This window comes from Stenotrophomonas sp. TWI700 (assembly GCF_039673645.1).
Lineage (GTDB): Bacteria > Pseudomonadota > Gammaproteobacteria > Xanthomonadales > Xanthomonadaceae > Stenotrophomonas > Stenotrophomonas maltophilia_AA.
This window is the reverse complement of the sequence record NZ_JBDJMB010000004.1, coordinates 112624-169134: the sequence shown is the minus strand read 5'-3', so window position 1 is coordinate 169134 and position 56511 is coordinate 112624. Positions and strand designations below refer to the sequence as shown.

Here is a 56511-nt window from a genome sequence, read left to right as displayed (position 1 = left end):
CCACCGTATCGAACCAGGACACGTCGTAGTACGGATACGGCGTGTACGTCGCATCCTTCGGCGGCAGCTTGTTGGCGATGTTGACCACCGACAGCGACAGGCGCGAATGATCGTCGAAGCGGTACTGCAGCGACACGTTGTAACGGTACGTCGCGCCGATCCACGGGCTGTCGCCGCTGTCCGGATCGAAACTCTGGTCGTAGCTGTCGTAGGTCGGCAGTTTGCCCAGGCGCGAGCCGTACAGCGTGGCCGACCACGCCGCGTTCTCCCAGGTCACGCTCGCACTGGTCTTGGTGCGCGGGATATCGAAACCGCTGTTGACCGCGAACTGGTCTTCGACCACATCGCCCTCGAACTGCTGGAAATCGTGGGTCTTCACCCAGGTGTGGTTGCCACTGAAGATGAAGTCGCCGATCCCGGTGCCCAGGCGGTAGTGCAGGCCCACGTCGATGCCGCGCGTGGTCTCGCGCGCGATGTTGATCGGGCTCACATGCACGCCGTAGAGACGGCCATCGCTGGTGCGGGTGACCCGGCTGATCGCATCCACGCAGGTCGGCGAGCCCGCATCGGCGCCGCCCAGGCGGCAGGCCGCCTCATCGCGCAGGATCGTGCTCACGTCCATGTCCTGCACCTGGTCGCGCATGTCGATGTCGAACCAGTCCACCGACAGGTCCAGCCCCAGCGCTGGCGACCACACAAAGCCGGCACTCCACGAGGTGCTGGTTTCCGGATCCAGCCTGCGATTGCCTTCGCGCGTGCGGATCAGGTTCTCCTCGTAATCCGAGCAGTCATCACCGCCGTCCGCCGCACAGGCGTAATAGTCGTTGGCGCTGGTTTCGTCATTGCCCGGGCCGGCATAGACGTAGTGCAGGTCCGGCGCGCGGAAGGCGGTGCCGTAGGAGCCGCGCACCAGCAGGGTCTCGATCGGGCGCCATTCCAGGCCGCCGCTCCAGGTCGCCTTGCCGATGGTGTTGCCCGAGTAGCGGTACTGGTCGAAGCGGCCGGCCACGCTGAGGTTGAACGTGTCGTGCAGCGGCAGGCGCAGCTCGGCCGCGGTCGCCCAGCGGTTGCGGCTGCCGTGGCCGTCCGAGTCCTTCCAGCTGTAGTAGTAGTACTGCGTCGCCAGCGGGTCCGGGTTCAGTGCATAGGACTGGTTGCCGAACTCGGCCGTCGCCGCGAAACCAGCCTTGCCGCCCGGCAGCTCGAACAGCTCGCCGTTGGTCAGGGTCAGCGCGGCGGTATCGGTACGCGACTTCGGCGTATAGGTGGTGCGTGCGGCGATCGCGTCGTACTCGCTGCGGTTCAGCGGCCGGTACAGGCGCGCCGGGTCGGCATTGAAGACCGGGAACACGTTGTCGTCGTCATCGGTGTACTCGCCCAGCTGCTCGCCCAGGAACAGCGCATTGGCCTTGGCGGCGATGATCTGCGGCCAGCGGATGCGGGACTGGTACTGCGAGTGGCTCAACGACGCCTCGTACTCCCAGTCCGCACCGAGCGCGCCCTTGAAGCCGGTGGTGACGCTGAAGGTCTTCTGCGTGCTGCGCACCATGCCGTTGTTCAACCCGCCCATTTCTTCCGGAGAGAACTGGCGTTGCCAGAACTCCACCTGGTCGGTGGCCTGGTTGTAGAAGTAGCCGTCTTCATTGCCGTCGGCGGCCATGCGGCCCCATTGGGTCACATCGCGCATCAGCGCCAGGTCGTGGTAACCCATCTGCACATCGGCGAACCATTCCGCGCCGTTGTCGAAGGCGTAGCGCAGCGCGGCATAGCCGTTGGCGCCGCGGCGCTTGCTCAGGATCGTGCCGTAGCCGATCGACCGGTCGCTGCCGCAGTAGAAGCCATAGCGCGCACGCTCCGCGTACTGGGTGCTGCCGTTGTTCTGGCCGGCCAGCGCATCGCAGGTGGCCTGGCCCGGATCGAGGTAGTCATCGTTGTAGTCGGTGCGCAGGTAGGCGCGCCGCGCGGCACGGGCGCTCTCGGTCGGTGCATCCAGGGTGGAATCCTGCTGGCTACGCTCATACGCCCACAGCGGCGTCTGCGACTGCAGTTCCAGGCTGTAGACCGCGCTGAAGCGGCCGGCGTCGAAGCCACTGGCGATGCTCATGTCGAAGGACTCACCGCCGCCTTCGCTGGTGGTGCCCATGCGCATGTCGACCGTGGTGCCATCGACCTGCTTCTTCAGGATGAAGTTGACCACGCCGGCGATCGCGTCCGAACCGTAGATCGCCGAGGCGCTGCCGGTCAGCACTTCGATGCGCTCGATCATCCCGATCGGGATGTTGGAGACGTCGGTGAAATTGCTGCGGCCCTGGAAGGGCATCGGGAAATCGGCGATGCGGCGGCCGTTGACCAGCACCAGGGTGTGGTTGGGGCCGAGGCCGCGCAGGTCGACCTGCTGCGCACCGGGGGAGAAGTCCGCGCCGCTGGAGGACTGCTGGCTCTGGGTCTCACCCCCGTTCTGGGTCATCGAGCGCAGCACGTCCGGCACGCTGGTGAAGCCGCTGGCCTGGATCTGCTCGGCGGTGATGACGGTGACGGGGGCCGGCCCCTCCACCTGCGCGCGCGGAATGCGCGAGCCGGTGACCTGCACCGTATCCAGTTGCTGCACCCCGGGGGCGGACGTCTGGGCCGCCGCGGTTGCGGCCACACCCATCAACGCCAGCTGGATCGACCACGCCATCGCCTGTTTACGCATGAGAATTCTCGAGAAGAAAGTGTCGGCCTCGAGGGAGGCCTGTCCCCCATTCACATTTCGTGAATGGACGGCGCGCATTTAACGCCTTTTTTACAAGGTTGACCACTGCCAATTTCTCTGGCACGGGGTGGAAGCGCTTACACCTGCGTTTCATGCTCTCTGCCCGCTGCGGCGGGCGCCTGCGCGAGCCACAGCGGTCTACCCACGCCGGGCCGCTGTCGCCATGATGGGGACCCGCCCATCAGAGTGCGTTGCCCATGCCCCGTTCAAGCGCGTTGCTGCTCTCGCTGTGTCTGTCGCTCCCGCTGGCGGCCACCGCCGCCGAGCCGGTGCTGGTCATCCATGGCGGAGCGGGGGTGGAGCGCAAGGATCTCTCGCCCACCGAGGAAAAAGCCGCGCGCGCGGCCCTGCAGCAGGCGCTGTTGAAAGGCCATGCCGCGCTGGCGGCGGGCAAACCGGCGCTGGAGGCCGTTACCGCGGCGATCACCGTGCTCGAGGACGATCCCACCTTCAATGCCGGCAAAGGGGCGGTATTCACCCACGACGGTCGCAATGAACTGGATGCCTCGCTGATGGATGGCGCCACGCTCAAGGCCGGTGCGGTGGCCGGCGTGCAGCGCGTGCGCAATCCGATCCTGCTCGCCGAAGCGGTGATGCAGCATTCTCCGCACGTGATGATGGTCGGGCAGGGCGCCGAGGCGTTCGCCAGCAGCCAGGGCATCCCCCTGGTGGATCCGTCCTACTTCCGCACCGACAAGCGCTGGCAGCAGCTGCAGAAGGCGCTGAAAGAAGAGGCCGGTGGCCAGGCCCATGCGGATCTGGAAACCGCGCGCCACTTCGGCACGGTCGGCGCGGTCGCACTGGACAAGGACGGCAAGCTGGCCGCGGGCACCTCCACCGGCGGCATGACCAACAAGCGCTATGGCCGTGTCGGCGACTCACCGATCATCGGCGCCGGCACCTACGCCGATGCGGGGTGTGCGGTGTCCGGCACCGGCTGGGGCGAGTACTACATCCGCACTGCGGCCGCTTACGATATCTGCGCGCGCATGCAGTACCTCAAGCAGGGGCCGGTGGAAGCCGGGCGTGCGGTGATCAACGAGCGCATTCCCGCCCTCGGTGGCGATGGTGGCGCGATCGTGCTCTCCGCCGATGGCCGCGCCGCGACGCCGTTCAACACCCAGGGCATGTATCGCGGCTGGATCGGTGCCGATGGCGTGCCGCACGTGGCCATCTTCGCCAGCGAAACCCTGGCCTTGCCGGGCCAATAGCCCGTCCCGGCAGGGCAATTCGAAATTCATGTGAAAAAATTCAAAAAGGTTGTTGACAGAACCCCCGTTTATCCCCAAAATTCACGGCTCTTCCACCCCACACCGAAAACGCTTCGGCGCCACGGGACAGGGTGGTGAGGAGGGATACCCAAGCGGCCAACGGGGGCAGACTGTAAATCTGCTGGCTTACGCCTTCGGTGGTTCGAATCCACCTCCCTCCACCAGTTTCATGTTGTGGCAAGAGCTTCCGATGCGGGAGTAGTTCAATGGTAGAACCTCAGCCTTCCAAGCTGATGGTGCGGGTTCGATCCCCGTCTCCCGCTCCATTGAATGAGTTTGAATATATTCAAATTCGTGCCATAATACAAAACTCGCTCACGTAGCTCAGTCGGTAGAGCACCTCCTTGGTAAGGAGGAGGTCGAAGGTTCGATTCCTTTCGTGAGCACCATCTAAGTGCCACCAATTCAGACGATTTCGAGATAAGCAGCCATGGCCAAGGGTAAGTTCGAGCGCACCAAGCCGCACGTCAATGTCGGCACCATCGGTCACGTTGACCACGGCAAGACCACGCTGACCGCCGCACTGACCAAGATCGGTGCCGAGCGCTTTGGCGGTGAGTTCAAGGACTACTCGTCGATCGACGCCGCGCCGGAAGAAAAGGCACGTGGCATCACGATCTCGACCGCACACGTCGAATACGAATCCACCGAACGTCATTACGCCCACGTCGACTGCCCGGGCCATGCTGACTACGTCAAGAACATGATCACCGGTGCTGCCCAGATGGACGGCGCGATCCTGGTCTGTTCGGCTGCTGACGGCCCGATGCCGCAGACCCGTGAGCACATCCTGCTCTCGCGTCAGGTCGGCGTGCCGTACATCGTCGTCTTCCTGAACAAGGCAGACATGGTCGATGACGCCGAGCTGCTGGAACTGGTTGAAATGGAAGTCCGCGAGCTGCTGAGCAAGTACGACTTCCCGGGCGACGACACCCCGATCATCTCGGGTTCGGCCCGCCTGGCGCTGGAAGGCGACCAGAGCGAGATCGGCGTGCCGGCCGTGATCAAGTTGGTCGAAGCTCTCGACAGCTGGATCCCGACCCCGGAACGCGACATCGACAAGCCGTTCCTGATGCCGGTGGAAGACGTGTTCTCGATCTCGGGCCGCGGCACCGTGGTGACCGGTCGTATCGAGCGCGGCGTGATCAAGGTCGGCGAAGAAATCGAAATCGTCGGTATCCGTCCGGTCCAGAAGACCACCGTCACCGGCGTGGAAATGTTCCGCAAGCTGCTCGACCAGGGTCAGGCAGGCGACAACGCCGGTCTGCTGCTGCGCGGCACCAAGCGTGACGACGTCGAGCGTGGCCAGGTCCTGGCCAAGCCGGGTTCGATCAAGCCGCACACCACCTTCGACGCCGAAGTGTACGTGCTGTCCAAGGACGAAGGCGGCCGTCACACCCCGTTCTTCAAGGGCTACCGTCCGCAGTTCTACTTCCGTACCACCGACATCACCGGCGCTTGCGAACTGCCGGAAGGTGTGGAAATGGTGATGCCGGGCGACAACGTGAAGATGGTTGTCACCCTGATCAACCCGGTCGCCATGGATGAAGGCCTGCGCTTCGCGATCCGCGAAGGCGGCCGTACCGTCGGCGCCGGCGTGGTCTCCAAGATCATCGCGTAATTTTTGCACTACCGGCGGTTGCTTAGCGCTGCCGGTCTCGCGAAAGGCGGGCCGGGAACCTCGGTCCGCCTTCGCCGTCTAAGGGAAGGCAAGTTTTTTCAGTACGCCAGTAGCTCAATTGGCAGAGCAGCGGTCTCCAAAACCGCAGGTTGGGGGTTCGAGTCCCTCCTGGCGTGCCACTTCTCCCTTCCAGCGGCTATGCCGCCACAGTAGCCAGAGCCGGATGAACAGCAAGATCGAGCATTCCAAAGACAACGCCTCCACGGGGGGTGACATCGTCAAGTACGCCGTCGCAGCGATCCTGGTGTTGGCGGGTCTTTTTGCTTGGTATTGGTTCGGTGCTCCTGAGCATGCCTCCCAGAGTGCATGGGCCGGTCCGCTTCGCGGTCTGGCCGTTGTCGTTGGCCTGGTGGCCGGCCTCGGCGTGTTCCTGCTGACCGGCAAGGGTCGCGACACGCGGGAATTCCTTTCCGAATCGCGTTTCGAACTGCGCAAGGTGGTCTGGCCGACGCGCCAGGAAGCCATTCGCATGACCTGGGTGGTGATCGTTGTCGTGATCATCCTCAGCCTGCTGCTGGGCGGATTTGACTTCGTGATTCAGAAATTGACCCAGTGGTTCCTGGGTCGATAAGGAGAAACCAGTGAAGCGTTGGTACGTCGTTCACGCCTATTCGGGCTTCGAAAAGTCGGTTGCGCAGGCTCTGCGCGATCGCATCGTGCGTGACGAGATGCAGGAGCGCTTCGGTGACGTCCTGGTCCCGACCGAGGAAGTGGTTGAGATGCGCGCCGGCCAGAAGCGCCGTTCCGAGCGCAAGTTCTTCCCGGGTTACGTGCTGGTCCAGATCGAGACCCACGAAGAAAACGGGATCCCGCGCATCGACAACGAAAGCTGGCACCTGGTCAAGGACACCTCCAAGGTGATGGGCTTCATCGGCGGCACCGCCGATCGTCCGCTGCCGATCCGTGATGAAGAGGCTGCCGCCATCCTGGACCGCGTTCAGGAAGGTGTGGAAAAGCCCCGTCCGAAGGTGCTGTTCGAGCCGGGCCAGATGGTCCGGGTCACCGAAGGTCCGTTCAACGACTTCAATGGCGTGGTCGAGGAAGTCAACTACGAGAAGAGCCGTCTGCGCGTCTCGGTGCTGATCTTCGGTCGTGCCACCCCGGTGGAGCTCGAGTTCGGCCAGGTCGAAAAGGCCGTCTGAGCCTGAGGCAGCAGGGTTCCGGGCGGCCGCCCGGAACCTGAACAGTCTGCGCCCGCCAGCCTTGAGGCAAGGGCGGAAAAAACCTGATATAGTGCGCGGCTTCCTGCCAGGAAGCTGGCAAAAAGCAAGGGCCGCCGCGAGGTGGCCTTCTGCGTGAATTCAAAACGCGATGCCGGGACGCGTGATTCCCGGTCCGATGGGGAGCCTGTTGTCGTAAGGCGCTAGCACCCGGAGAGCATACTCATGGCAAAGAAAGTTGTCGGTTATATCAAGCTGCAGGTGAAGGCCGGTCAGGCCAACCCCTCGCCGCCGGTCGGTCCTGCGCTGGGTCAGCGTGGCCTGAACATCATGGAATTCTGCAAGGCCTTCAATGCCGCCACGCAGAAGCTGGAGCCGGGTCTGCCGGTGCCGGTCATCATCACGGCCTACTCGGACCGTACCTTCACCTTCATCACCAAGAGCACCCCGGCCGCCGTGCTGCTCAAGAAGGCTGCAGGCATCTCGTCGGGCTCCAAGCGCCCGAACACCGAGAAGGTGGGCAAGGTGACCCGCAAGCAGCTCGAAGAGATCGCCAAGACCAAGGAGGCAGACCTGACGGCTGCTGATCTGGATGCCGCGGTGCGCACCATCGCCGGTTCTGCCCGTTCCATGGGCCTCGTGGTAGAGGGTTAAGAAGATGGCACAGACCAAGCGTGAGAAGGCCATCAAGGCCGCCGTCGTCCCGGGCAAGGCATATGCCTTCGAGGACGCCATCAAGATCCTGAAGACCGCTACCAAGGCCAAGTTCGTCGAGTCCTTCGACGTCGCTGTGCGCCTGGGCGTGGACGCCAAGAAGTCCGACCAGCAGGTGCGCGGTTCCACCGTGCTGCCGTCCGGTACCGGCAAGAGCGTGCGCGTTGCCGTCTTCGCACCGGCGGGTGCCAAGGCTGACGAAGCCCTGGCCGCTGGCGCCGAAGCCGTGGGCATGGACGACCTGGCCGAGAAGATGCAGGCCGGCGATCTGAACTACGACGTCGTCATCGCGACCCCGGACGCCATGCGCGTCGTGGGCAAGCTGGGCACCGTGCTCGGCCCGCGCGGCCTGATGCCGAACCCGAAGGTCGGCACCGTGTCGGCCAACCCGGGCGAAGCCGTCAAGAATGCCAAGTCGGGTCAGGTGCGTTACCGCACCGACAAGGCCGGCATCATCCATTGCACCATCGGCAAGGCCGACTTCGCCGAAGACGCGCTGAAGTTGAACCTGCAGGCGCTGCTGATGGATCTGGTCAAGGCCAAGCCGGCCACCTCGAAGGGCACCTACCTGCAGAAGGTTTCGGTCAGCTCGACGATGGGCCCGGGCGTGACCATCGACCAGTCCTCGCTGTCGCTGAAGTAATCGTTTCAAGCGGGTACCGGGCCCCGGTCCGGTACCCGCGATATTTGAAGGCAATCCGAGTGGGGCTCGCCCTGCGGAGATAGCCGTCAAAGACCGCAGGCGCGGTCAGTACATACCGGCGACGGGCAGGGATGCTCGCATTGGCAGGGAGTCGCCGCCGGCGCAGTACCGAACGCTTAATCGATTCCTTCGGGAATCACCCTGCGTAGATGGTGCCCTTCTGGAGTTTTTCTGGTTTACGCACGTCTGGGTTCTCCCAGGTTGGCCATCCAGGTCTAGAACGGCCCACCCTTGGAACATCACCTGATGTTCCCGGCGTCCAGGACGGATGCCGCCCAGGACCGCACACGGCAGGAGCCGTAAGCGGAGTTCAATTGGAGGAGTGCAATGGCTCTCAATCTGTCCCAGAAGCAAGAAGTAGTCGCCGAGCTGGCAGACGTCGCCGCCAAGGCCCACTCCTTGATCGCAGCCGAATACGCTGGCACCACGGTCTCCCAGATGACCGCGATGCGCAAGCAGGCACGCGAAACCGGCGTTTTCTTGAAAGTTGTCAAGAACACGCTGGCGGCACGTGCAGTGGAAGGTACCGAATACGAATGCGCCAAAGACGCACTCGTCGGTCCGCTGCTGTACGCGTTCTCGCTCGAGGAGCCCGGCGCAGCCGGTCGCCTGATCAAGGATTTTGCCAAGACCAACGACAAGCTGCAGGCAAAGGTCGTGGCCATCGGCGGGGAACTGTTCCCGGCTGGCCATGTCGACGTGCTGGCCTCGCTGCCGACCCGTGATCAGGCCCTGGCCATGCTGGCCCGCGTCCTGGCCGAGCCGGCCACGATGTTCGCCCGTGCCGTCAAGGCCGTGGCCGACAAGCAGGGTGGCGGTGAAACCGCTGACGCTGCCGAGCCGGTCGCCGAAACCGCCTGAGTCGACGTTTCCGTGGTTCCGAACGGAACCTCAACCCAGAAAATTATCCAAAGGTAATCAAAATGTCCCTTACCAACGAACAGATCGTCGACGCCATCGCCGAGAAGTCCCTGATGGAAGTGATGGAGCTGGTCAAGGCCATCGAAGAGAAGTTCGGCGTCTCCGCCGCTGCTCCGGTCGCCGCAGCTGCTGCTGCTGGCCCGGCTGCCGCTGTTGAAGAGCAGACCGAATTCGACGTCATCCTGAAGTCGGCCGGCGACAAGAAGGTCGAAGTCATCAAGGCTGTCCGCGCCATCACCGGCCTGGGCCTGAAGGAAGCGAAGGATCTGGCTGAAGCCGGCGGCATGATCAAGGAAGCCGCTTCGAAGGACGACGCTGCCAAGTTCAAGAAGGACCTGGAAGCTGCTGGCGCGACTGTCGAAGTCAAGTAAGCAGTTCCTTGCCTCGCCATCGAATCACGGCGATGCAGCCAAGGCTGGGGGCGTAAGCCCCCGGCCTTTGGTCGTTTCACGCAACACCCGAAATACGAGCCCAACACGGGCTGCGGTCATCCCCGGTCACAGCCGCGCCCAGGCGCGCGGGCAGGGGAGTGGATGCAGACGAGTTGGCAGTTGGAAGTAGCGGGAGAAGGCGTGCTGGTGCCGGCAATACCAGCGACTTCCAACTGACAATTTCAGTTTCCCCTCGGGTCGTGGACGCACGATCCGCACAGCCAAGGTGATACCTCATGACGTCTTATTCGTTCACCGAAAAGAAGCGTATCCGCAAGGATTTCGGCAAGCAGCGCTCGATCCTCGAAGTGCCGTTCCTGCTTGCCATCCAGGTCGATTCCTACCGTGAATTCCTGCAGGAAAACGTCGATCCGGCCAAGCGCACGGACCACGGCCTGCACGCGGCCCTGAAGTCGGTGTTCCCGATTTCCAGCTACAGCGGCAACGCTGCCCTGGAATACGTCGGCTACAAGCTCGGCGACCCGGTGTTCGACGAGCGCGAATGCCGCCAGCGCGGCATGAGCTACGGCGCGCCGCTGCGCGTGACCGTGCGCCTGGTGATCTACGACCGTGAGTCGTCGACCAAGGCCATCAAGTACGTGAAGGAGCAGGAGGTCTACCTCGGCGAAATCCCGCTGATGACCGACAACGGCACCTTCATCGTGAACGGTACCGAGCGCGTGATCGTCTCGCAGCTGCACCGTTCGCCGGGTGTGTTCTTCGACCACGACCGTGGCAAGACCCACAGCTCGGGCAAGCTGCTGTACAGCGCCCGCATCATTCCGTACCGCGGCTCCTGGCTGGACTTCGAGTTCGACCCGAAGGACGCCCTGTTCACCCGTATCGATCGTCGCCGCAAGCTGCCGGTGTCGATCCTGCTGCGTGCGCTGGGTTACAGCAACGAAGAGATGCTGGCTGAGTTCTTCGAGATCAACACCTTCCACATCAACCCCGATGAAGGTGTGCAGCTCGAACTGGTGGCCGAGCGTCTGCGCGGCGAAACCCTGAACTTCGACCTGGCCGATGGCGACAAGGTCATCGTCGAAGCCGGCAAGCGCATCACCGCGCGCCACGTCAAGCAGCTGGAAGCCTCGGGCATTGCCGCCCTGGCCGTGCCGGACGATTACATCGTCGGCCGCATCCTGTCGCACGACGTGGTCGATGCCAACACCGGTGAACTGCTGGCCCAGGCCAACGACGAAATCACCGACGAGCAGCTGCAGGCCTTCCGCAAGGCCGGTGTGGATGCCGTGGGCACCCTGTGGGTGAACGATCTGGATCGTGGCCCGTACCTGTCCAACACCCTGCGCATCGACCCGACCAAGACCCAGCTGGAAGCGCTGGTCGAGATCTACCGCATGATGCGTCCGGGCGAGCCGCCGACCAAGGACGCCGCGCAGAACCTGTTCCACAACCTGTTCTTCACCTTCGAGCGCTACGACCTGTCCACGGTCGGCCGCATGAAGTTCAACCGCCGTGTCGGCCGCAAGGCTGTCACCGGCGAAGCCGTGCTGTACGACCGCAAGTACTTCGGCGAGCGCAACGACGAAGAGTCCAAGCGCCTGGTCGCCGAGCATGCCGACAGCTCCGACATCCTGGACGTGATCAAGGTCCTGACCGAGATCCGCAACGGTCGTGGCGTGGTCGATGACATCGATCACCTGGGCAACCGTCGCGTGCGTTCGGTCGGTGAAATGGCCGAGAACGTGTTCCGCGTGGGCCTGGTCCGCGTCGAGCGCGCGGTCAAGGAACGCCTGTCGATGGCCGAATCCGAAGGCCTGACCCCGCAGGAGCTGATCAACGCCAAGCCGGTCGCCGCGGCCATCAAGGAGTTCTTCGGCTCCTCGCAGCTGTCGCAGTTCATGGATCAGAACAACCCGCTGTCGGAAGTGACGCACAAGCGTCGCGTCTCGGCCCTGGGCCCGGGCGGTCTGACCCGCGAACGCGCCGGCTTCGAAGTGCGCGACGTGCATCCGACCCATTACGGCCGCGTCTGCACCATCGAAACGCCGGAAGGCCCGAACATCGGCCTGATCAACTCGCTGGCCGTGTACGCCCGCACCAACCAGTACGGTTTCCTCGAGACCCCGTACCGCAAGGTCGCGGACGGCAAGGTGTCCGACGAGATCGAATTCCTGTCGGCCATCGAAGAAAACGAGTACGTCATCGCCCAGGCCAACGCCCTGACCGATGCCAAGAGCATGCTCACCGAGCAGTTCGTACCGTGCCGCTTCCAGGGTGAATCGCTGCTCAAGCCGCCGGCAGAGGTCCACTTCATGGACGTCTCGCCGATGCAGACCGTGTCGATCGCTGCCGCGCTCGTCCCGTTCCTGGAGCACGATGACGCCAACCGCGCACTGATGGGCGCCAACATGCAGCGTCAGGCCGTGCCGACCCTGCGTGCCCAGAAGCCGCTGGTGGGTACCGGTATCGAACGCGCCGTGGCCCGTGACTCGGGTGTGACCGTGAACGCCCGTCGTGGCGGCGAGATCGTGCAGATCGACGCCGGCCGCATCGTGGTCAAGGTCAACGAAGTGGAGATCACCGACGCGAGCGACGCCGGCGTGGATATCTACAACCTGATCAAGTACACCCGCTCCAACCAGAACACCTGCATCAACCAGCGTCCGCTGGTGGAAGTGGGCAACGTGGTGGCGCGTGGCGACGTGCTGGCCGATGGTCCGTCCACCGACATCGGCGAACTGGCCCTGGGCCAGAACATGCTGATCGCCTTCATGCCGTGGAACGGCTACAACTTCGAAGACTCCATCCTGCTCTCCGAGCGCGTGGTGGAAGAGGATCGCTACACCACGATCCACATCGAAGAGCTGACCTGCGTCGCGCGTGACACCAAGCTGGGGCCGGAGGAAATCTCCGCCGACATCCCGAACGTCTCCGAGCAGGCACTGAACCGCCTGGACGAGAGCGGCGTGGTGTACATCGGTGCGGAAGTCCGCGCCGGCGACATCATGGTCGGCAAGGTCACCCCGAAGGGCGAAAGCCAGCTGACCCCGGAAGAGAAGCTGCTGCGTGCGATCTTCGGCGAGAAGGCTTCGGACGTGAAGGACAGCTCGCTGCGCGTGCCCCCGGGCATGGACGGCACCGTCATCGACGTGCAGGTCTTCACCCGCGACGGTATCGAGAAGGACAAGCGCGCCCGTCAGATCGAAGAGTCTGAAATCAAGCGCGTCAAGAAGGACTTCGACGACCAGTTCCGCATCCTGGAAGGCGCCATCTACGCCCGTCTGCGCTCGCAGATCGTGGGCAAGGTGGTCAACGGCGGTGCCAACCTGAAGAAAGGCGACACCGTTACCGACGCCTACCTGGACGGCCTGAAGAAGGCCGACTGGTTCGTGCTGCGCATGAAGGACGAGGACGCTTCGGAAGCCATCGAACGCGCCCAGAAGCAGATCCAGGCGCACGAGAAGGAATTCGAGCGTCGCTTCGCCGACAAGCGCGGCAAGATCACCGCGGGCGACGACCTGGCGCCGGGCGTGCTGAAGATGGTCAAGGTGTTCCTGGCCGTGAAGCGTCGCATCCAGCCGGGTGACAAGATGGCAGGCCGCCACGGCAACAAGGGTGTGGTCTCCAACGTGGTGCCGGTCGAAGACATGCCGTACATGGCCTCGGGCGAGACCGTGGACATCGTGCTGAACCCGCTGGGCGTGCCGTCGCGTATGAACATCGGCCAGATTCTGGAAGTGCATCTGGGCTGGGCCGCCAAGGGCCTGGGTCGCAAGATCCAGGGCATGCTGGAAGCCCAGGCCGCGATCAGCGACCTGCGCAAGTTCCTGGACGATGTCTACAACCACGACAAGACCCAGCACGCCAACCACGTCGACCTGACCCAGTTCAGCGACGAGGAGCTGCTGCGCCTGGCCGACAACCTGACCGACGGCGTGCCGATGGCAACGCCGGTGTTCGACGGTGCGACCGAAGCCGAGATCAAGCACATGCTTGCCCTGGCCGACCTGCCGCTGAGCGGCCAGACCCAGCTGTATGACGGCCGCACCGGTGAGGCATTCGATCGCCACACCACCGTGGGCTACATGCACTACCTGAAGCTGAACCACCTGGTCGACGACAAGATGCACGCCCGTTCGACCGGCCCGTACTCGCTCGTTACCCAGCAGCCGCTGGGCGGCAAGGCGCAGTTCGGTGGCCAGCGCTTCGGTGAAATGGAAGTCTGGGCGCTGGAAGCCTACGGCGCGGCCTACACCCTGCAGGAAATGCTGACGGTGAAGTCCGATGACGTGCAGGGCCGCAACCAGATGTACAAGAACATCGTCGACGGTGAGCACGAGATGGTCGCGGGCATGCCGGAATCCTTCAACGTCCTCGTGAAGGAAATCCGCTCGCTGGCCATCAACATGGAACTGGACGGCAACTGATCGTGCAGGCGCGGCTGCCCCGGCAGCCGCGCCGCCGGATCTGAACCGACAGCCCCATCGACAAGATTTCCTCCTTTCGGAGAAACACCATGAAAGACTTGCTCAACCTCTTCAACCAGCAGCGCCAGACGCTGGACTTCGACGCGATCAAGATCGCGCTGGCCTCGCCGGACCTGATCCGTTCGTGGTCCTTCGGCGAAGTGAAGAAGCCGGAAACCATCAACTACCGTACGTTCAAGCCGGAACGTGACGGCCTGTTCTGCGCCGCCATCTTCGGACCGGTCAAGGACTACGAGTGCCTGTGCGGCAAGTACAAGCGCATGAAGCACCGCGGCGTGGTCTGCGAAAAGTGCGGCACCGAAGTCACCCTGGCCAAGGTGCGCCGTGAGCGCATGGGTCACATCGACCTGGCCTCGCCGGTCGCGCACATCTGGTTCCTCAAGTCGCTGCCGTCGCGCATCGGCCTGATGCTGGACATGACCCTGCGTGACATCGAGCGCGTGCTGTACTTCGAAGCGTACGTGGTGACCGAGCCGGGCCTGACCGCCCTGGAGCGCCGCCAGCTGCTGACCGAAGAACAGTACCTGCAGGCCCGCCAGGAACACGGCGACGACTTCGATGCCGCCATGGGCGCCGAGGCCGTGTACGAGCTGCTGCGCACGATCGACCTGCAGTCGGAAATGACCCGCCTGCGCGAAGAAATCGCCAGCACCGGTTCGGAAACCAAGCTCAAGCGACTGACCAAGCGCATCAAGCTGGTCGAGGCCTTCCTCGAGTCGGGCAACCGCCCGGAGTGGATGGTCATGACCGTGCTGCCGGTGCTGCCGCCGGACCTGCGTCCGCTGGTGCCGCTGGACGGTGGCCGCTTCGCGACCTCCGATCTGAACGACCTGTACCGCCGCGTCATCAACCGCAACAACCGCCTGCGCCGCCTGCTCGAGCTGAACGCGCCGGACATCATCGTGCGCAATGAAAAGCGCATGCTGCAGGAATCGGTCGATGCGCTGCTGGACAACGGCCGTCGCGGCCGTGCCATCACCGGCACCAACAAGCGCCCGCTGAAGTCGCTGGCCGACATGATCAAGGGCAAGCAGGGTCGCTTCCGCCAGAACCTGCTGGGCAAGCGCGTCGACTACTCGGGCCGTTCGGTCATCGTGGTCGGTCCGTACCTGCGCCTGCACCAGTGCGGCCTGCCGAAGAAGATGGCGCTTGAGCTGTTCAAGCCGTTCGTCTTCGCCAAGCTGCAGCGTCGTGGCCTGGCCACCACCATCAAGGCCGCCAAGAAGCTGGTCGAGCGCGAAGAAGCCGAAGTCTGGGACATCCTGGAAGAGGTCATCCGCGAACATCCGGTGATGCTGAACCGTGCGCCGACCCTGCACCGTCTGGGCATCCAGGCGTTCGAGCCGGTCCTGATCGAAGGCAAGGCCATCCAGCTGCACCCGCTGGTCTGCACCGCGTTCAACGCCGACTTCGACGGTGACCAGATGGCCGTCCACGTGCCGCTCTCGCTGGAAGCCCAGCTGGAAGCGCGTGCGCTGATGATGTCCACCAACAACATCCTGTCGCCGGCCAACGGCGAGCCGATCATCGTGCCGTCGCAGGACGTCGTGCTGGGTCTGTACTACATGACCCGCTCGCTGGTGAACAAGAAGGGCGAGGGCATGGCCTTCGCCAACATCGCCGAAGTGAAGCGCGCCTACGACAACCGCGTGGTGGAACTGCACGCACGCGTCAAGGTCCGCATCACCGAAGTGGTGACCGACGAGGAAGGCAACAAGCAGAACAAGACCTCGATCGTGGAGACCACGATCGGCCGCGCCCTGCTGGCTGAAATCCTGCCCGAAGGCCTGCCGTTCGCGCTGGCCAACACCGAGCTGACCAAGAAGAACATCAGCCGCCTGATCAACTCCAGCTACCGTCAGCTGGGCTTGAAGGACACGGTCGTGTTCGCCGACAAGCTGATGTACACCGGCTTCGCCTACGCAACCCGCGCCGGCGTGTCGATCGGCATCGACGACATGCTGATCCCGGACGAGAAGAAGGGCATCCTCACCGAGGCGGAAGCCGAAGTGCTGGAAATCCAGGAGCAGTACCAGTCGGGCCTGGTCACCGCCGGCGAGCGCTACAACAAGGTGGTCGACATCTGGTCGCGCACCAATGAGCGCATCGCCAAGGCGATGATGGACACCATCGGTACCGAGAAGGTGGTCAATGCCGAAGGCGAGACCATCGACCAGAAGTCGATGAACTCGCTGTACATCATGGCCGACTCCGGTGCGCGTGGTTCGCAGGCGCAGATCCGTCAGCTGGCTGGTATGCGCGGCCTGATGGCGCGTCCGGATGGCTCGATCATCGAAACGCCCATCAAGGCGAACTTCCGTGAAGGCCTGAACGTGCAGGAGTACTTCAACTCCACCCACGGTGCCCGTAAGGGTCTGGCCGATACCGCGCTGAAGACGGCGAACTCGGGTTACCTGACCCGTCGTCTGGTCGACGTGGCGCAGGACGTGGTCATCACCGAAGTGGATTGCGGTACCACCGAAGGCCTGACCATGACCCCGATCGTGGAAGGCGGCGACGTCGTGGAGCCGTTGAAGGACCGCGTGCTGGGTCGTGTCGTGGCCGAGGACGTGTTCCTGCCGGGCAACGACGAAGATCCGATCGTGACCCGCAACACCCTGCTCGACGAAGCCTGGGTGGCCAAGCTGGAAGACGCGTCGGTGCAGTCGGTCAAGGTCCGTTCGACCATCAGCTGCGCCTCGCCGTTCGGCGTCTGCGCACACTGCTACGGTCGCGATCTGGCCCGTGGCCACATCGTCAACATCGGCGAAGCGGTCGGCGTCATCGCCGCGCAGTCGATCGGTGAGCCGGGTACCCAGCTGACCATGCGTACGTTCCACATCGGTGGTGCGGCGTCGCGAGCTGCTGCGGTCGACAACATCACCGTCAAGACCACCGGTTCGGTGAAGTTCAACAACCTGAAGTCGGTCGAGCACGCCAGCGGTTCGCTGGTGGCGGTCTCGCGTTCGGGCGAAATGTCGGTGCTCGATGCCCACGGCCGTGAGCGTGAGCGTTACAAGCTGCCGTACGGCGCGACCATCACGTCCAAGGACGGCGATGCGGTCAAGGCTGGCCAGACCGTGGCCAACTGGGACCCGCATAATCACCCGATCGTGTCGGAAGTGGCGGGTTTCATCCGCTTCATCGACTTCATCGACGGCGTCACCGTCATCGAGAAGACCGACGAACTGACCGGCCTGGCATCGCGTGAAATCACCGATCCGAAGCGTCGTGGTTCGCAGGCGAAGGACCTGCGCCCGATCGTGCGCATCGTGGACAAGAACGGCAACGATCTGACCATCCCGAACACGGATCTGCCGGCGCAGTACCTGCTGCCGCCGCGCTCGATCGTCAACCTGCAGGACGGCGCCGCCGTCGGCGTGGGTGACGTGGTCGCCAAGATCCCGCAGGAAGCGTCCAAGACCCGCGACATCACCGGTGGTCTGCCGCGCGTCGCCGATCTGTTCGAAGCACGCAAGCCGAAGGATCCGGCGATCCTGGCCGAGCGTTCGGGCATCATCAGCTTCGGCAAGGACACCAAGGGCAAGCAGCGCCTGATCATCAAGGACACCGATGGTTCGGAACACGAAGAGCTGATCCCGAAGTACCGTCAGGTGATCGTGTTCGAAGGCGAGCACGTGACCAAGGGCGAAACCATCGTGGACGGCGAGCCGAGCCCGCAGGACATCCTGCGTCTGCTGGGTGTCGAACCGCTGGCGGCCTACCTGGTCAAGGAAATCCAGGACGTGTACCGCCTGCAGGGCGTGAAGATCAACGACAAGCACATCGAGGTGATCACCCGCCAGATGCTGCGCAAGGTCGAGATCACCGACCAGGGCACCAGCAAGTTCCTGAATGGCGAGCAGGCCGAGCGCCAGCGCGTCATCGAGGAAAATGCCCGCCTGGCCACCCGCAACGAGCTGCCGGCCCGTTTCGACCCGGTCCTGCTGGGTATCACCAAGGCCTCGCTGGCGACCGAGTCGTTCATCTCGGCGGCGTCGTTCCAGGAAACCACCCGCGTGCTGACCGAAGCGGCCGTTCGCGGCACCTCGGACAACCTGCGCGGCCTGAAGGAAAACGTCATCGTCGGCCGTCTGATCCCGGCCGGTACCGGCCTGGCGTACCACGCCAACCGTCGTCGCAACGCCTCCGGGCTGACCGACTCGGAAATGCAGACCCTGTCCGGCAGCTCGCCGGCCGTGGCTGAAGTGGCCGCGGTGGCCGCGGTGGCCGCGGTGGCAGTCGAGCCGACCGAAGCTGAACAGGCTCCGGGCAGCGACGAGTAATACGCAGTCCCGGCTCCGGCCGGGACCGCGGCAGGGCAGGGTGCCGACTCCGGTCGGCCCCCTTCCCGGCAAATCGACGGCACCGGCCACTGGCCGGATGCCTGCCGATGAGGTAGGATGCCCGCCGGTCTTTCAAAGGACCGGCTTGACAACCTGAACGGGGGGCATGGAAAAGGCTCCCCTGTAACGGCCCGGGATCAGGGCTGGCTTGGCGCGTGCGCATTTGACTGCGTTTTCGCCGGGTTGCTACAATCGTCTGTCTCAGCAGGCCGGTCTTTCGCCTGCTCGCACATTTCCGCATTCATGGCCAGTCTTTTCATTGGCCTCTCTCAGAAGAACATACTGATGGCGACGATCAATCAGCTTGTCCGCAAGCCGCGGCAGGCAACCACTTATAAGAGTGCCTCCCCGGCGCTCGATAAGTGCCCCCAGCGCCGTGGTGTCTGCACGCGCGTGTACACCACCACTCCGAAGAAGCCGAACTCGGCGCTTCGCAAGGTTGCCAAGGTTCGCCTGACCAACCAGGAAGAAGTGATTAGCTACATCGGCGGCGAAGGCCACAACCTGCAGGAACACTCCGTGGTCCTGATCCGTGGCGGCCGCGTCAAGGATCTGCCGGGTGTGCGTTACCACACCGTGCGTGGCTCGCTGGACGCCTCCGGCGTTGCCAAGCGTCGCCAGGGCCGTTCCAAGTACGGCGCCAAGCGTCCGAAGAGCTAAGGGAAAGTACACATGTCTCGTAAAGGTAATACGCCGCAGCGCTCTGTCCTGCCGGATCCGAAGCACGGAAGTGAAACCATCGCTCGTTTCATCAATATGGTGATGCTGAGCGGCAAGAAGTCGGTCGCTGAAAAGATCGTCTACGGTGCCATGGACGTGATCGGCGAAAAGAACCCGAATTCCGTCGAGCTGGTTCAGAAGGCTCTGGAAAACGTGGCTCCGTCGGTCGAAGTCAAGTCCCGCCGTGTCGGTGGTGCGACCTACCAGGTGCCGGTCGAAGTGCGTTCGTCGCGCAAGATGGCCCTGGCCATGCGTTGGCTGATCGACTCGGCTCGCAAGCGTGGTGAGAACACCATGCCGAAGAAGCTGGCTGCCGAACTGCTGGACGCCTCGGAAAATCGTGGTGGCGCCATCAAGAAGCGCGAAGAAACCCACCGCATGGCCGAAGCCAACAAGGCATTCGCCCACTACCGCTGGTGAGTTTGACGGCCTTGCAAAACAGGCACGGCAGCACCATCTAGGTGCTGCCCCGCGGCACCTGGGGTGTCGCGCCAATCCGAAGGCCGCCGAAAGGCGGCGTTCGGCCATCCGAATTCCAAGAAATCGAGAGGCTCCCGTGGCCCGCACCACTCCCATCGAGCGTTACCGCAATTTCGGCATCATGGCCCACATCGATGCCGGCAAGACCACCACGTCCGAGCGCATCCTGTTCTACACCGGCAAGAGCCACAAGATCGGTGAAGTGCACGACGGCGCTGCCACCATGGACTGGATGGAGCAGGAGCAGGAGCGTGGCATCACGATCCAGTCCGCTGCCACCACCGCGTTCTGGAAGGGCATGGACAAGTCCCTGCCGGAGCACCGCTTCAACATCATCGACACCCCCGGACACGTCGACTTCACCATCGAAGTGGAGCGCTCGCTGCGCGTGCTCGACGGTGCCGTCTTCGTGCTGTGCGCCGTCGGTGGCGTGCAGCCGCAGTCGGAAACCGTGTGGCGCCAGGCCAACCGTTACAAGGTGCCGCGCATCGCGTTCGTCAACAAGATGGACCGCACCGGCGCGAACTTCACCAAGGTCGTTGGCCAGCTGAAGGCCAAGCTGGGTGCCGTCGCGGTGCCGATGCAGCTGCCGATCGGCGCCGAAGACAACTTCAAGGGCGTCGTCGACCTGATCAAGATGAAGGCCATCCATTGGGATGAGGCCTCGCAGGGCATGAAGTTCGAGTACCTGGAGATCCCGGCGGACATGCAGGCGGAGGCCGAAGAGGCCCGCACCTACATGATCGAAGCCGCGGCTGAAGCCAGCGAAGAGCTGATGGAAAAGTACCTGGGCGGCGAAGAGCTGACCGAGGCCGAAATCGTCGAAGCCCTGCGCGTGCGCACCCTGGCCACCGACATCGTGCCGATGTACTGCGGCTCGGCGTTCAAGAACAAGGGCGTGCAGGCCATGCTGGACGGCGTGGTGCAGCTGCTGCCGTCGCCGATCGACGTCCCTGACGTGACCGGTACCGACGTGGACGATGAAACCATCGCCCTGAGCCGCAAGTCCGATGACAAGGCGCCGTTCTCGGCCCTGGCCTTCAAGATCATCACCGACCCGTTCGTCGGCGCGCTGACCTTCTTCCGTGTCTACTCGGGCACGCTGAACGCCGGCGACCAGCTGCTGAACTCGGTGAAGGGCAAGAAGGAGCGCATCGGCCGCATCCTGCAGATGCATTCCAACGATCGCGAAGAGATCAAGGAAGTGCTGGCCGGTGACATCGCCGCGGCGGTGGGTCTGAAGGACACCACCACGGGTGACACCCTGTGCTCGCAGGACCACCCGATCATCCTGGAGCGCATGGTGTTCCCGGAGCCGGTCATCTCGATGGCCGTCGAACCGAAGACCAAGTCCGACCAGGAAAAGATGGGTCTGGCCCTCGGCCGTCTGGCCCAGGAAGATCCGTCGTTCCGCGTCAAGACCGACGAAGAATCCGGCCAGACCATCATCTCGGGCATGGGCGAGCTGCACCTGGACATCATCGTGGATCGCATGAAGCGCGAGTTCAACGTTGAAGCCAACGTCGGCAAGCCGCAGGTTGCGTACCGCGAAACCATCCAGGCCGCGGACGTCAAGTCGGACTACAAGCACGCCAAGCAGTCCGGTGGTAAGGGTCAGTACGGTCACGTCGTGATCGAGCTGTCGCCGATCACCGCCGAAGATCGTGCCGACCCGAAGATCGGGCCGCTGATCAAGGACGACTTCCTGTTCATCAACGACATCACCGGTGGCGTGATTCCGAAGGAATTCATTCCGTCGATCGAAAAGGGCCTGCGCGAAACCATCACCAGCGGTCCGCTGGCGGGCTTCCCGGTCGTGGACGTCAAGGTCAAGCTGGTGTTCGGCTCGTACCACGACGTCGACTCCTCGGAAATGGCGTTCAAGCTGGCCGCCTCGATGGCCTTCAAGCAGGGCTTCTCCAAGGCCAAGCCGGTCCTGCTGGAGCCGATCATGAAGGTCGAGATCGTGACCCCGAGCGACTATCAGGGTGACGTGATGGGCGACGTCAGCCGTCGTCGCGGCATGCTGCAGGGTTCGAGCGTGACCGGTGACGGTTCGGCTGAAATCATCAATGCGATGATTCCGCTGGGTGAAATGTTCGGCTACGCGACCTCGCTGCGTTCGCAGACCCAGGGTCGTGCAACGTTCACGATGGAATTCGACCATTACGAGCCGGCTCCGTCGAACATCGCCGAATCCGTGGTCAAGAAGTCCTGAGCATAAGCTCAGGACTCCACCTCATTCTTTTCTGATATCCAAGGTATACAACAATGGCAAAGGGTAAGTTCGAGCGCACCAAGCCGCACGTCAACGTCGGCACCATCGGTCACGTCGATCACGGCAAGACCACGCTGACCGCTGCACTGACCAAGATCGGTGCCGAGCGCTTCGGTGGCGAGTTCAAGGATTACTCCTCGATCGACGCCGCGCCGGAAGAAAAGGCACGTGGCATCACGATCTCGACCGCACACGTCGAGTACGAATCCACCGAACGTCATTACGCCCACGTCGATTGCCCGGGCCATGCTGACTACGTCAAGAACATGATCACCGGTGCTGCCCAGATGGACGGCGCGATCCTGGTCTGTTCGGCTGCTGACGGCCCGATGCCGCAGACCCGTGAGCACATCCTGCTCTCGCGTCAGGTCGGCGTGCCGTACATCGTCGTCTTCCTGAACAAGGCAGACATGGTCGATGACGCCGAGCTGCTGGAACTGGTTGAAATGGAAGTCCGCGAGCTGCTGAGCAAGTACGACTTCCCGGGCGACGACACCCCGATCATCTCGGGTTCGGCCCGCCTGGCGCTGGAAGGCGACCAGAGCGAGATCGGCGTGCCGGCCGTGATCAAGTTGGTCGAAGCTCTCGACAGCTGGATCCCGACCCCGGAACGCGACATCGACAAGCCGTTCCTGATGCCGGTGGAAGACGTGTTCTCGATCTCGGGCCGCGGCACCGTGGTGACCGGTCGTATCGAGCGCGGCGTGATCAAGGTCGGCGAAGAAATCGAAATCGTCGGTATCCGTCCGGTCCAGAAGACCACCGTCACCGGCGTGGAAATGTTCCGCAAGCTGCTCGACCAGGGTCAGGCAGGCGACAACGCCGGTCTGCTGCTGCGCGGCACCAAGCGTGACGACGTCGAGCGTGGCCAGGTCCTGGCCAAGCCGGGTTCGATCAAGCCGCACACCACCTTCGACGCCGAAGTGTACGTGCTGTCCAAGGACGAAGGCGGCCGTCACACCCCGTTCTTCAAGGGCTACCGTCCGCAGTTCTACTTCCGTACCACCGACATCACCGGCGCTTGCGAACTGCCGGAAGGTGTGGAAATGGTGATGCCGGGCGACAACGTGAAGATGGTTGTCACCCTGATCAACCCGGTCGCCATGGATGAAGGCCTGCGCTTCGCGATCCGCGAAGGCGGCCGTACCGTCGGCGCCGGCGTGGTCTCGAAGATCATCGCGTAATCTGCTAGAATCTGCGCCCCGATGTTGCCTGGGTAGGGCATCGGGGTGTAACCAAACGGGAAAAGAGGCGCAGGATGCTCCTCGTGTTCCCCAGACCAGGAAGGGTCGCGCCATTCAGGCTTTGTCAACAGTACCCCTGTTGACTGCCAACTTGTATGCGCGCTATACTTTTTGTCTGGGCAGATCGGGAGACCGGTCTGCCTCGATTTTTGAGGTCTACGGAAAGATCTTGTCGCCGCGCAGGAATGTGCGGCGTCTGCATTCAGGATATTCATGGGACAAGGCAACCCAGAGGCCTTGTCCGTCGCTCTTTTAACGAAGGAACCCACCGTCATGGCGGACCAAAAGATCCGGATTCGGCTGAAGGCGTTCGATCATCGTTTGATCGACCGTTCGGCCAGCGAGATCGTAGAAACGGCAAAGCGGACCGGCGCGCAAGTGCGTGGCCCGATCCCCCTGCCGACCAAGATCGAGCGTTACACCATTCTCGTCTCGCCGCACGTCGATAAAGACGCGCGTGACCAGTACGAGACCCGCACGCATAAGCGCGTGCTCGATATCGTTGACCCGAACGACAAGACCGTGGACGCGCTGATGAAGCTCGAACTGGCTGCCGGCGTCGACGTTCAGATCAAGCTGACCTGAGGACTACGACCATGACGAAGAAATATTCGTTGGGCTTCGTGGGCCGCAAGGCTGGCATGAGCCGCGTGTTCACCGAAGATGGCCAGGCCATCCCGGTAACCCTGATTGAAGCTACCCCGAACCGCATCGCGCAGATCAAGACCGTCGAAGCTGACGGCTACAGCGCCGTGCAGGTGACCGTCGGCGCGCGTCGCGCTGCCCTGGTCAACAAGCCGGAAGCCGGTCACTTCGCCAAGGCGAAGGTCGACGCGGGCCGTGGCCTGTGGGAATTCCGCGTTGAAGACGCGCAGCTCGGCGATTTCGCCGTTGGCGGCGAAGTCAAGGCGGACATCTTTGAAGTTGGCCAGAAGGTCGACGTCCAGGGTGTCACCAAGGGTAAGGGCTTCCAGGGCACCATCAAGCGCTACAACTTCCGTATGGGCGATGCAACCCACGGTAACTCGCTGTCGCATCGCGCGCCGGGTTCCTTGGGCCAGCGCCAGACCCCGGGTCGTGTTTTCCCGGGTAAGAAGATGTCCGGCCACATGGGTTCGGTGCAGCAGAGCACCCAGAACCTTGAAGTGGTGAAGGTCGATGTCGAACGTGGTCTGATCGCAATCCGTGGTGCCGTTCCGGGCGCAGCGGGTGGTGACGTGATCGTTCGTCCGGCTAGCAAGGCATAAGGAGAGATGACGATGGAACTCGTTATCACGGGTAGCAACAACAAGGTCTCGGTCTCCGATGCCGTGTTCGGTCGCGATTTCAGCGAAGATCTGGTTCACCAGGTCGTCGTTGCTTACCGCAACGCCGGTCGCGCCGGCACCAAGGCACAGAAGACTCGCTCTGAAGTGGCTGGTACCACCAAGAAGTCGAAGAAGCAGAAGGGCGGCGGCGCGCGTCATGGCGCACTGACGGCTCCGATCTTCGTCGGCGGTGGTGTCACCTTCGCGGCCAAGCCGCGCAGCTTCGAGCAGAAGGTCAACCGCAAGCAGTACCGTGCAGCCATGTGCGCGATCCTGTCCGAGCTGAACCGCCAGGGCCGTCTGACGATCGTGGAGTCCTTCGATGTCGAAGCGACCAACACCAAGTCGTTGATCGCCAAGCTGGCCGGCCTGGAAGTGGGCAAGCGTCCGCTGATCGTCACCGAAGATGCTTCCGAGCACCTGTACCTGTCGGCGCGCAACATTCCCTACGTGGAAGTGCGTGACGTGCAGGGCCTGGACCCGGTGTCGCTGGTCGGTGCCGACACGGTCGTCATCACCGCTGATGCGGTCAAGAAGGTCGAGGAGTGGCTGGCATGAGCAGCAACGAAAAAGTCTTCAGCGTGCTGCGCGCTCCGCGAGTCTCCGAAAAGACCGCGCGCCTGCAGGAACATTCCAACCAGTATGTCTTCGAAGTTTCGAACGAAGCCACCAAGGCCGATGTAAAGGCCGCGGTTGAGCAGCTGTTCGACGTCAAGGTCGAGTCGGTCAACGTGCTGAACGTGAAGGGCAAGAACAAGTCCTTCCGTAACCGCACCGGCCGCCGCGGCGATTGGCGCAAGGCGTACGTGCGTCTCGCCGATGGCCAGTCCATCGATGTAACGGCCAAGGCCTGAGGTCCATCCCATGCCATTGATGAAATTCAAACCCACTTCTCCCGGCCGTCGTTCGGCCGTGCGCGTGGTCACGCCCGATCTGCACAAAGGCGCGCCGCATGCTGCGCTGCTGGAGCCGCAGAGCAAGTCCGGTGGTCGTAACCACCACGGCCGCATCACCACCCGTCACGTGGGTGGTGGTCACAAGCAGCACTACCGTGTCATCGACTTCAAGCGCAACAAGGAAGGCATTCCGGCGCGCGTGGAACGCATCGAATACGATCCGAACCGCACCGCCCATATCGCCCTGCTGTGCTACGTCGACGGCGAACGCCGCTACATCATCGCACCGAAGGGCCTGAAGGCCGGTGACCAGGTGATCGCGGGTTCGGATGCGCCGATCAAGACCGGTAACACCCTGCCGCTGCGCAACATCCCGGTCGGTACCACTGTCCACGGCATCGAACTGAAGCCGGGCAAGGGTGCCCAGATCGCGCGTGCCGCCGGCGCTGCCGTGCAGCTCGTCGCTCGTGAAGGCATCTACGCCACCCTGCGCCTGCGCTCGGGTGAAATGCGTAAGGTGCCGGTCGAGTGCCGCGCCACCATCGGTGAAGTCGGCAACGACGAACACAACCTGGAAAAGCTGGGCAAGGCTGGCGCGAAGCGCTGGCGCGGTGTCCGCCCGACCGTTCGTGGTGCTGCCATGAACCCGGTTGACCATCCGCACGGCGGTGGTGAGGCGAAGGCCGGCCAGGGCAACCCGCATCCGGTCACCCCGTGGGGTGTCCCGACCAAGGGTTACAAGACGCGCCATAACAAGCGCACCCAGCAATTCATCGTCCGCGATCGTAGGGGCTAATCGACCATGGCACGTTCACTCAAGAAGGGCCCGTTTGTCGATCACCACCTCATCAAGAAGGTGGAAGCCGCTGCGGGTAGCAAGAAGCCGATCAAGACCTGGTCGCGCCGTTCGATGATCCTGCCGGAAATGGTAGGCGTCACCATCGCCGTTCATAACGGTAAGAACCACGTTCCGGTGCTCGTCAACGAGAACATGGTCGGCCACAAGCTCGGCGAATTTGCCATCACCCGGACCTTCAAGGGTCACGGTGGTGACAAGAAGTCGGGCAAGTAAGGAGAGATGACAATGGAAGCGAAAGCAATCCTGCGCTCCGCGCGCATCTCTGCGCAGAAAGCCCGCCTGGTCGCTGACCAGGTGCGCGGCCTGCCGGCCGAGCGTGCGGTCAACCTGCTGAAGTTCTCGGACAAGAAGGCTGCCCACCTGATCAAGAAGGTGGTGGAGTCGGCTATTGCAAACGCCGAGAACAACCAGGGCGCCGACGTCGACGAGCTGAAGGTACAGACCATCATGGTAGATGAAGGTCCGACCCTGAAGCGTTTCATGGCGCGGGCGAAAGGCCGCGGCACCCGCATCCTCAAGCGCACCAGCCACATCACTGTGGTTGTGGGCGCCGGCAAGTAAGCGGAAAGGAAAACACCATGGGTCATAAAGTTCATCCGATTGGTATCCGCCTCGGCATTTCCAAGGACTGGAACTCCAAGTGGTACGCCAACAAGGCCGAGTTCGCTGGTTATCTGGCAGCCGACCTGAAGGTGCGGGAAATGCTGCGCAAGAAGCTTGCGCAGGCCGGCATCAGCAAGATCCTGATCGAGCGTCCGGCAAAGACCGCTCGCGTGACGATCCACACCGCCCGTCCGGGCGTGGTGATCGGCAAGCGCGGTGAGGACATCGAGAAGCTGCGCAAGGAAGTGAGCGAAATGATGGGCGTCCCGGCGCACATCAACGTCACCGAAGTGCGTAAACCCGAGCTGGACGCACAGCTGGTTGCCGAGTCGATCGCGCAGCAGCTGGAGCGTCGCATCATGTTCCGCCGCGCGATGAAGCGTTCGGTCGGCAATGCGATGCGCCTCGGTGCCCTGGGCATCAAGGTCAACGTCGGTGGCCGCTTGAACGGCGCGGAAATCGCCCGTTCGGAGTGGTACCGCGAAGGCCGCGTGCCGCTGCATACGCTGCGTGCCGACATCGACTATGGCTTCGCTGAAGCCAAGACGACCTACGGCATCATCGGCATCAAGGTCTGGATCTACAAGGGCGAAGTCTTCGATTTCTCCCAGGTTGGCCAGGAAAAGCAGGACGATTCCCCGCGCAACGATCGTAACGATCGCGGCGACCGCGGTGACCGTCCGTCGCGCCCGGCTCGTGAAGCGAGGTAACGACAATGTTGCAACCCAAGCGAACCAAATACCGCAAGGTACACAAGGGCCGTAACGATGGTCTGAGCTGGAGCGGCAACGCTGTCAGCTTCGGCGAATACGGCCTGAAGGCAACCGCTCATGGTCAGCTGACCGCGCGTCAGATCGAAGCGGCCCGCCGCTCGATCAGCCGCTACGTCAAGCGCGGCGGCAAGATGTGGATCCGAGTGTTCCCCGACAAGCCGATCACCAAGAAGCCCATCGAAGTCCGAATGGGTTCTGGTAAGGGCAACGTGGAGTACTGGGTAGCCCAGATCCAGCCCGGCCGCATGATCTATGAAATCGAAGGCGTCGCGGAAGACGTGGCACGTGAGGCGTTCCGCCTGGCTGCCGCCAAGCTCTCCGTGACCACCACTTTCGTGACCCGGACGGTGCTCTGATGGATATCAAACAACTTCGCGAAAAGTCGGCTGACGACCTGAAGAGCCACCTGATCGACCTGCGTAAGGAGCAGTTCTCGCTCCGTATGCAGCAGGTCACTGGCCAGCTGCCGAAGACCCACGAAACCCGCCGGGTTCGCCGCGAGATTGCTCGCGTCAAGACCCTGCTCGGCAGCACCAAGTAAGGATGGCCGCGATGAGCGAAAATACTGAAAACAAAACGCTGCGTACGGTCGAAGGCCGTGTCGTCAGCAACAAGATGGACAAGACGGTCACCGTGCTGGTGGAACGCCTGGTCAAGCACGCCCTGTACGGCAAGTACATCAAGCGTTCGACCAAGCTCCATGCACACGACGCCGACAACACCTGCAACGAAGGTGATGTCGTCCGCGTGACCGAGATTGCTCCGATGTCCAAGACCAAGAACTGGCGCGTGGTGGAAGTCATCACGCGTGCGGCTCAATAAGGAGATCTGAATCATGATCCAGATGCAGAGCTACCTCGAGGTCGCGGACAATTCCGGTGCCAAGGAAGTGATGTGCATCAAGGTGCTGGGCGGCTCCAAGCGTCGCTACGCCCACATCGGTGACATCATCAAGGTCACCGTGAAGGATGCGATCCCGCGCGGCAAGGTCAAGAAGGGTGAAGTGTTCGACGCCGTCGTGGTGCGTACCCGCAAGGGTGTGCGTCGCGCCGACGGTTCGCTGATCCGTTTCGACGCCAACGCTGCGGTCCTGCTCAACAACAAGCAAGAGCCGATCGGCACCCGCATCTTCGGACCGGTGACGCGTGAACTTCGTACCGAGAAGTTCATGAAGATCGTCTCGCTCGCTCCCGAAGTGCTGTGAGCGACAGGAGATAATCATGGCTAACCGTATCAAGAAGGGCGACCAGGTCGTCGTCAACACCGGCAAGGACAAGGGCAAGCAGGGCGAAGTCGTCCGCGTCGACGGCGATCGTGTGATCGTCGCCAACGTGAACATCGTCAAGCGCCACACCAAGCCGAACCCGCAGGCAGGCGTTGCCGGCGGCGTGGTCGAGCGTGAAGCGTCGATCCATATCTCCAACGTGAATGTGCTGAACCCGGCTTCGGGCAAGGGCGAACGCGTTGGTTTCAAGGTGCTGGAGGATGGACGCAAACTGCGTGTGTTCCGCTCCAGCGGTGAGGCGCTCGACGCCTGAGGATGCGCTGATGAATACCCGTCTCGAAAAGTTTTACAAGGAAGAAGTGGTGCCGGCGCTGATGAAGCAGTTCGGCTACACCAATCCGATGCAGGTTCCGAAGCTGGTCAAGGTCACCCTGAACATGGGTGTCGGCGAAGCAGCCACGAACAAGAAGATCCTGGAAAATGCCGTCGCCGACATGGCCAAGGTCTCCGGTCAGAAGCCGATCGTGACCAAGTCCCGCGTCTCGGTGGCATCGTTCAAGATCCGCGATGGTTGGCCGATCGGCTGCAAGACCACGCTGCGTCGTGAAAAGATGTACGAGTTCATGGACCGTCTGATCAACATCTCGTTGCCGCGCGTGCGCGACTTCCGTGGTGTCTCGGGTCGTTCCTTCGACGGTCGTGGCAACTTCAACATGGGTGTGAAGGAACAGATCATCTTCCCGGAAATCGACTTCGACGCTGTCGACGCGATCCGCGGCATGGATATCGCCATCACCACCACCGCCAAGACCGATGCGGAAGCGAAGGCGCTGCTCGCAGCGTTCAAGTTCCCGTTCCGTAACTGATACGTCGAGGAATCCGAAATGGCAAAGACCTCCATGGTCAACCGCGACCTCAAGCGTGCGAAGCTGGCCGTCAAGTACGCCGGCAAGCGTGAAGAGCTGAAGAAGATCATCTCCAGCGCGACCGCGTCGTACGACGAAAAGGCCGAGGCCGTCATCAAGCTGCAGAAGCTGCCGCGCGATTCGTCGCCGAGCCGTCACCGCAACCGTTGCGAGCTCTCGGGCCGCCCGCGTGGCGTGTACAGCAAGTTCGGCCTGGGCCGCAACAAGCTGCGCGAAGCCACCATGCGTGGTGACGTGCCGGGCCTGCGCAAGGCCAGCTGGTAAGGGATTCGTCCCTTCAACTGCCCGGCGCCTTCACGGCGCAGGGCAGGGGAGAGGGGCCGGTTTGCCGGCCCTGATCCCGGATTAAGGGAGCCCGACGCAAGTCGGGCTCTTTTTGCCGTATACTCCCGCGTCTTGCTCGCCCGCAAGGCGTGAGCAGTGTGTGAAGACGGGCCCTGGCCCATTCCAGGTAGACACAAGATTTTCGCGAAAGCGGATATCGGTGCACTCAAAGGTATCGACTATGAGCATGACTGATCCCATCGCCGACCTGCTGGTACGCATCAAGAATGCGGCCGCGGTTGGCAAGCAGACGGTGAAAGCACCGTCGTCCAAGATCAAGGTGGCAATCGCAGAGGTGTTGAAGGCCGAAGGCTACATCACCGATCTGCGCGTGACCAAGATCGAGAACAACAAGGCCGAGCTTGAAATCGTCCTGAAGTATTTCGAGGGCAAGCCGGTCATCGAGACCCTGAAGCGCTTCTCGCGTTCGGGTCTGCGCCAGTACCGTGGCAAGTCCGAGCTGCCGAAGGTCCTCAACGGCCTGGGTATCTCCATCATCTCCACCTCCAAGGGCATCATGACTGATGCGCAGGCGCGCCAGTTGGGCGTCGGCGGCGAAGTCCTGTGCTTCGTGGCCTAAGGCGAGAAGGAACCAACTATGTCCCGCGTAGCCAAGAAGCCAGTCAACCTGCCCAAGGGCGTTGAACTGAACATCCAGCCGGAATCCGTCAGCGTGAAGGGCCCGAAGGGCACCCTGTCGCTTGTCAAGGTTGCTGGCGTTGAAATCACTGTCGACAACGGCGTTGCCACCCTGGCCGCCAACGATGCCTCGCTGGTCGCCCTCACCGGCACCGTGCGCGCCATCCTGGCCAACATGGTCAAGGGCGTCACCGAAGGCTTCGAGCGCAAGCTTGAGCTGGTCGGCGTCGGTTACCGTGCCGCCATGCAGGGCAAGGATCTGAACCTGTCGCTCGGGTTCTCGCATCCGGTCCTGTTCGTGGCGCCGGAAGGCATCACCATCTCGACCCCGACCCAGACCGAAGTGCTGGTCCAGGGCACCGACAAGCAGCGCGTTGGCGAAGTTGCCGCCAAGATCCGTGGCTTCCGTCCGCCGGAGCCCTACAAGGGCAAGGGTGTGAAGTACGCCGGCGAAGTCATCATTCGTAAGGAAGCCAAGAAGGCCTAATTCAGGTCCTCAGCTTTCCAAGGAAAAAGATCATGAACAAGAACATCGCTCGTCTGCGTCGTGCCAAGTCGACCCGTGCACACATCCGTGTGCTCGGCGTGCCGCGCCTGTCGGTGCTGCGCACCGGCCAGCACCTGTACGCCCAGGTCTTCACCGCCGATGGCTCCAAGGTGCTGGCTTCGGCCAACACCACCCAGGCCGACGTCAAGGAAGGCCTGAAGAACGGCAAGAACAGCGACGCCGCCACCAAGGTCGGCAAGCTGGTCGCCGAGCGCGCCAAGGCTGCGGGCATCGAGAAGGTCGCTTTCGACCGCTCGGGCTACCGCTACCACGGTCGCATCAAGGCACTGGCTGATGCAGCCCGCGAAGGCGGCCTGCAGTTCTAAGGGATAAGGAAGCGGGGCTGGTCCCCGCTTCCACCTGCCTGCCGGCGCGGGTTGCGCCGGGCGACGTCCTTCTTCTGCAGGGGCTCTCGAATCACCGCTCCATCTCACAGCTATAAGCGGCCCTGAGCCGTACATACTCAATCAATCAAGGAATCAACATGGCAGAAGAACGTCAGCAGCGGGGTCGCGATCGCGATCGCCGCGAAGAGAAAGTCGACGACGGCATGATCGAGAAGCTGGTCGCGGTTAACCGCGTCAGCAAGACCGTCAAGGGCGGTCGCCAGTTCACCTTCACCGCACTGACCGTGGTCGGTGACGGCGCAGGCAAGGTCGGTTTCGGTTACGGCAAGGCGCGCGAAGTGCCGGTCGCCATCCAGAAGTCGATGGAACAGGCTCGCAAGAACCTGGCCAATGTCGATCTGAACAACGGCACGTTGTGGCACCCGGTGAAGTCCGGCCACGGCGCAGCCCGCGTGTTCATGATGCCGGCCTCCGAAGGTACCGGTGTGATCGCCGGTGGTGCCATGCGCGCCGTCCTGGAAGCCGTTGGCGTCAAGAACGTGCTGGCCAAGGCCGTCGGTTCGCGCAACCCGATCAACCTGGTTCGCGCCACGCTGAAGGGTCTGAGCGAAATGCAGTCGCCGGCCCGCATCGCGGCCAAGCGCGGCAAGAAGGTGGAGGATCTCAACCATGGCTAATGAAACCGTCAAGACCGTCAAGGTCCGCCTGGTGGCTGGCCTGCGTGGCACCCAGTCGCGTCACCGCCTGTCGGTGCGTGCCCTGGGCCTGAACAAGCTCAACGATGTGCGTGAACTGAAGGACAGTCCGCAGGTTCGCGGCCTGATCAACAAGGTCCACTACCTCGTCAAGGTTGAGGAATAATCCAATGACCATGCATCTGAATGAATTGAGCCCGGCACCGGGCGCTCGTAAAGAGCGTACCCGCGTCGGTCGTGGTATCGGCTCCGGCCTGGGCAAGACCTGCGGCCGCGGCCACAAGGGTTCGTTCGCCCGTAAGGGTGGCGGCAAGATCAAGGCGGGCTTCGAAGGCGGCCAGACCCCCATGCAGCGTCGTCTGCCGAAGGTCGGTTTCCGTTCCAAGATCGCCAAGGACACTGCTGAAGTGCTGTCCTACCAGCTTGAGCGTCTGGAAGCTGGCGAGATCGACTTTGCCGCGCTGCGCGCTGCCAAGCTGGTCCCGAGCACCGCGAAGCGTGCCAAGATCGTCATGAAGGGTGACCTGACCAAGGCCTTCACCCTGAAGGGCGTCGCTGCAACGGCCAGTGCCAAGGCCGCGATCGAAGCTGCCGGCGGCAGCGTACAGGAGTAAGACATGGCGCAAGCTGGCATTGGTAACCTCGGCGGCGGGCTCGGCAAGTTCACGGAACTCCGCCAGCGACTGCTGTTCGTCATCGGGGCATTGATCGTCTACCGCATCGGCTGTTATGTGCCGGTGCCTGGCGTCAATCCCGATGCCATGCTTGCGCTCATGCAGGCGCAGGGCGGCGGCATCGTGGACATGTTCAACATGTTCTCGGGCGGCGCCCTGCACCGTTTCAGCATTTTCGCGCTGAACGTGATGCCGTATATCTCGGCATCCATCGTGATGCAGCTGGCGGTCCACATCTTCCCGGCATTGAAGTCGATGCAGAAGGAAGGTGAGTCGGGTCGTCGCAAGATCACCCAATATTCCCGCATCGGCGCCGTGTTCCTGGCGGTGGTGCAGGGCGGCAGCATCGCGCTGGCGCTGCAGAACCAGGTGTCCCCGGGCGGTGCCCCGGTCGTCTACGCACCGGGCATGGGCTTCGTGCTCACCGCCATCGTCGCGCTGACCGCCGGTACCATCTTCCTGATGTGGGTCGGTGAGCAGGTGACCGAGCGTGGCATCGGCAACGGTGTGTCGCTGATCATCTTCGCCGGCATCGTCGCCGGCCTGCCGGGCGCGGTCATCCACACCGTGGAAGCCTACCGCGACGGCAACATGAGCTTCATCGCCCTGCTGCTGATCGTGCTGGTGGTGCTGGCCTTCACCTACTTCGTGGTGTTCGTCGAGCGCGGCCAACGCCGCATCACGGTGAACTACGCACGTCGCCAGGGTGGCCGCAACGCGTACATGAACCAGACCTCGTTCCTGCCGCTGAAGCTGAACATGGCGGGCGTGATCCCGGCCATCTTCGCCTCGAGCATCCTGGCATTCCCGACGACGCTGGCCATGTGGTCCGGCCAGGCCAGTTCGGCCACGTGGCTGCAGAAGGTCGCCAATGCCCTCGGGCCGGGCGAGCCGCTGCACATGATCGTGTTCGCCGCGCTGATCAGTGGTTTCGCGTTCTTCTACACCGCGCTGGTGTTCAACTCGCAGGAAACCGCCGACAACCTGAAGAAGTCGGGCGCGCTGATTCCGGGCATCCGTCCGGGCAAAGCCACCGCCGACTACGTGGATGCCGTGCTGACCCGCCTGACCGCGGCCGGCTCGCTGTACCTGGTGATCGTCTGCCTGCTGCCGGAAATCCTGCGCACCCAGCTCGGCGCCTCGTTCTACTTCGGCGGCACCTCGCTGCTGATCGTGGTGGTGGTGGTGATGGACTTCATTGCCCAGATCCAGGCGCACCTGATGTCGCACCAGTATGAGAGCCTGTTGAAGAAGGCCAACCTGAAGGGCGGCAACCGCGGCGGTTTTGCCCGCGGCTGATTGACCTGTTACACTAGTCTTCTTGTTGCGAAGGCCCTCCGGTTCCCGGACTGGCCTTCCAAATCGAAGGGCGGCCCCCGCAGCGGTTTCGGGTGGGGGTGTGATGTGGTGGTCCTGCGCGGGAGTAGCGCAGGCGACGGCGAGGGCAACCTCTGCAGTCAACGACATCCGGCGCCGGAGCATGGGCACACTCCCCACGCCGGGTCCATGGAACCGCCAGGTTCCACGGGCTTCAAAGTAAACCGAGACCTTGATAGAATCGCACGTTCATTTTTTGATCCATCCTGCCGGATTGGCGCGCCCTTGGTGCGCTGTCGGCCATCACTCAGCTGGAGAACCGCGTCATGGCGCGTATTGCAGGCGTCAACCTGCCAGCCCAGAAGCACGTCTGGGTCGGGTTGCAAAGCATTTACGGCATCGGCCGTACCCGTTCGAAGAAGGTCTGCGACGCCGCAGGCGTGACCTCGACCACCAAGATCCGCGATCTGTCGGAGCCGGAAATCGAGCGTCTGCGTCTCGAAATCGGCAAGTACATCGTGGAAGGCGATCTGCGCCGTGAAATCGGTATCGCGATCAAGCGCCTGATGGATCTGGGCTGCTACCGCGGTCTGCGTCACCGTCGCGGTCTGCCGCTTCGTGGCCAGCGCACCCGTACCAACGCCCGCACCCGCAAGGGCCCGCGCAAGGCGATCAGGAAGTAAGGGACCTAAGAAATGGCTAAGCCCGTCGCTAAGACCAAGAAGAAGATCAAGCGCGTCGTCACTGACGGCGTCGCCCACGTCCACGCTTCTTTCAACAACACCATCGTGACCATCACCGACCGTCAGGGCAACGCTCTGTCGTGGGCGACCTCCGGTGGCGCTGGCTTCCGCGGTTCGCGTAAGTCCACCCCGTTCGCTGCCCAGGTGGCTGCCGAGAAGGCCGGCCGCGCCGCGCTCGACTACGGCGTCAAGTCCCTGGAAGTCCGCATCAAGGGCCCGGGTCCGGGTCGTGAGTCGGCCGTGCGCTCGCTGAACAACGTGGGCTACAAGATCACCAACATCATCGACGTGACGCCAATCCCGCACAACGGGTGCCGTCCGCCGAAGAAGCGTCGCGTCTAAAGGAGCGATAAGAAATGGCTCGTTATATCGGTCCTACCTGTAAGCTCGCCCGCCGCGAAGGCGCCGACCTTTCCCTCAAGAGCCCGGCGCGCGCGCTGGACTCCAAGTGCAAGCTGGAGCAGAAGCCCGGCCAGCACGGCGCCACTGCCCGTAAGGGCAAGCTGTCCGACTACGCTACCCAGCTGCGTGAAAAGCAGAAGGTCAAGCGTATCTACGGTCTGCTGGAGCGTCAGTTCCGCAACTACTACAAGAAGGCCTCGACCAAGAAGGGCAACACCGGCGAGAACCTGCTGCAGTTGCTGGAAACCCGTCTTGACAACGTCGTTTACCGCATGGGCTTCGCAGTGACCCGTCCGGCTGCCCGTCAGCTGGTCTCGCACCGCGGTGTCACCGTGAACGGCAAGTCGGTCAACCTGGCTTCGTACCAGGTCAAGGCTGGCGACGCCGTCGCTCTGTCCGAGAAGGCTGCCAAGCAGCTGCGCGTCCAGGAAGCCCTGACCGTGTCTGCCACGCATGACCTGCGTCCGTCGTGGGTTGAAGTGGATTCCGGCAAGTTCGCCGGCATCTTCAAGGCCGTGCCGGATCGTTCGGACCTGCCTGCGGATATCAACGAAGCGCTGATCGTCGAGTTGTATTCGAAGTAATTCACATTGGAGAACCTCCGGGTCACACCGGAGGTTCGCAGGAGAACCCGCAACATGACGGTTACCGCCAACCAGGTTCTGCGTCCTCGCGGTCCGCAGATCGAACGCCTTACCGATACCCGCGCCAAGGTCGTGATCGAACCCTTGGAGCGTGGTTACGGGCATACGCTGGGCAACGCCCTGCGTCGCGTGCTGCTGTCGTCCATCCCGGGCTTCGCCATCACCGAAGTGGAAATCGATGGCGTACTGCACGAGTACACCACGCTTGAAGGCTTGCAGGAGGACGTGCTGGAAGTCCTGCTCAACCTGAAGGATGTGGCCATCCGCATGCATACCGGTGACAACGCTACGCTGTCGCTGTCCAAGCAGGGTCCGGGTGTCGTGACCGCTGCCGATATCAAGATCGACCATAACACCGAGATCCTCAATCCGGATCATGTGATCTGCCATCTCACCAAGGATGTGGCGATCAACATGCGTCTGAAGGTCGAGCGCGGTTTCGGCTATCAGCCGGCTGCTGCCCGTCGTCGTCCGGATGAAGAAACCCGTGCCATCGGCCGTCTGGTTCTGGACGCCTCGTTCTCGCCGGTCCGTCGCGTCGCCTATTCGGTGGAAGCGGCCCGCGTTGAACAGCGTACCGATCTGGACAAGCTGGTGCTGGACATCGAAACCAACGCCACGATCGATGCCGAGGAAGCCGTGCGCACTGCCGCCGACATCCTCAGCGATCAGCTGTCGGTCTTCGGTGACTTCACCCACCGCGACCGCGGTGCAGCCAAGCCGGCCAACAACGGCGTGGATCCGGTGCTGCTGCGCCCGATCGACGACCTGGAACTGACCGTGCGTTCGGCCAACTGCCTCAAGGCAGAGAGCATCTATTACATCGGCGATCTGATCCAGAAGACCGAAGTGGAGCTGCTCAAGACCCCGAACCTCGGCAAGAAGTCGCTGACCGAGATCAAGGAAGTCCTCGCACAGCGCGGTCTTTCGCTCGGCATGAAGCTGGAGAACTGGCCGCCGGCCGGTGTCGCCCAGCACGGCATGCTCGGCTGATCCAGCGCTACGCAAGATGCTTGACCCCGCACCTTCGGGTGCGGGGGCTTCACCCGCAACACCCCGCACCGACAGGTCGATAGCCTGCGGTGACGGCCAGCCAGGACGGCTGGCACCGGACCATCCGCAGTCCAAGCAGCAACGCCAGGATGGCGACAGCGATACCCAACCGATCCAACATTCACTTCAGGAATCACCGTCATGCGTCATATGAAGTCCGGTCGTAAGTTCAACCGTACCAGCGCCCATCGCGAAGCGATGTTCAAGAACATGGCTGCGTCGCTGTTCAAGCACGAGCTGATCAAGACCACCCTGCCGAAGGCCAAGGAACTGCGCCGCGTTGCCGAGCCGCTGATCACCCTGGCCAAGGTTGATTCGGTTGCCAACCGTCGTCTGGCGTTCGCTCGCCTGCGCGACAACGAAGCCGTCGGCAATCTGTTCACCACCCTGGGCCCGCGTTACGCGACCCGTCCGGGCGGTTACCTGCGTCTGCTGAAGTGCGGTTTCCGCGCTGGCGACAATGCGCCGATGGCTTACGTGGAGCTGGTCGATCGTCCGGCTGCCGTGGCTGAAGCCGTCGAAGAGTAATCTTCGAGCTACACCCGTAATTCGGTGAAGAACCCGGCCTTGTGCCGGGTTTTTCCGTTTCTGGGGGTTGGATCATTGCAACGGCAACGGCAACGGCAACGGCAACGGCAACGGCAACGGCAACGGCAACGGCTGGAGCATGGCGCTGCGGGTGAGGGTGGGGCGTCGGCGCGGGTGGGGGAGAAGCGGAGCATGTGGCGGTCGCGGTGCGTGGGTAGTGCCGGCCGCTGGCCGGCTCCGCAGTACCGTCGCTACGTTCGGGTGGTTCCGCTTGGTGTACGGAACACGCTGTCCGGTCGGCTGCGCCGATGGTCGGCAGGTGCGCATGGACGTGGGCGGTCACGGCCCTGTTAATCTTGGGGCCTGGACTTTCACGAGTGTTGGCAATGAATCCATTGCGTTGGAGTTTCCGCGCCCAGTTCCTGCTGGGGTTCCTGGTCTGCGCGGCGCTGTTGGGGTATGCGATCTTCCTGCAGTTGAAGATGGGGCTGGAGCCGTGTCCGTTGTGTATTTTCCAGCGGATTGCGTTCGCGGCGCTGGGGCTGCTGTTCCTGATCGGGGCGCTGCATGGTCCGCGCGATCCGGCTGGGCGGAAGACGTATGGGGTGCTCGCCTTCATCGCGGCGGCGGTCGGGATCGGCATTGCCGGCCGGCATGTGTATGTGCAGCTGCTGCCGCAGGACATGGGCTCGAGCTGTGGGCCGCCGTTGAGTTTCCTCAGTGAGACGATGGGGCCCTTCGAGGTGTTCCGGACGGTGCTGACCGGTACCGGCAACTGCGGCAATATCGATTGGCAGTTCCTGGGCCTGACGATGCCGATGTGGAGCCTGGTGTGGTTCGCGGCGTTGGCGGTGTGGGCGCTGGTGACGGCGTTCCGTGCACGTCGGCGTCACTGAGGACGGTCAGGTCCGCCAGCCGACCTGGCCCGCGTGCGCGGCCAGATCGGGTGCGGCGATCAGGTGGGGATGCGCCTGATCTGATCCGCTGGCAGGACTTCCCGGCTCCGCTCAGAAGTCCTGCTGAAGGCTGAGGTAGGCGCCGCGGCGGGGGCCCCATTGCGGGGCGAAGACGCCGATGCCGCCGCCGTCGCGCAATTGGTAGCTGCGGTCCAGTGCGTTGACCAGGGCGAGCTGTGCGTGCAGCGGGTGGCCGCTGTCGGCGTTGAAGTCGTGGGCCGCGCTGAGGTTGAGCTGCAGGTAGGCGGGGAGTTCGCCGCCGTTCGGGACGCCGTCGGTGTCCGAGCGCAGGCCGCTGCCGAACACGTAGTCGGCGCCCAGGCGGTTATGGCCGGCGAAGGCGTAGCTGATGCCGCCCGACGAGGTCAGTTTCTGGTCGTGATCCAGATGGATCCAGTTGTTCTGGACGTAAGCCAGTGCCTCGGGATCGAGGTTGTACTGGCCGGTGATGACCTGCTTGCCCATGGCCTTGTTGTAGGCGGCGTTGATGTAGGCGCTGAGTGGGCCGTGGCTGTAGTCGGCGCTGAACTCCACGCCGTGGATGTGGCCGAGGCGGTAGTTGAAGGTGGAGTAGATGTAGGCGGCGCCGAACTGGCCTTCGTCCTGCAGGCGGTCGACCTTGCGATCGTAGGCGTCCAGGCCGAGGGTGAGGTGTTCGCCGACCTGCTGGGAGACGCCGATGTCGTAGTAGTCGCTGCGCTCGGAGAGCGGGGTGGTGCTGCCACCGGCCGGTTGCTGGTTGGTGGTGCCGTCGTAGAGGCCGATGTCGCTGCTGGCCACCAGTTCGCTCGCCGGCGGGGTGAAGTAGCGCGCGTAGCCGGCATGCACGGTGGTGCTGGCGCTGGCGTTCCAGACCACGCCCAGACGCGGGCTGAGCTGGCCTTCGGTGCCACCGAAGGCCGTGTAGCGGTCGCCGCGCAGGCCGTAGTTGACGGTCCAGTCCGCGCCGATCCGCCATTCGTCCTGCAGGTAGACCGCGGTGGTGGTGGCGTTGAAGGCGCTCGCCTCCGGGATGCGCCGTGGCGTGGTGCTGGCCTGCTGGCCGTCGGCGTCGACCGGGAACACCCAGGTGTCGCTGCCGGCGCGGGCGCGTTCGGCGTTGACGTACAGGCCATAGCGCAGCGTGTGGTTTTCACCGAGCGGAGTGGAGACATCGGCCTGCACGGTGTTGGCGCGGTTGCTGCGCTCCACCCGCGAGGCGACGCCGTTGAAGATCAGGTCGCCGGCGAGGTCCGGGCGGAAGGACAGGTCGCTGTACCGCTGGCCGGCCGAGACCTGGTAGGCCGTACTGCCCAGCGAGCCCTGCAGCACCAGCATGCCGAAGCGGGTGGTCTCGCGCTGGTTTTCATCCAGCGCGGCCGAGTCCGCGTTGACGGTATCCAGGTAGCCGAACTGCGGCATCTGGCCGGGGTTGACCGGGATCTGGAAGCGGTTGTTGGAGAAGCCGGCGAACAGGCTCAGGCGCGTGTCTTCGTTGACCAGGTAGGTCAGGTCGGCGAACGCCTTGCCCTGGTGGGTGTCATCGTGGTCCGGCCTGCGCGAGGCGGTGGGGTTTTCCATGCCGGCCTGGTTCTGGTCGTAGTTGCCGGTCAGGTATCCGCTCCAGCGGCCCTGGCTGCCCCACCACGAGGCGTTGGGGTTGAGCTTGCCGTAGGCGCCGGCGGTGAGGCCGGCGCTGCCCCCATTGCCCAGCTCGGCGCCGCTGCGGGTGGTGATGTCCACCACGGCGGCGGTGCGCTCGCCGAACTGCGCCGGGAGGGCGCCGTCCATCAGGCGGATGCTCTTGATCGCGCGGGCATCCAGGGTCTGGCCGAAGCCGGAGATCGATTCGGGCAGCAGGACGCCGTTGAGCCGGTACTGGAGATTGGCGTGGTCGCCGCGCACGTGGACGCCGCCGTAAGAGTCCTGGACCACCCCTGGCGCCTGCAGCAGCACCTGGTTCAACGGGGTGGACGCGCCCAGCGGCAGGTGCTGGATGTCTTCGGCGGTGATCTGGTACTGGCTGCTGCCGATATCCGGCGACAGCGCGTTGCGCGCCTGGTCGAGCTGGGCGCTGACGGTGACCGCGTCCAGATCGGTGACCGCGGGGGCCGGGGCGCCGCTCGTGGGTGCGTCGGCGAGGGCGGGCAGGCCGGTCAGGGCCAGGGAAACAGCGATACCGGTAGCAAGCAGGGAAGGCTTCATGGGGATGGCTTGGCTGGGCAAAGGGAGGAGGGGCCGGCCTGGCGAGTGTTACTCCGTAACAAATCATGCGCCTGTCCCACGCCGGTGGACCATGCCCGATCTGGCCGATCGCCGTGGCCTTTCTTCGGCGTTCAGCCTGGGCCGGCATGACCGCCCCTTTGCGTCGGGGGCGCGCTCTGCGACCATGACCGGCCCCACACCCCGGAAGTCCGTGATGAGCCTGTCCGCCCCGCCCGTAGCCGATCCCGCCGCGACCGCTGTCGACGCTGCCTGGTCGCCGGAGAGCTGGCGTGGCAAGCCCGCGCTTCAGCTGCCAACCTATCCGGACCCGCTGGCGCTGGATGCCGCCCTGCACGAGCTGAAGCGGCTGCCGCCGCTGGTGACCTCCTGGGAGATCCTGGCGCTCAAGCAGCAGCTGGCCGAGGCCCAGGAGGGCAAGCGCTTCTTGCTGCAGGGCGGTGATTGCGCGGAGAACTTCAGCGACTGCGAATCGACCACCATCTCCAACCGGCTGAAGGTGCTGCTGCAGATGAGCCTGGTGCTGGTGCACGGCATGCGCAAGCCGGTGATCCGGGTCGGGCGCTTCGCCGGGCAGTACGCCAAGCCGCGCTCGGCCGATACCGAAACCCGCGACGGCGTGACCCTGCCGAGCTACCGCGGCGACGTGATCAATGCGCCGGAGTTCACCGAAGCGGCCCGCCTGCCGGACCCGCGCAGGATGCTGCAGGCGCACGCGCACTCGGCGATGACGATGAACTTCGTGCGCGCGCTGATCGATGGCGGCTTCGCCGATCTGCACCACCCCGAGTACTGGAACCTGGAGTGGGTGCGGCATTCGCCGCTGGCCACCGATTACCAGAAGATGGTGTCCTCGATCGGCGATGCGGTGCGTTTCATGGAGACGCTGTCCGGCGCGCAGGTGTACAACCTCAACCGGATCGACTTCTACACCTCGCACGAAGCGCTGCTGCTGCCGTACGAGCAGGCGCTGACCCGCCAGGTGCCGCGCCAGCAGGGCTGGCTGAATCTCAGTACGCATTACCCGTGGATCGGCATGCGCACCGCCGCACTGGATGGCGCGCACGTGGAATACCTGCGTGGCGTGCGCAATCCGATCGCGATCAAGGTCGGGCCGTCGGTGCAGCCGGACCAGCTGCTGCGCCTGATCGATGTGCTCAATCCAGATGACGAGCCGGGCCGCCTGAGCTTCATCCACCGCATGGGCGCGGCGCAGATCGCCGAGAAACTGCCGCCGCTGTTGAACGCGGTCAAGCGCGATGGCCGGCGCGTGCTGTGGGTGTGCGATGCGATGCATGGCAACACCGAGAGCACCAGCAACGGCTACAAGACGCGTCGTTTCGACAACGTGCGTGGCGAGGTCGAGATGTCCTTCGACCTGCACGCCGCGGCCGGCACGCGGCTGGGCGGCGTGCACCTGGAGCTGACCGGTGAGGATGTGACCGAATGCACCGGCGGTGCGCGCGAGCTGACCGAGCGTGATCTGGAGCGTGCCTACCGTTCCTCGGTGGATCCGCGCCTGAACTACGAACAGTCGCTGGAGATCGCGATGGCGATCGTGCGCAAGCAGGCGCACTACGCCGACTGATATCGGTGCGTGTCCTCGACACGCACCTTACATTCGCCTGACACCATGGTCATGGCGGCATCGGCATCCTGTGGACTCCCCCCGCGAAGAACACAGGAGCGTGCCGTGACCGTCGACTGGCAGCAGGCAGCGCTGTATCTCTGGCCCATCTCGATCGCGCTGGCGATCGGGATCAGTGGCTGGTGGTTGCTGATGGCGTTGACGCGTCGTCTGAAAGACCGTGATTACCGCCGTGCCCGCATCGCGCGGGTGATCAGCCGGCCCTTGGCGTTCGCGCTGCCGCTGTTGCTGCTAATTCCGGCCCTGGAGGCCACGCCGCTGCAGGAGCACCGGCTCGAGCAGGCACTGCGGCTGCTGCATATCGGCCTGACCGGCTGCTTCATCTGGCTGCTGGTACGCGCGGTGGCCGCCGGCGAGCAGGCGATCCTGCGCGATCACCCGATGGAGGTAGCCGACAACCTCGAGGCACGCCGCATCCAGACCCAGACCCGGGTGCTGAGCCGTGTGCTGATGGGCGCGATCATCCTGGTGGGTGTGTCGCTGATCCTGCTGACGTTTCCGATGGTGCGCCAGATCGGCACCGCGCTGCTGGCCTCGGCCGGCATCATCGGCCTGGTCGCCGGCATCGCGGCCAAGCCGGTGTTCGGCAACCTGATCGCCGGTCTGCAGATCGCGTTGACCCAGCCGATCCGGCTGGACGATGTGGTCATCGTCGAGGGCGAATGGGGCCGCGTGGAAGAGATCAACAGCAGCTACGTGGTGGTGCGGATCTGGGACGCGCGGCGGATGGTGGTGCCGCTGACCTGGTTCATCGAGCACCCCTTCCAGAACTGGACCCGGCGCAGCGCCGATCTGCTTGGCACTGCGTTCCTGTGGCTGGATTACACCGCGCCGATCCCGGCGATCCGCGCCGAACTGGAGCGGATCTGCAAAGGCGAGGCGCTATGGGATGGCCAGGTCTGCGTGACCCAGGTGACCGAAACCAGCGAACACACGCTGCAGGTGCGTCTGCTGGTGAGCGCGCGCAACTCCGGTGATGCCTTCGACCTGCGCTGCATCGTGCGCGAGCGCATGCTCGATTTCCTGGCGCGCGAGCATCCGCAGGCACTGCCGCGCACCCGTGCCGAGCTCAACCAGGAAGCCACGCCGACGCGCCGCGCACGTTCGCAGCCGGCCGAGGATGTGCGCTCGCCCGGTGCCGAGGATGGTGAGCCGGCGATCCTGCCGGACCCGGGCGACGCGACCCGGTAGGTACCGACCGTTGGTCGGTACACGCCTCAGGGCGCGACGCCGTTGGTCAGCAGGGTATCGGTCTGGAACCGCGGCGGACGGCGTGCGCGGGTTCGTTGCTCGTAGGCGTAGCCCAGCTCGATCAGGCGCGGCTCGCTCCACGCGGTCCCCATGAACAGCAGCCCCAGCGGCAGGCCGTCCACGTGCGCCATGGGCACGGTCAGGCTCGGGTAGCCGGCCACCGCTGCGGCGCTGTAGCTCTCGCCGGGGAAGTCGTCGCCGCTGCCCGGCCGGATCGGCCATGCCACGCCGGTGGTCGGCGCCACCAGTGCATCCAGCTTCTGTTCGCGCAGCACCGCATCGATGCCTTCCGGGCCGGCCAGCCGGCGGGCATCGCTGCGCGCGCGGATGTACTCGGGCGTGCCCAGGCCGCCCATCGTCGCGGCGGTGTCCATCAGGTCCTGGTCGAACAGCGCCAGTTCCTTGCCCGCATGCTGGCGGTTCCAGGCGATCACGTCGTCCAGGCTGCGCACCGGCGCGCGGTAGGTCGTGAAGTAACGCTGCAGCCCGGCCTTGAACTCGTGCATCAGGACGATCCGTTCGGCGTCCTGCCACTGGCCCTGGGTCGGCAACTGCACCGGCACCACGGTCGCGCCGGCATCGCGCAGCACGGCCACGGCATGCTGCAGGGCCGGCGCGATGCCCGGCTTCTGCATCAGGTCGCCGTACAGCACACCGATCCGCGCGCCGCGCAGGCCGTCGGCGTTCAAGCGCGAGGTGTAGTCGTAGACCGCACGTCCGGGCATGGTCGCAGTGGCCGGGTCGGCCTCGTCGCGTCCGGCCATGGCGGTCAGCAGGGCGGCTGCGTCGGCCACGCTGCGGGTCATCGGGCCGGCGGTGTCCTGGCTGAAGGAGATCGGGATGATGCCCTCGCGGCTGACCAGTCCGACCGTCGGCTTCAAGCCGACCACGCCATTGACCGCGGCGGGGCAGACGATGCTGCCGTCGGTCTCGGTGCCGATCGCCGCCACCGCGAGATTGGCCGAGACCGCCACCGCGCTGCCGCTGCTGGAGCCGCACGGGTTGTGGCTGAGCCGGTACGGATTGCGGGTCTGGCCGCCGCGTGCACTCCAGCCGGAAATCGATCGGCTGGAGCGGAAGTTGGCCCATTCGCTCAGGTTGGTCTTGCCGAGGATCAGCGCACCGGCCGCGCGCAGGCGCTGGACCAGGAACGCATCGTCCGGGCGGAACCCTTCCAGGGCCAGCGAGCCGGCGGTGGTGCTCATGGGGCTGGCGCCGATGTTGTCCTTGAGCAGCAGCGGGATGCCGTGCAGCGGGCCGCGCAGCTGTCCCTGGCGACGCTCGGCGTCCAGCTGTGCGGCCTCGCGCAGCGCATCGGGGTTGAGCTCGATGACCGCGCGCAGGCGCGGGCCGGCCCGGTCGAGGCGGGCGATGCGGTCCAGGTAGGCGCGGGTCAGGGTGACACTGTCCAGCTCGCCGCTGGCCATGCGCGACTGCAGGTCGCTGATGCCGGCTTCGGCAAAGGCGAACGGGAGCGTGGCGCTCGGCGAGGGGGGCGGCGCAGGCGATTCACGGGCATGCAGGGGCGCCGGGCCCGGGCTGCAGCCGGCCAGCGCGATGAGCATCAGCGATGTCAGTGTCAGGCGCATGCCTGTCCCCCCGAACCGGTCGACAGGCTAACCACCACGGGCGCCGCTTGGCAACTCAAGCCGTTTGGGCGGCCTTGCCATGGCGTTTGCGGATATCGCGGGCGAGCACGCCGACCACGATCAGATTGATCACCAGCACCGACCACGAGGCCCAGCCCGGGTGACGGAGGATGGCGTAGATATCGAACGGCAGGTAGATGCCGGCAGTGACGCAGCCCAGCCAGGAGGCCCAGGCCTTGGCGCGCCAGAGGCCCCAGGCCTCGAAAAGATGCAGGACGCCGTAGGCGACCATTGCAGCAGCCGCCAGATGCACCGCATCGGGGCTGATCATGTTGAGCAGCGAGGGCAGGGTGCCGTGATCCGGGTCCAGACTGAAACGCCGGATCAGGGCATTGACCGCATCGCGCAGGGGCTGCGGGCCGAGCATTTCCAGCCCGGTCGCAGCCAACAGCGCCAGAACCGCCTTGCTGGCTTCCAGCAAGGCGATCAGGTGAAGCCCCGGATGCTTGTGAGGATCCGGGTTGTAGGGCTTGTCGATCACGACAATGGGTCCGATCAGCCGCCGCGCGATGCCTTCTTGCGGTCGCTTTCGGTCAGGCCCTTCTTGCGCAGGCGGATTTCCTTCGGGGTGATCTCGACCAGCTCGTCGTCTTCGATGAAGTCCAGGGCCTGCTCCAGCGAGTACTTGATCGCCGGGGTCAGCTGGATCGCATCGTCCTTGCCCGAGGCGCGCATGTTGGTCAGCGGCTTGGTCTTGATCGCGTTGACGGTCAGATCGTTGTCCTTGGAGTGGATGCCGACCAGCTGGCCTTCATACACGTTGTCGCCTTCAGCAGCGAACAGCTTGCCGCGTTCCTGCAGCGGGCCCAGGGAGTACGCCGGGGTGGCACCCGGGGCATTGGCGATCATCACGCCGTTCTGGCGCTTGGCGATCGAACCCTGTTCCTTCGGGCCGTAATGGTCGAACACGTGGAACAGCAGGCCCGAACCCTGGGTCAGGGTCTTGAACTCATTCTGGAAACCGATCAGGCCACGGGCCGGGATCTGGTATTCCAGGCGGACACGGCCCTTGCCGTCCGGCTCCATGTTCTTCAGCTGGCCCTTGCGGGTGCCCAGCTTTTCCATGACGCCGCCCTGGTGCTGTTCTTCGATGTCCACCACCAGCTGCTCGATCGGCTCCATGGCCTGGCCGTCGATCTGCTTGATGATCACTTCCGGACGCGACACGGCCAGCTCGTAGCCTTCACGACGCATGTTCTCGATCAGCACCGACAGATGCAGTTCGCCACGGCCGGAGACCAGGAACTTGTCGGCGTCTTCCAGCTGTTCGACCTTCAGGGCGACGTTGTGGACCTGCTCGCGATCCAGGCGGTCCTTGATCTGGCGGCTGGTCAGGAACTTGCCACCGGACAGGTCCTTGTTGCCGGCGAACGGCGAGTTGTTGACCTGGAAGGTCATCGAGATCGTCGGTTCATCGACGGTCAGCGCCGGCAGGGCTTCCGGGGTATCCGGGTGGCACAGGGTGTCGGAGATGGTCAGTTCCGGAATACCGGAGATGGCGACGATGTCGCCGGCTTCGGCGGTGTCCTGCTCGATGCGCTCCAGGCCCAGGAAGCCCAGCACCTGCGCGACCTTGCCGTTGCGCTTCTTGCCTTCACGATCGATGACCGCGACCTGCATGTTCTTCTTCAGGGTGCCGCGCTGCACGCGGCCGATGCCGATCACGCCCACGAAGTTGTTGTAGTCCAGCTGGCTGATGCGCATCTGGAACGGACCTTCCGGGTCCACTTCCGGCATCGGCGCGTGCTGCATGATCGCTTCGTACAGCGGGGTCATGTCGCCGTCGCGCACGGTGTCTTCCAGGCCAGCGTAGCCGTTCAGGGCCGAGGCGTAGACGATCGGGAAGTCGAGCTGCTCATTGGTGGCACCGAGCTTGTCGAACAGGTCGAAGACCTGGTCGATCACCCAATCCGGACGCGAGCCCGGACGGTCGACCTTGTTGACCACGACGATCGGCTTGAAGCCCATCGCGAAGGCCTTCTGGGTCACGAAGCGGGTCTGCGGCATCGGGCCGTCCATCGCGTCGACGAGGATCAGCACGGTGTCGACCATCGACAGCACGCGCTCCACTTCGCCGCCGAAGTCGGCGTGTCCCGGGGTGTCGACGATGTTGATCCGGTTCTTGATACCGGTCTTCTTGTCTTCCCAGGTGATGGCCGTGTTCTTGGCCAGGATGGTGATGCCGCGTTCCTTTTCCTGGTCATTGCTGTCCATCACGCGCTCGGCGAGCACGGTGCGCTCGGAGAGGGTGCCGGACTGCTTGAGCAGCTGGTCGACGAGGGTGGTCTTACCGTGGTCGACGTGGGCGACGATGGCGATGTTGCGAAGATTTTCGATAGACATGCGAAAGGGGGCCAGTCGGCGCCGGATTTGGAAAAAGAAGTCCAACATTATACGGCCAAGATGACCAATCGCGAAAAGTGCGTCGCAAGCCTTGCCGGACGGGCATTCAGCTGTGTGAGGGACGCCTGTCCGGGGCGCCGCGATGATGCAGGAAGCACCACCGCCCCCTGAGTCAGGGGGCTGCCGCGAAGCGGCGGGGGTGTGGGTGCTGGTAAGAGGGGCCCGCGGTTCGCGCAGCGAAGCGTGGGGCGGCAGCGCGCATGCGGTGGCGCATACCACGGGTGTATCCTATGGGGCTAACGACAAACCCCCGTACCCCAAGGATTTGCATGTCCCTCATCGCCACTTTCGACACCACCCAGGGCCCGATCAAGGTCGAGCTGTTCGCCGACAAGGCCCCGCTGACGGTCGCCAACTTCGTCAACCTGGTCAAGCACGGCTTCTATGACGGCCTGGTCTTCCACCGCGTGATCCCGGACTTCATGATCCAGGGCGGCTGCCCCAAGGGCCAGGGCACCGGCGGCCCGGGCTACAAGTTCGAAGATGAAAAGAACGGCGTGAAGCACCAGGTCGGTTCGCTGTCGATGGCCAATGCCGGCCCGAACACGAACGGCAGCCAGTTCTTCATCACCCACATCAAGACCGATTGGCTGGACGGCAAGCACACCGTGTTCGGCCAGGTCCTCGACGGCCAGGCCATCGTGGACTCGGTCAAGCAGGGCGACGTGATCCATTCGATCACTCTGGAAGGCGACACCGACGCCGTGCTGGCCGCCCAGACCGAGCGCGTGGCGGAGTGGAACAAGCTGATCCCCACCGCCTGATCCGATCCCGACGGCCCCTGTGAAGGGGGCCGTTTTTACGTTTCTTAGCAGAGGAAATCCCCATGAAAGCACCTGTTCGTGTTGCCGTGACCGGCGCCGCCGGCCAGATCGGCTACGCCCTGCTGTTCCGCATCGCCTCCGGCGACATGCTGGGCAAGGACCAGCCGGTCATCCTGCAGCTGCTCGAGCTGCCGGTCGACAAGGCCCAGGCCGCCCTGCGCGGCGTGATGATGGAACTGGAAGACTGCGCCTTCCCGCTGCTGGCAGGCATGGTCGGTACCGATGACGCCGAAGTGGCCTTCAAGGACGCCGATATCGCCCTGCTGGTCGGCGCGCGTCCGCGCGGCCCGGGCATGGAGCGCAAGGATTTGCTGCTGGAAAACGCCAAGATCTTCACCGCCCAGGGCGCGGCGCTGAACAAGGTCGCCAAGCGTGACGTCAAGGTGCTGGTGGTCGGTAACCCGGCCAATACCAACGCCTACATCGCCATGAAGTCGGCGCCGGACCTGAACCCGCGCAACTTCACCGCCATGCTGCGCCTGGACCACAACCGTGCGCTGAGCCAGCTGTCGACCAAGCTCGGCAAGCCGGTCGGTGGCATGGAGAAGCTGATCGTGTGGGGCAACCACAGCCCGACCATGTACCCGGACTACCGTTTCGCCACCGCCGACGGTGTCTCCATCGCCGAGGCGATCAACGACCAGGAATGGAACGCATCGACCTTCATCCCGACCGTGGGCAAGCGCGGCGCGGCGATCATCGAAGCCCGTGGTTCGTCCTCGGCGGCCTCGGCCGCCAATGCCGCCGTCGACCACATCCGTGACTGGGTGCTGGGCAGCAACGGCAAGTGGGTGACCATGGGCGTGCCGTCCGACGGCTCCTACGGCATCCCGGAAGGCGTCATCTTCGGCTTCGCGGTCACCACCGAGAACGGCGAGTACACCCTGGTCAAGGATCTGCCGGTCGACGACTTCAGCCAGAAGTACATCGACAAGACCCTGGCCGAGCTGGAAGAAGAGCGCTCCGGCGTCGCCCACCTGCTGGGTTGATCGAGCTGCTGCGGTAGGTACCGACCGTTGGTCGGTACGGATTGAAAGACGCCGGGCTTGCCCGGCGTTTTTTTTGGCCGCACCGTCGGCTGCGTATTCCCGGCACGGTCGGTCGCGTATTCCCGGTAGTGCCGCCCACTGGCCGGCTCTCCAGGTCCCCGGTAGTGCAAGGAGCCGGCCAGCGGCCGGCACTACGTACGACCAAGGTCGGACAGTTCGTCCGCCGCCATCGGACTATGCTCGATCCCATGACTTTGTCTGGGAGGGCTGTCATGCGTTACGAAGATGTCTATCGACGTTCGGTCGATGAACCCGAGGCGTTCTGGGGCGAAGAGGCCCAGCGCATCTACTGGCATACACCACCGCAGCAGATCCTCGATTACAGCACCCCGCCGTTCCGGCGCTGGTTCGTCGGCGGGGAAACCAACCTCTGCTACAACGCGGTCGACCGCCATCTGGTCGATCGCCCGGATCAGCTCGCGCTGGTCGCGGTCTCCAGCGAAACCGGCGTCACCCGCGAGATCACCTACCGCGAGCTGCACCGTGAAGTGAATGCCTTCGCCGCCGTGCTGCAGCGGCTGGACGTACAGCGTGGCGACCGCGTGGTGATCTACATGCCGAACATGGCCGAAGCCGTGTTCGCGATGCTGGCCTGCGCACGCATCGGGGCGATCCATTCGGTGGTGTTCGGCGGCTTCGCCGCGCACAACCTGGCACTGCGCATCGATGACGCCGAACCGAAGCTGCTGATCGCCGCCGACGCCGGCAAGCGCGGCGGCAAAGTGATTCCGTACAAGGCGATGGTCGATGCTGCCTGCGCCGAAGCCGCTTCGCCGCCACCGCACGTGCTGATCGTCTCGCGCGGCCTGGACCCGGCCGAACCGAAGGTGCCCGGCCGCGACGTCGACTACGCCACGCTGCGTGCCGAAGTGGGCGACCAGGATGTGCCGGTGGTGTGGCTGGAATCCAGCGAGCCGAGCTATCTGCTCTACACCTCCGGCACCACCGGCAAGCCGAAGGGCGTGCAGCGCGATGTCGGCGGCTACGCAGTGGCGATGGCGCAGTCGATGGAGACCGTGTTCGACTGCAAACCCGGTCAGGTGATGTTCTCCACCTCGGATGTGGGCTGGGCGGTCGGGCATTCCTACAACGTCTACGGCCCCCTGATCGGCGGCTGCACCTCGCTGCTGTACGAAGGGCTGCCGACCAACCCGGACCCGGGCATCTGGTGGGCGCTGTGCGAACAGTACGGCGTGCGCACGCTGTTCTCCTCGCCGACCGCGATCCGCGTGCTCAAGAAGCACGATGCCGATTTCATCCGCCGCCACGATCTGGAAGCATTGAAGTACGTGTTCCTCGCCGGCGAACCGCTCGATGAGCCGACCGCGCACTGGATCAACGACGCACTCGGCAAGCCGATCATCGACAACTACTGGCAGACCGAAACCGGCTGGCCGGCACTGACCCTGCTGCCGGGCGTGGACATGAAACCGGTGCGCTTCGGCTCGCCCGGTTTCCCGAACCTCGGCTACCGGATGAAGGTCATCGACGAGAACACCGGCGAGACTGTCGCGCCGGGGCAGAAGGGGGTGCTGGTGATGATCCCGCCGCTGCCGCCGGGCTGCATGACCACGGTCTGGAAGGACGATGCGCGCTTCATCCAGAGTTATTTCAGCCACTTCAAGGAACTGCTGTACAGCTCGCTCGACTGGGCGATCCAAGACGAAGACGGCTACACCTTCATCCTGGGCCGCACCGACGATGTCATCAACGTGGCCGGGCACCGCCTGGGCACGCGCGAGATCGAGGAGTGCATCGCCGGCCATCCGCTGGTGGCCGAGGCCGCCGTGATCGGGGTCAAGGATGAACTCAAGGGCCAGGTGCCACTGGTGTTCGTCACGCTCAAGAAGGCCCTGCAGGGAGACGGCAGCGCCGTGGCGGCCGAGATGATGCAGCGGGTGACCAACACCCTCGGCGCGGTCGCGCGGCCGGCGCACATCCATATCGTCAACGCGCTGCCCAAGACGCGCTCGGGCAAGCTGCTGCGGCGCTCGCTGCAGGCGCTGGCCGAGGAGCGTGATCCGGGCGATCTGTCGACCCTGGATGACCCGGCGGCCTTGGACGAGATCCGCCGCGCGCTGGGCAGCTGAGGGAGTGCCAGCCGCCTTCCGGGCGGCTGGCCGACGTGGCCGTTGGTGATGCGTGCCGTCGTTGCGACGGCGTGACATACTCGGCCGGCCGGGAGACCGGTGACGGGTAGCGCACTTGGGGAAGTGCGCGGGGATATCCGTAGATGCCGCAGTACGACTATTGAATGTTCTTGATCGCCTGCACCTGTGTAGTTGCGACAGGTCGTGGGTGTGTGTCCACAGGTTCTTGTCCGGTATAGGGCGAAGCGCTGCCTGACAAGGAAGTCCAGGTCTCGAAGGAGTGAGCATGCGCGGTTATCGGTTGATCCTTGTCGCCCTGTTGCTGCCGGGCGTCGTCCAGGCCCAGGGCATGCGTTATCCCTGGGAGGAGTACGACAAGCTGATCCAGCGCAAGACCGATATGACCGCGCTGGAAAGCGGTCTGCTCGGCGACAGCGTGGACATGTATAGCGGCAGCGTCGGTTTCTCGGCCACGGATCTGTCGCTGCCGGGAACCGGAATTCCGATCGACGTGAGCCGCTCGATGACACCGAGCAATCGTGCCGATTACTACTACGACGATCTGCCCATGGCCGACTGGAACCTGGAGTTGCCGCGATTGTCCGGCGTGTTCATGGGCGCGACCGGCTGGGCAAGCGCCTGCACGACCATCAATGGCCTTGGAGCGCCCCCGACGGTCAACGTCAACGGCAACAACTACCGCCCGACTGACTATTGGCAGGGGAACCGCCTGGTCATCCCGGGTCGCGGCAGTCAGGAAATGCTCGTGGCCGAGGCCAACGCTTTGCAACGGCCCACCACTGGCGGTCCGTATCCATGGCTGACGGCGGATTTCACCTGGTTCTCCTGCACGCCGTCGCGTCAGAATGCCGTGGGGGAGGGCTTCGTGGCCCTCACACCCGACGGCATGCGCTACACCTTCGACTGGCAAGCTGGCTTCTACGAGCCCCGCGTGGCCGCAGGCAATCTCATCAACCCGGCCAACGCCAACCGCATAAGGTCCGAGCTCTATGCCACGCGCGTGGAGGACCGCTTCGGCAACTGGGTAAGCTACCGCTACAGCAATGCGGCCAACGCGCCGGTGCGGCTGGAGGCGATCACCGCCAGCGACGGCCGGCAGATCAGCTTCAGCTACAACGCCCGCGGCCATGTGCAGCAGATCAGCAACGGGTCGCAAACCTGGACCTATCGCTACACGTATCCCAACGATCTGACCGGTACGCTGGTAGGGGTGGATCTGCCCGATGGCAGCAGCTGGTCCATCGATGCATACGCGTTGTCGCACATCTACTTCCAGTACGACCGTTCCACCGGTGCCGGTGACATCATCCGCACCTGCGGCTATCCGGGGCTGTTGAACAACGAGCCAGGCGGCGTGGGCCGCTTCGTGCATCCGTCCGGCGCCGTGGGCGAGTTCACCGTGGGCTACAGCATGCGCGGCCGCAGCAACGTGCCCATGGTGTGCAATGGTTACTCGCGCCCCAACAACGATCCCAACGACGACGTAGCCAGGTATCCGCTCGCTTACGACGGCGTGGTACTGCGCACGAAGCGTTTGTCGGGCCCGGGCGTGGACACCGCCGAATGGACCTACAGCTACGGCGCAAATATCTCCTTCGCACCCGGTACGGGCCCGGTCTGCACCAGTGGCGACTGCTCGCTGCCGCGATGCCTGGACGACAGCTGTGCGGGCGTTGCCGTGACCACGATTACGGGGCCGGAAGGCAGCTGGACGCGGCATACCTACGGCAACAGCTACCGCTACAACGAAGGGAAGCTGCTCAAGGTTGAACAGGGAAGCAGCGCGCAGGCGGTGTTGCAGACCACAGTGCAACGCTATCAGTGGCCTTTGGCGGGCACGCAGTTCGCGGCGCGTCTGGGTAGCACCCAGCAGGTACGCACCGGAGGCTACACCGCCGAGTACCTTCGCCCCGGCATTCAAACAACGACCAGCCGTGATGGTGCCACGTTCAGCAGCACCGTCACCGCGTTGGATGGGATGGGACGCCCGCTCTCGACGGTCTCCAGCAGCAGCCTGGGCTTCGCCCGGACGGAAAGCCGCCAGTACCACGACAACACCGCGCGCTGGGTGCTGGGCCAGACCGCCCGCACGGTCAATGTTGAAACCGGTGCGGAGACAGCGCGTACGGTATTCGACGCCAACACCGCTTTGCCGATCGAGCAGTACGCCTTCGGCGAGCTGCAGATGCGCCTGTCCTACTACGCCGATGGTCAGGTGGAGAGCGTTACCGATGGAAAAGGCAACATCACCATCGCCTCCGACTGGCGTCGCGGCATTCCCCGGGTTGTCGGCTACGCCGATGGAAGCGCCGAATCGGCTGCCGTGGACGATCTTGGCCGGGTGACCCGGACCACCGACGAGAACGGCTTCAGTTCCACCTTCGCCTATGACGCCATGGGTCGCCTTTCCCAGCGAACCTATCCCACTGCCGACACGGTGGCATGGAACGCGATAGGCAGGCAGTTCGAACGGGTGGCCGTTGCCGAATTTGGCTTGGCGGCCGGGCATTGGCGGCTGACGGAGAGCGAGGGCAATCGCCAGCGGCGTCTCTACTTTGATGCCTTCTGGCGCCCGGTCGTGGAAGAAAGCCGGGACCTGTCCAACCCGCAGCAGACCTTGACCCAGGTGGTCAACCGGTATGACAGGTTGGGCCGCAAGACCTTCCAGTCCTACCCGTCGCGCAGCGTGACCGATTTCCGCGCAGCGTTGCCCGGCACGTTCACCAGCTATGACGCACTGGATCGGATCAGCAGCGTGGGCGTGGATTCCGAGCATGGCCGCCTGACCACCACCACCAACTATCTCAACGGGCTGCGCCGGCAGGTGATCAATCCGCGTGGCTTCGCCACGGTGGAGAGCTTCCAGGCGTGGGATGTACCCGGCTACGACCTGCCAGTGCGCATCGACGCGCCGGAGGGTGTTTCCACCCAGATCACCCGCAACGTGTTTGGCAATCCGGTCGAAATCTCCCGTTCGGGTCCGGACCGATGAGCAGGCGCAGACAAGGAGTCGTTGGCATGCACAAGCATCTTCTGAAGTACCTGCTGCTGTTCTGGGTCGTGCTGGCGTGGCCGGTGATGGCGCAAAAGTCCAACCCGTATGTTTGGGTTCAGATTGACAGTCCGTCGCAGGGCGCGGTTTACACCGCGCCGGCCACTGTCCACGTCAACCTCGTCGCCTTCACCATCGACGACGGGGTCTACGTCAGCCAACTGAGCATCACGTATGCAGGTGCAGTGGTGGCAAGCGGGTCAGGCGAGTCGCTGAGCTATGTGTTTTCCAATTTGCCGGCAGGGTCATATACCGTCTTTGCCAACGCTCGATCCAATCTAGGAGGCACACGCAGCGCCAGCGCCACCTTCACCGTGGTGCCTGCGGGGGACAAACCTCCCACCATCAGCCTCAACGCGCCTACCGGCCAGCCGTTCATCGGCCCGGCAAACATCGGCCTGAGTGCCAACGCCAGCGATCCTGACGGCCACGTCGTGCGTGTGGATTACTACGCCAATGGTGGGCACATCGGCAGCAGCACCGCAGCGCCCTTTGCCTTCACCTGGGGTGGCGCGGGCCCGGGCAGCTACCAGATCACGGGCGTGGCCACCGACAACAACGGCAAGACTGCCACCTCCGGTGCCGTCTCTGCCGTTGTGGCGCAGTCCGTGATACGGGGCTCTGTGGACGGGATGGAGCAGGGGGCGGACGGTATTTACTACCTGCGCGGGTGGGCCTGTTCCAGTGGGCGAGTGGATCCGGTCGATGTCCACATCTATGCCGGGGGTGCGGCAGGTGTGGGCCAGGTGCTCGCGCCCCTGCGTGCGGACGTCCCCAGTGAGCCGGCTCATGCAGCGGCATGCCAGTCGACCGGGACGCGCTACCAGTTCCGCTTCGCGCTGACAGACGCCATCCGCCAGGCACATGCCAACGCACTGCTGTATGTGCACGGGATCTCCCCTGCAGGCGCAGGCAACGATCTGTTGAGCAACTCAGGCGTATTCCGCATCCCGCCGCCACTACAGCTCGCCCGCCGCTACGTCTACGACGCCCAGCAACGTCTGTGCAAAGTGATCGAGCCGGAAACCGGCGCCACCGTGATGGGCTACGACGGGGCAGGCAATCTCGCCTGGAGTGCGTCGGGCCTGTCGCTGCCGAATACGCAGAGTTGCGATCGCGCGGCCGCCGAGGCCAGCGGCCGCGTCGTGCGCCGTACCTACGACGCACGCAACCGCCCCAGCACGCTCACCTTCCCGGATGGGCGCGGCAACCAGAGCTGGGCGTATACGCCCGATGGACTGCCAGCGCAGATCACCACCCAGAACGGCGACGGTACGCCGGCGGTGGTCAATACCTACGTCTACAACAAGCGCCGCTTGCTGACGGGCGAAACGCTGACCCAGCAGGGCGTGCTCGACCTGAGCCTGGGGCAGGGGTACAACAGCAATGGCCACCTTGCCGTGCAGACCTTCCCGCAAGGCCTGCAGGTAACGTATGCGCCCAATGCGCTCGGTCAACCGAGCCAGGCCGGCACTTTTGCGACCGGCGTGCAGTACTACCCCAACGGCGCAGTGAAGCAGTTCGTGTATGGCAACGGCATCGTTCACCAGATGCAGCAGAACGCCCGGCTGTTGCCGTCACGCAGTACCGATACCGGCACGTTGGATCTGCAGACCAGCTTCGATACCAACGGAAACGTCACCGCGATCAACGACCTGGTCCGGGGCAGTGGTCACAATCGCCAGATGCAGTACGACGCGCAGGACCGT

The 56511-nt window shown here is 64.0% G+C and carries 54 protein-coding genes and 4 tRNA genes (2 of these 58 cut by a window edge); 53 read left to right on the top strand and 5 right to left on the bottom strand.

Features of this window, described 5'->3' with window-relative positions:
• Positions 1 to 2695, bottom strand: partial view of a TonB-dependent receptor gene (locus ABE473_RS05530; protein ID WP_346488755.1) — the 5' portion only. Its footprint begins 53 nt before the window's first position; only the first 2695 of its 2748 coding nucleotides appear in the window; its start codon is at positions 2693 to 2695; the stop codon falls past the left edge of the window.
• Positions 2696 to 2952: 257 nt separating this feature from the next.
• Between ABE473_RS05530 and ABE473_RS05525 the strand changes: the two genes are divergently transcribed.
• From ABE473_RS05525 to ABE473_RS05300, 46 genes are all read left to right on the top strand, one after another.
• A complete protein-coding gene (locus tag ABE473_RS05525) occupies positions 2953 to 3966 on the top strand; it encodes an isoaspartyl peptidase/L-asparaginase (RefSeq protein ID WP_346488754.1) in 1014 nt (337 codons plus the stop codon).
• Positions 3967 to 4104: 138 nt separating this feature from the next.
• A tRNA-Tyr gene (locus ABE473_RS05520) sits at positions 4105 to 4190 on the top strand.
• Between the two features lie 28 nt (positions 4191 to 4218).
• A tRNA-Gly gene (locus ABE473_RS05515) sits at positions 4219 to 4292 on the top strand.
• Positions 4293 to 4339: 47 nt separating this feature from the next.
• Positions 4340 to 4415: transfer RNA gene (locus ABE473_RS05510), tRNA-Thr, on the top strand.
• Between the two features lie 41 nt (positions 4416 to 4456).
• On the top strand, positions 4457 to 5647 hold the full coding sequence (tuf, locus tag ABE473_RS05505; protein WP_152153932.1) for an elongation factor Tu: 1191 nt from the start codon (positions 4457 to 4459) through the stop codon (positions 5645 to 5647).
• A gap of 103 nt (positions 5648 to 5750) precedes the next feature.
• Positions 5751 to 5826: transfer RNA gene (locus ABE473_RS05500), tRNA-Trp, on the top strand.
• A gap of 44 nt (positions 5827 to 5870) precedes the next feature.
• Positions 5871 to 6278: a preprotein translocase subunit SecE gene (gene secE, locus ABE473_RS05495; RefSeq protein ID WP_121044666.1), complete on the top strand. Its 408-nt coding sequence runs from the start codon at positions 5871 to 5873 to the stop codon at positions 6276 to 6278.
• A 10-nt stretch (positions 6279 to 6288) separates the two neighbouring features.
• Positions 6289 to 6849, top strand: coding sequence for a transcription termination/antitermination protein NusG (gene nusG / locus ABE473_RS05490; RefSeq protein ID WP_019186115.1), 561 nt, complete (start codon positions 6289 to 6291; stop codon positions 6847 to 6849).
• Between the two features lie 243 nt (positions 6850 to 7092).
• Entirely contained in the window at positions 7093 to 7521 is a 429-nt protein-coding gene (rplK, locus tag ABE473_RS05485; protein WP_019186116.1) for a 50S ribosomal protein L11, read from the top strand.
• Positions 7522 to 7525: 4 nt separating this feature from the next.
• A complete protein-coding gene (gene rplA / locus ABE473_RS05480; RefSeq protein WP_121044663.1) occupies positions 7526 to 8224 on the top strand; it encodes a 50S ribosomal protein L1 in 699 nt (232 codons plus the stop codon).
• A gap of 387 nt (positions 8225 to 8611) precedes the next feature.
• Positions 8612 to 9145: a 50S ribosomal protein L10 gene (gene rplJ, locus ABE473_RS05475; RefSeq protein WP_121044660.1), complete on the top strand. Its 534-nt coding sequence runs from the start codon at positions 8612 to 8614 to the stop codon at positions 9143 to 9145.
• Between the two features lie 62 nt (positions 9146 to 9207).
• The gene (rplL, locus tag ABE473_RS05470) at positions 9208 to 9576 is read left to right on the top strand and encodes a 50S ribosomal protein L7/L12 (RefSeq protein ID WP_019186119.1); all 369 of its coding nucleotides are present in this window, start codon (positions 9208 to 9210) and stop codon (positions 9574 to 9576) included.
• Positions 9577 to 9872: 296 nt separating this feature from the next.
• A complete protein-coding gene (gene rpoB, locus ABE473_RS05465) occupies positions 9873 to 14027 on the top strand; it encodes a DNA-directed RNA polymerase subunit beta (protein WP_179460849.1) in 4155 nt (1384 codons plus the stop codon).
• Positions 14028 to 14116: 89 nt separating this feature from the next.
• Positions 14117 to 18373 carry a DNA-directed RNA polymerase subunit beta' gene (gene rpoC / locus ABE473_RS05460; RefSeq protein WP_346488753.1) on the top strand — a complete coding sequence of 1419 codons (4257 nt, stop codon included), beginning with the start codon at positions 14117 to 14119 and terminating at the stop codon, positions 18371 to 18373.
• Positions 18374 to 18718: 345 nt separating this feature from the next.
• Entirely contained in the window at positions 18719 to 19093 is a 375-nt protein-coding gene (gene rpsL, locus ABE473_RS05455) for a 30S ribosomal protein S12 (RefSeq protein ID WP_017356008.1), read from the top strand.
• Between the two features lie 12 nt (positions 19094 to 19105).
• A complete protein-coding gene (rpsG, locus tag ABE473_RS05450) occupies positions 19106 to 19573 on the top strand; it encodes a 30S ribosomal protein S7 (protein ID WP_019186122.1) in 468 nt (155 codons plus the stop codon).
• A gap of 136 nt (positions 19574 to 19709) precedes the next feature.
• Positions 19710 to 21851: an elongation factor G gene (gene fusA, locus ABE473_RS05445; RefSeq protein ID WP_176990873.1), complete on the top strand. Its 2142-nt coding sequence runs from the start codon at positions 19710 to 19712 to the stop codon at positions 21849 to 21851.
• A 53-nt stretch (positions 21852 to 21904) separates the two neighbouring features.
• Positions 21905 to 23095, top strand: coding sequence for an elongation factor Tu (gene tuf, locus ABE473_RS05440; protein ID WP_152153932.1), 1191 nt, complete (start codon positions 21905 to 21907; stop codon positions 23093 to 23095).
• Positions 23096 to 23428: 333 nt separating this feature from the next.
• Positions 23429 to 23740, top strand: coding sequence for a 30S ribosomal protein S10 (rpsJ, locus tag ABE473_RS05435; RefSeq protein WP_010341589.1), 312 nt, complete (start codon positions 23429 to 23431; stop codon positions 23738 to 23740).
• 11 nt (positions 23741 to 23751) lie between these two features.
• Entirely contained in the window at positions 23752 to 24402 is a 651-nt protein-coding gene (gene rplC, locus ABE473_RS05430) for a 50S ribosomal protein L3 (protein ID WP_019186145.1), read from the top strand.
• A 12-nt stretch (positions 24403 to 24414) separates the two neighbouring features.
• Entirely contained in the window at positions 24415 to 25020 is a 606-nt protein-coding gene (gene rplD, locus ABE473_RS05425) for a 50S ribosomal protein L4 (protein ID WP_128095571.1), read from the top strand.
• Positions 25017 to 25316: a 50S ribosomal protein L23 gene (rplW, locus tag ABE473_RS05420; protein WP_019186147.1), complete on the top strand. Its 300-nt coding sequence runs from the start codon at positions 25017 to 25019 to the stop codon at positions 25314 to 25316. Before rplD ends, rplW begins: the two co-directional genes overlap by 4 nt.
• Before the next feature lie 10 nt (positions 25317 to 25326).
• Positions 25327 to 26154, top strand: coding sequence for a 50S ribosomal protein L2 (gene rplB / locus ABE473_RS05415; RefSeq protein ID WP_017355408.1), 828 nt, complete (start codon positions 25327 to 25329; stop codon positions 26152 to 26154).
• 6 nt (positions 26155 to 26160) lie between these two features.
• Positions 26161 to 26430, top strand: coding sequence for a 30S ribosomal protein S19 (gene rpsS, locus ABE473_RS05410; protein WP_019186148.1), 270 nt, complete (start codon positions 26161 to 26163; stop codon positions 26428 to 26430).
• A 12-nt stretch (positions 26431 to 26442) separates the two neighbouring features.
• Entirely contained in the window at positions 26443 to 26778 is a 336-nt protein-coding gene (gene rplV, locus ABE473_RS05405) for a 50S ribosomal protein L22 (RefSeq protein ID WP_017355410.1), read from the top strand.
• A 17-nt stretch (positions 26779 to 26795) separates the two neighbouring features.
• On the top strand, positions 26796 to 27530 hold the full coding sequence (rpsC, locus tag ABE473_RS05400; protein WP_121042874.1) for a 30S ribosomal protein S3: 735 nt from the start codon (positions 26796 to 26798) through the stop codon (positions 27528 to 27530).
• A gap of 5 nt (positions 27531 to 27535) precedes the next feature.
• Positions 27536 to 27949, top strand: a complete 414-nt coding sequence (gene rplP, locus ABE473_RS05395; RefSeq protein WP_019186150.1) for a 50S ribosomal protein L16 — start codon at positions 27536 to 27538, stop codon at positions 27947 to 27949.
• Complete coding sequence (rpmC, locus tag ABE473_RS05390; protein WP_019186151.1) at positions 27949 to 28134, top strand: 50S ribosomal protein L29; 186 nt, start codon at positions 27949 to 27951, stop codon at positions 28132 to 28134. The genes rplP and rpmC overlap by 1 nt, the downstream gene beginning before the upstream one ends.
• Positions 28135 to 28145: 11 nt before the next feature.
• Positions 28146 to 28415 carry a 30S ribosomal protein S17 gene (gene rpsQ, locus ABE473_RS05385; protein WP_176990875.1) on the top strand — a complete coding sequence of 90 codons (270 nt, stop codon included), beginning with the start codon at positions 28146 to 28148 and terminating at the stop codon, positions 28413 to 28415.
• Between the two features lie 13 nt (positions 28416 to 28428).
• Positions 28429 to 28797, top strand: a complete 369-nt coding sequence (gene rplN / locus ABE473_RS05380) for a 50S ribosomal protein L14 (protein ID WP_038690286.1) — start codon at positions 28429 to 28431, stop codon at positions 28795 to 28797.
• A 16-nt stretch (positions 28798 to 28813) separates the two neighbouring features.
• The gene (gene rplX, locus ABE473_RS05375; protein WP_017355416.1) at positions 28814 to 29131 is read left to right on the top strand and encodes a 50S ribosomal protein L24; all 318 of its coding nucleotides are present in this window, start codon (positions 28814 to 28816) and stop codon (positions 29129 to 29131) included.
• A gap of 10 nt (positions 29132 to 29141) precedes the next feature.
• Positions 29142 to 29684: a 50S ribosomal protein L5 gene (gene rplE / locus ABE473_RS05370; RefSeq protein WP_176990876.1), complete on the top strand. Its 543-nt coding sequence runs from the start codon at positions 29142 to 29144 to the stop codon at positions 29682 to 29684.
• A gap of 18 nt (positions 29685 to 29702) precedes the next feature.
• On the top strand, positions 29703 to 30008 hold the full coding sequence (rpsN, locus tag ABE473_RS05365) for a 30S ribosomal protein S14 (protein WP_121042878.1): 306 nt from the start codon (positions 29703 to 29705) through the stop codon (positions 30006 to 30008).
• Between the two features lie 241 nt (positions 30009 to 30249).
• Positions 30250 to 30648 (top strand): 30S ribosomal protein S8, encoded by a 399-nt coding sequence (gene rpsH / locus ABE473_RS05360; RefSeq protein ID WP_019186156.1) that lies wholly within the window; start codon positions 30250 to 30252, stop codon positions 30646 to 30648.
• Between the two features lie 18 nt (positions 30649 to 30666).
• Positions 30667 to 31194: a 50S ribosomal protein L6 gene (gene rplF, locus ABE473_RS05355; RefSeq protein ID WP_176990877.1), complete on the top strand. Its 528-nt coding sequence runs from the start codon at positions 30667 to 30669 to the stop codon at positions 31192 to 31194.
• Between the two features lie 32 nt (positions 31195 to 31226).
• Positions 31227 to 31580 carry a 50S ribosomal protein L18 gene (gene rplR, locus ABE473_RS05350; RefSeq protein WP_121042882.1) on the top strand — a complete coding sequence of 118 codons (354 nt, stop codon included), beginning with the start codon at positions 31227 to 31229 and terminating at the stop codon, positions 31578 to 31580.
• A 158-nt stretch (positions 31581 to 31738) separates the two neighbouring features.
• Positions 31739 to 32278: a 30S ribosomal protein S5 gene (rpsE, locus tag ABE473_RS05345; protein ID WP_121042884.1), complete on the top strand. Its 540-nt coding sequence runs from the start codon at positions 31739 to 31741 to the stop codon at positions 32276 to 32278.
• Positions 32271 to 32462: a 50S ribosomal protein L30 gene (gene rpmD, locus ABE473_RS05340; RefSeq protein WP_019186160.1), complete on the top strand. Its 192-nt coding sequence runs from the start codon at positions 32271 to 32273 to the stop codon at positions 32460 to 32462. The genes rpsE and rpmD overlap by 8 nt, the downstream gene beginning before the upstream one ends.
• A gap of 4 nt (positions 32463 to 32466) precedes the next feature.
• Positions 32467 to 32910, top strand: a complete 444-nt coding sequence (rplO, locus tag ABE473_RS05335; protein ID WP_019186161.1) for a 50S ribosomal protein L15 — start codon at positions 32467 to 32469, stop codon at positions 32908 to 32910.
• Between the two features lie 3 nt (positions 32911 to 32913).
• Positions 32914 to 34269: a preprotein translocase subunit SecY gene (gene secY / locus ABE473_RS05330; protein WP_176990879.1), complete on the top strand. Its 1356-nt coding sequence runs from the start codon at positions 32914 to 32916 to the stop codon at positions 34267 to 34269.
• Between the two features lie 344 nt (positions 34270 to 34613).
• Complete coding sequence (gene rpsM, locus ABE473_RS05325; protein WP_346488752.1) at positions 34614 to 34970, top strand: 30S ribosomal protein S13; 357 nt, start codon at positions 34614 to 34616, stop codon at positions 34968 to 34970.
• 12 nt (positions 34971 to 34982) lie between these two features.
• Entirely contained in the window at positions 34983 to 35372 is a 390-nt protein-coding gene (rpsK, locus tag ABE473_RS05320; protein ID WP_017355427.1) for a 30S ribosomal protein S11, read from the top strand.
• A 14-nt stretch (positions 35373 to 35386) separates the two neighbouring features.
• Entirely contained in the window at positions 35387 to 36016 is a 630-nt protein-coding gene (gene rpsD, locus ABE473_RS05315; protein WP_019186164.1) for a 30S ribosomal protein S4, read from the top strand.
• Positions 36017 to 36070: 54 nt separating this feature from the next.
• On the top strand, positions 36071 to 37069 hold the full coding sequence (gene rpoA, locus ABE473_RS05310) for a DNA-directed RNA polymerase subunit alpha (protein WP_176990880.1): 999 nt from the start codon (positions 36071 to 36073) through the stop codon (positions 37067 to 37069).
• A 201-nt stretch (positions 37070 to 37270) separates the two neighbouring features.
• The gene (gene rplQ / locus ABE473_RS05305) at positions 37271 to 37657 is read left to right on the top strand and encodes a 50S ribosomal protein L17 (RefSeq protein WP_123728453.1); all 387 of its coding nucleotides are present in this window, start codon (positions 37271 to 37273) and stop codon (positions 37655 to 37657) included.
• Between the two features lie 386 nt (positions 37658 to 38043).
• Positions 38044 to 38553: a disulfide bond formation protein B gene (locus tag ABE473_RS05300; protein ID WP_070426690.1), complete on the top strand. Its 510-nt coding sequence runs from the start codon at positions 38044 to 38046 to the stop codon at positions 38551 to 38553.
• A gap of 111 nt (positions 38554 to 38664) precedes the next feature.
• Here the strand turns inward: ABE473_RS05300 and ABE473_RS05295 are convergent, their stop codons facing one another.
• On the bottom strand, positions 38665 to 40797 hold the full coding sequence (locus ABE473_RS05295; protein WP_346488751.1) for a TonB-dependent receptor: 2133 nt from the start codon (positions 40795 to 40797) through the stop codon (positions 38665 to 38667).
• A gap of 214 nt (positions 40798 to 41011) precedes the next feature.
• On the opposite strand from ABE473_RS05295, the gene ABE473_RS05290 reads away from it, so the two are divergent.
• Entirely contained in the window at positions 41012 to 42403 is a 1392-nt protein-coding gene (locus tag ABE473_RS05290) for a 3-deoxy-7-phosphoheptulonate synthase class II (RefSeq protein ID WP_179460853.1), read from the top strand.
• A gap of 105 nt (positions 42404 to 42508) precedes the next feature.
• Positions 42509 to 43654, top strand: coding sequence for a mechanosensitive ion channel domain-containing protein (locus ABE473_RS05285; RefSeq protein ID WP_179460854.1), 1146 nt, complete (start codon positions 42509 to 42511; stop codon positions 43652 to 43654).
• Positions 43655 to 43680: 26 nt separating this feature from the next.
• Here ABE473_RS05285 and ABE473_RS05280 read toward each other — a convergent pair whose 3' ends face one another.
• The 3 genes from ABE473_RS05280 to typA are packed head-to-tail and all read right to left on the bottom strand — an operon-like array spanning position 43681 to position 47706.
• Positions 43681 to 45303 (bottom strand): amidase, encoded by a 1623-nt coding sequence (locus tag ABE473_RS05280; protein ID WP_346488750.1) that lies wholly within the window; start codon positions 45301 to 45303, stop codon positions 43681 to 43683.
• Between the two features lie 55 nt (positions 45304 to 45358).
• Positions 45359 to 45844: a DUF2127 domain-containing protein gene (locus ABE473_RS05275; protein ID WP_313209644.1), complete on the bottom strand. Its 486-nt coding sequence runs from the start codon at positions 45842 to 45844 to the stop codon at positions 45359 to 45361.
• Between the two features lie 14 nt (positions 45845 to 45858).
• Complete coding sequence (gene typA, locus ABE473_RS05270) at positions 45859 to 47706, bottom strand: translational GTPase TypA (RefSeq protein ID WP_121042902.1); 1848 nt, start codon at positions 47704 to 47706, stop codon at positions 45859 to 45861.
• Positions 47707 to 48035: 329 nt separating this feature from the next.
• Here typA and ABE473_RS05265 point away from each other — a divergent pair, with 329 nt between their 5' ends.
• The 5 genes from ABE473_RS05265 to ABE473_RS05245 all read left to right on the top strand — a co-directional run.
• Complete coding sequence (locus ABE473_RS05265; protein WP_346488749.1) at positions 48036 to 48530, top strand: peptidylprolyl isomerase; 495 nt, start codon at positions 48036 to 48038, stop codon at positions 48528 to 48530.
• Positions 48531 to 48592: 62 nt separating this feature from the next.
• The gene (locus ABE473_RS05260; RefSeq protein WP_346488748.1) at positions 48593 to 49579 is read left to right on the top strand and encodes a malate dehydrogenase; all 987 of its coding nucleotides are present in this window, start codon (positions 48593 to 48595) and stop codon (positions 49577 to 49579) included.
• Positions 49580 to 49851: 272 nt separating this feature from the next.
• Positions 49852 to 51729 (top strand): propionate--CoA ligase, encoded by a 1878-nt coding sequence (gene prpE, locus ABE473_RS05255; protein WP_346488747.1) that lies wholly within the window; start codon positions 49852 to 49854, stop codon positions 51727 to 51729.
• 286 nt (positions 51730 to 52015) lie between these two features.
• Positions 52016 to 54742: an RHS repeat domain-containing protein gene (locus tag ABE473_RS05250; protein ID WP_346488746.1), complete on the top strand. Its 2727-nt coding sequence runs from the start codon at positions 52016 to 52018 to the stop codon at positions 54740 to 54742.
• 26 nt (positions 54743 to 54768) lie between these two features.
• Positions 54769 to 56511 carry the 5' portion of an RHS repeat-associated core domain-containing protein gene (locus ABE473_RS05245; RefSeq protein WP_346488745.1) on the top strand. It continues 1284 nt past the right edge of the window, so only the first 1743 of its 3027 coding nucleotides appear in the window; it begins with the start codon at positions 54769 to 54771; its stop codon lies off the right edge, out of view.

What these genes read in the sequence shown, in the direction of transcription:
- rplP (WP_019186150.1), top strand. Translation starts at nt 27,536, where the DNA reads ATGTTGCAACCCAAGCGAACCAAATACCGCAAGGTACACAAGGGCCGT.
- rpsL (WP_017356008.1), top strand. Translation starts at nt 18,719, where the DNA reads ATGGCGACGATCAATCAGCTTGTCCGCAAGCCGCGGCAGGCAACCACT.
- prpE (WP_346488747.1), top strand. Translation starts at nt 49,852, where the DNA reads ATGCGTTACGAAGATGTCTATCGACGTTCGGTCGATGAACCCGAGGCG.
- rpsM (WP_346488752.1), top strand. Translation starts at nt 34,614, where the DNA reads ATGGCGCGTATTGCAGGCGTCAACCTGCCAGCCCAGAAGCACGTCTGG.
- rplL (WP_019186119.1), top strand. Translation starts at nt 9,208, where the DNA reads ATGTCCCTTACCAACGAACAGATCGTCGACGCCATCGCCGAGAAGTCC.
- rplK (WP_019186116.1), top strand. Translation starts at nt 7,093, where the DNA reads ATGGCAAAGAAAGTTGTCGGTTATATCAAGCTGCAGGTGAAGGCCGGT.
- rpsJ (WP_010341589.1), top strand. Translation starts at nt 23,429, where the DNA reads ATGGCGGACCAAAAGATCCGGATTCGGCTGAAGGCGTTCGATCATCGT.
- rpsG (WP_019186122.1), top strand. Translation starts at nt 19,106, where the DNA reads ATGTCTCGTAAAGGTAATACGCCGCAGCGCTCTGTCCTGCCGGATCCG.
- rplA (WP_121044663.1), top strand. Translation starts at nt 7,526, where the DNA reads ATGGCACAGACCAAGCGTGAGAAGGCCATCAAGGCCGCCGTCGTCCCG.
- rpsC (WP_121042874.1), top strand. Translation starts at nt 26,796, where the DNA reads ATGGGTCATAAAGTTCATCCGATTGGTATCCGCCTCGGCATTTCCAAG.
- rplE (WP_176990876.1), top strand. Translation starts at nt 29,142, where the DNA reads ATGAATACCCGTCTCGAAAAGTTTTACAAGGAAGAAGTGGTGCCGGCG.
- rpsK (WP_017355427.1), top strand. Translation starts at nt 34,983, where the DNA reads ATGGCTAAGCCCGTCGCTAAGACCAAGAAGAAGATCAAGCGCGTCGTC.
- tuf (WP_152153932.1), top strand. Translation starts at nt 21,905, where the DNA reads ATGGCAAAGGGTAAGTTCGAGCGCACCAAGCCGCACGTCAACGTCGGC.
- ABE473_RS05260 (WP_346488748.1), top strand. Translation starts at nt 48,593, where the DNA reads ATGAAAGCACCTGTTCGTGTTGCCGTGACCGGCGCCGCCGGCCAGATC.
- ABE473_RS05280 (WP_346488750.1), bottom strand. Translation starts at nt 45,303, where the DNA reads ATGCGCCTGACACTGACATCGCTGATGCTCATCGCGCTGGCCGGCTGC.
- rplO (WP_019186161.1), top strand. Translation starts at nt 32,467, where the DNA reads ATGACCATGCATCTGAATGAATTGAGCCCGGCACCGGGCGCTCGTAAA.
- secY (WP_176990879.1), top strand. Translation starts at nt 32,914, where the DNA reads ATGGCGCAAGCTGGCATTGGTAACCTCGGCGGCGGGCTCGGCAAGTTC.
- typA (WP_121042902.1), bottom strand. Translation starts at nt 47,706, where the DNA reads ATGTCTATCGAAAATCTTCGCAACATCGCCATCGTCGCCCACGTCGAC.
- rplC (WP_019186145.1), top strand. Translation starts at nt 23,752, where the DNA reads ATGACGAAGAAATATTCGTTGGGCTTCGTGGGCCGCAAGGCTGGCATG.
- secE (WP_121044666.1), top strand. Translation starts at nt 5,871, where the DNA reads ATGAACAGCAAGATCGAGCATTCCAAAGACAACGCCTCCACGGGGGGT.
- ABE473_RS05300 (WP_070426690.1), top strand. Translation starts at nt 38,044, where the DNA reads ATGAATCCATTGCGTTGGAGTTTCCGCGCCCAGTTCCTGCTGGGGTTC.
- rpsQ (WP_176990875.1), top strand. Translation starts at nt 28,146, where the DNA reads ATGAGCGAAAATACTGAAAACAAAACGCTGCGTACGGTCGAAGGCCGT.
- rpsN (WP_121042878.1), top strand. Translation starts at nt 29,703, where the DNA reads ATGGCAAAGACCTCCATGGTCAACCGCGACCTCAAGCGTGCGAAGCTG.
- ABE473_RS05525 (WP_346488754.1), top strand. Translation starts at nt 2,953, where the DNA reads ATGCCCCGTTCAAGCGCGTTGCTGCTCTCGCTGTGTCTGTCGCTCCCG.
- rplD (WP_128095571.1), top strand. Translation starts at nt 24,415, where the DNA reads ATGGAACTCGTTATCACGGGTAGCAACAACAAGGTCTCGGTCTCCGAT.
- rplN (WP_038690286.1), top strand. Translation starts at nt 28,429, where the DNA reads ATGATCCAGATGCAGAGCTACCTCGAGGTCGCGGACAATTCCGGTGCC.
- rplJ (WP_121044660.1), top strand. Translation starts at nt 8,612, where the DNA reads ATGGCTCTCAATCTGTCCCAGAAGCAAGAAGTAGTCGCCGAGCTGGCA.
- ABE473_RS05295 (WP_346488751.1), bottom strand. Translation starts at nt 40,797, where the DNA reads ATGAAGCCTTCCCTGCTTGCTACCGGTATCGCTGTTTCCCTGGCCCTG.
- rplX (WP_017355416.1), top strand. Translation starts at nt 28,814, where the DNA reads ATGGCTAACCGTATCAAGAAGGGCGACCAGGTCGTCGTCAACACCGGC.
- rpsD (WP_019186164.1), top strand. Translation starts at nt 35,387, where the DNA reads ATGGCTCGTTATATCGGTCCTACCTGTAAGCTCGCCCGCCGCGAAGGC.
- ABE473_RS05265 (WP_346488749.1), top strand. Translation starts at nt 48,036, where the DNA reads ATGTCCCTCATCGCCACTTTCGACACCACCCAGGGCCCGATCAAGGTC.
- rpsE (WP_121042884.1), top strand. Translation starts at nt 31,739, where the DNA reads ATGGCAGAAGAACGTCAGCAGCGGGGTCGCGATCGCGATCGCCGCGAA.
- rplF (WP_176990877.1), top strand. Translation starts at nt 30,667, where the DNA reads ATGTCCCGCGTAGCCAAGAAGCCAGTCAACCTGCCCAAGGGCGTTGAA.
- tuf (WP_152153932.1), top strand. Translation starts at nt 4,457, where the DNA reads ATGGCCAAGGGTAAGTTCGAGCGCACCAAGCCGCACGTCAATGTCGGC.
- ABE473_RS05290 (WP_179460853.1), top strand. Translation starts at nt 41,012, where the DNA reads ATGAGCCTGTCCGCCCCGCCCGTAGCCGATCCCGCCGCGACCGCTGTC.
- rpsH (WP_019186156.1), top strand. Translation starts at nt 30,250, where the DNA reads ATGAGCATGACTGATCCCATCGCCGACCTGCTGGTACGCATCAAGAAT.
- rpsS (WP_019186148.1), top strand. Translation starts at nt 26,161, where the DNA reads ATGGCACGTTCACTCAAGAAGGGCCCGTTTGTCGATCACCACCTCATC.
- ABE473_RS05250 (WP_346488746.1), top strand. Translation starts at nt 52,016, where the DNA reads ATGCGCGGTTATCGGTTGATCCTTGTCGCCCTGTTGCTGCCGGGCGTC.
- rpoC (WP_346488753.1), top strand. Translation starts at nt 14,117, where the DNA reads ATGAAAGACTTGCTCAACCTCTTCAACCAGCAGCGCCAGACGCTGGAC.
- rpoA (WP_176990880.1), top strand. Translation starts at nt 36,071, where the DNA reads ATGACGGTTACCGCCAACCAGGTTCTGCGTCCTCGCGGTCCGCAGATC.
- rplV (WP_017355410.1), top strand. Translation starts at nt 26,443, where the DNA reads ATGGAAGCGAAAGCAATCCTGCGCTCCGCGCGCATCTCTGCGCAGAAA.
- rpoB (WP_179460849.1), top strand. Translation starts at nt 9,873, where the DNA reads ATGACGTCTTATTCGTTCACCGAAAAGAAGCGTATCCGCAAGGATTTC.
- rplQ (WP_123728453.1), top strand. Translation starts at nt 37,271, where the DNA reads ATGCGTCATATGAAGTCCGGTCGTAAGTTCAACCGTACCAGCGCCCAT.
- rplW (WP_019186147.1), top strand. Translation starts at nt 25,017, where the DNA reads ATGAGCAGCAACGAAAAAGTCTTCAGCGTGCTGCGCGCTCCGCGAGTC.
- rplR (WP_121042882.1), top strand. Translation starts at nt 31,227, where the DNA reads ATGAACAAGAACATCGCTCGTCTGCGTCGTGCCAAGTCGACCCGTGCA.
- rpmD (WP_019186160.1), top strand. Translation starts at nt 32,271, where the DNA reads ATGGCTAATGAAACCGTCAAGACCGTCAAGGTCCGCCTGGTGGCTGGC.
- rplB (WP_017355408.1), top strand. Translation starts at nt 25,327, where the DNA reads ATGCCATTGATGAAATTCAAACCCACTTCTCCCGGCCGTCGTTCGGCC.
- rpmC (WP_019186151.1), top strand. Translation starts at nt 27,949, where the DNA reads ATGGATATCAAACAACTTCGCGAAAAGTCGGCTGACGACCTGAAGAGC.